The organism is Stenotrophomonas maltophilia, from assembly GCF_006970445.1.
GTDB lineage: Bacteria > Pseudomonadota > Gammaproteobacteria > Xanthomonadales > Xanthomonadaceae > Stenotrophomonas > Stenotrophomonas maltophilia_AU.
The window spans coordinates 492,082-546,429 of sequence record NZ_CP033877.1; the positions used below are offsets into that span (position 1 = coordinate 492,082).

The 54,348-nt window shown below is 67.7% G+C and carries 56 protein-coding genes and 1 riboswitch (2 of these 57 cut by a window edge); of the genes, 35 read left to right on the forward strand and 21 right to left on the reverse strand.

Annotated elements, in window-relative coordinates; translation table 11 throughout:
- Positions 1-1,398 carry the 3' portion of an NHL repeat-containing protein gene (locus EGM71_RS02195; protein WP_188487513.1) on the forward strand. It extends 684 nt beyond the left edge of the window, so 1,398 of the gene's 2,082 nt are visible here — the last part of the coding sequence; the start codon falls outside the window, past its left edge; the stop codon is at positions 1,396-1,398.
- On the opposite strand, the gene EGM71_RS02200 is transcribed toward EGM71_RS02195, so the two are convergent.
- Positions 1,376-1,783 carry a YciI family protein gene (locus EGM71_RS02200; protein ID WP_005412102.1) on the reverse strand — a complete coding sequence of 136 codons (408 nt, stop codon included), beginning with the start codon at positions 1,781-1,783 and terminating at the stop codon, positions 1,376-1,378. The two genes, EGM71_RS02195 and EGM71_RS02200, sit on opposite strands and share 23 nt — an antisense overlap.
- A gap of 718 nt (positions 1,784-2,501) precedes the next feature.
- On the opposite strand from EGM71_RS02200, the gene EGM71_RS02205 reads away from it, so the two are divergent.
- The 13 genes from EGM71_RS02205 to EGM71_RS02265 all read left to right on the forward strand — a co-directional run bounded on the left by EGM71_RS02205 (position 2,502) and on the right by EGM71_RS02265 (position 15,148).
- A complete protein-coding gene (locus EGM71_RS02205; RefSeq protein ID WP_188487515.1) occupies positions 2,502-2,915 on the forward strand; it encodes a YciI family protein in 414 nt (137 codons plus the stop codon).
- 67 nt (positions 2,916-2,982) lie between these two features.
- The gene (locus tag EGM71_RS02210; protein WP_014035813.1) at positions 2,983-3,405 is read left to right on the forward strand and encodes a VOC family protein; all 423 of its coding nucleotides are present in this window, start codon (positions 2,983-2,985) and stop codon (positions 3,403-3,405) included.
- Between the two features lie 33 nt (positions 3,406-3,438).
- On the forward strand, positions 3,439-3,849 hold the full coding sequence (locus tag EGM71_RS02215; RefSeq protein ID WP_188487517.1) for a VOC family protein: 411 nt from the start codon (positions 3,439-3,441) through the stop codon (positions 3,847-3,849).
- A 23-nt stretch (positions 3,850-3,872) separates the two neighbouring features.
- Entirely contained in the window at positions 3,873-4,229 is a 357-nt protein-coding gene (locus tag EGM71_RS02220) for a DUF1428 domain-containing protein (RefSeq protein WP_188487519.1), read from the forward strand.
- Positions 4,230-4,274: 45 nt separating this feature from the next.
- A complete protein-coding gene (locus tag EGM71_RS02225) occupies positions 4,275-5,537 on the forward strand; it encodes an RNA polymerase sigma factor (protein ID WP_188487521.1) in 1,263 nt (420 codons plus the stop codon).
- Positions 5,538-5,643: 106 nt separating this feature from the next.
- Positions 5,644-6,840 carry a hypothetical protein gene (locus EGM71_RS02230; protein ID WP_188487523.1) on the forward strand — a complete coding sequence of 399 codons (1,197 nt, stop codon included), beginning with the start codon at positions 5,644-5,646 and terminating at the stop codon, positions 6,838-6,840.
- The gene (locus tag EGM71_RS02235) at positions 6,831-7,931 is read left to right on the forward strand and encodes a hypothetical protein (protein ID WP_188487525.1); all 1,101 of its coding nucleotides are present in this window, start codon (positions 6,831-6,833) and stop codon (positions 7,929-7,931) included. The genes EGM71_RS02230 and EGM71_RS02235 overlap by 10 nt, the downstream gene beginning before the upstream one ends.
- Before the next feature lie 98 nt (positions 7,932-8,029).
- Positions 8,030-8,716 carry a hypothetical protein gene (locus tag EGM71_RS02240; RefSeq protein WP_014035819.1) on the forward strand — a complete coding sequence of 229 codons (687 nt, stop codon included), beginning with the start codon at positions 8,030-8,032 and terminating at the stop codon, positions 8,714-8,716.
- A 16-nt stretch (positions 8,717-8,732) separates the two neighbouring features.
- On the forward strand, positions 8,733-10,385 hold the full coding sequence (locus EGM71_RS02245; protein WP_188487527.1) for a CsgG/HfaB family protein: 1,653 nt from the start codon (positions 8,733-8,735) through the stop codon (positions 10,383-10,385).
- Positions 10,386-10,817: 432 nt separating this feature from the next.
- A complete protein-coding gene (locus tag EGM71_RS02250) occupies positions 10,818-12,467 on the forward strand; it encodes a M28 family metallopeptidase (RefSeq protein ID WP_188487529.1) in 1,650 nt (549 codons plus the stop codon).
- A 285-nt stretch (positions 12,468-12,752) separates the two neighbouring features.
- Positions 12,753-14,012, forward strand: a complete 1,260-nt coding sequence (locus tag EGM71_RS02255; protein WP_188487531.1) for a sensor histidine kinase — start codon at positions 12,753-12,755, stop codon at positions 14,010-14,012.
- Entirely contained in the window at positions 14,002-14,772 is a 771-nt protein-coding gene (locus tag EGM71_RS02260; RefSeq protein ID WP_188487533.1) for a LytR/AlgR family response regulator transcription factor, read from the forward strand. Before EGM71_RS02255 ends, EGM71_RS02260 begins: the two co-directional genes overlap by 11 nt.
- 31 nt (positions 14,773-14,803) lie before the next feature.
- Complete coding sequence (locus EGM71_RS02265) at positions 14,804-15,148, forward strand: hypothetical protein (protein ID WP_188487539.1); 345 nt, start codon at positions 14,804-14,806, stop codon at positions 15,146-15,148.
- A gap of 39 nt (positions 15,149-15,187) precedes the next feature.
- Here EGM71_RS02265 and EGM71_RS02270 read toward each other — a convergent pair whose 3' ends face one another.
- Positions 15,188-15,802 carry a hypothetical protein gene (locus EGM71_RS02270; protein ID WP_014035825.1) on the reverse strand — a complete coding sequence of 205 codons (615 nt, stop codon included), beginning with the start codon at positions 15,800-15,802 and terminating at the stop codon, positions 15,188-15,190.
- A gap of 309 nt (positions 15,803-16,111) precedes the next feature.
- Here EGM71_RS02270 and EGM71_RS02275 point away from each other — a divergent pair, with 309 nt between their 5' ends.
- Positions 16,112-17,041, forward strand: coding sequence for an oxygenase MpaB family protein (locus EGM71_RS02275; protein ID WP_188487541.1), 930 nt, complete (start codon positions 16,112-16,114; stop codon positions 17,039-17,041).
- Positions 17,042-17,191: 150 nt separating this feature from the next.
- Here EGM71_RS02275 and EGM71_RS02280 read toward each other — a convergent pair whose 3' ends face one another.
- Complete coding sequence (locus EGM71_RS02280) at positions 17,192-19,303, reverse strand: M13 family metallopeptidase (protein ID WP_188487544.1); 2,112 nt, start codon at positions 19,301-19,303, stop codon at positions 17,192-17,194.
- A gap of 176 nt (positions 19,304-19,479) precedes the next feature.
- On the opposite strand from EGM71_RS02280, the gene EGM71_RS02285 reads away from it, so the two are divergent.
- Entirely contained in the window at positions 19,480-22,542 is a 3,063-nt protein-coding gene (locus EGM71_RS02285) for a bifunctional diguanylate cyclase/phosphodiesterase (RefSeq protein WP_188487545.1), read from the forward strand.
- Between the two features lie 95 nt (positions 22,543-22,637).
- On the opposite strand, the gene EGM71_RS02290 is transcribed toward EGM71_RS02285, so the two are convergent.
- Positions 22,638-23,519, reverse strand: coding sequence for a LysR family transcriptional regulator (locus EGM71_RS02290; RefSeq protein WP_188487547.1), 882 nt, complete (start codon positions 23,517-23,519; stop codon positions 22,638-22,640).
- 96 nt (positions 23,520-23,615) lie between these two features.
- On the opposite strand from EGM71_RS02290, the gene EGM71_RS02295 reads away from it, so the two are divergent.
- The 3 genes from EGM71_RS02295 to EGM71_RS02305 all read left to right on the forward strand — a co-directional run bounded on the left by EGM71_RS02295 (position 23,616) and on the right by EGM71_RS02305 (position 26,613).
- Positions 23,616-24,026 carry a DoxX family protein gene (locus tag EGM71_RS02295; RefSeq protein WP_188487549.1) on the forward strand — a complete coding sequence of 137 codons (411 nt, stop codon included), beginning with the start codon at positions 23,616-23,618 and terminating at the stop codon, positions 24,024-24,026.
- Between the two features lie 31 nt (positions 24,027-24,057).
- Positions 24,058-24,846, forward strand: coding sequence for a dioxygenase family protein (locus EGM71_RS02300; protein ID WP_099560191.1), 789 nt, complete (start codon positions 24,058-24,060; stop codon positions 24,844-24,846).
- Between the two features lie 117 nt (positions 24,847-24,963).
- On the forward strand, positions 24,964-26,613 hold the full coding sequence (locus EGM71_RS02305; RefSeq protein WP_014035832.1) for a Na+/H+ antiporter: 1,650 nt from the start codon (positions 24,964-24,966) through the stop codon (positions 26,611-26,613).
- Positions 26,614-26,694: 81 nt separating this feature from the next.
- On the opposite strand, the gene EGM71_RS02310 is transcribed toward EGM71_RS02305, so the two are convergent.
- Positions 26,695-26,943, reverse strand: coding sequence for a DUF3297 family protein (locus EGM71_RS02310; RefSeq protein ID WP_012509930.1), 249 nt, complete (start codon positions 26,941-26,943; stop codon positions 26,695-26,697).
- Positions 26,944-27,033: 90 nt separating this feature from the next.
- Here EGM71_RS02310 and EGM71_RS02315 point away from each other — a divergent pair, with 90 nt between their 5' ends.
- On the forward strand, positions 27,034-27,576 hold the full coding sequence (locus tag EGM71_RS02315; protein WP_108767594.1) for a DUF6630 family protein: 543 nt from the start codon (positions 27,034-27,036) through the stop codon (positions 27,574-27,576).
- A gap of 56 nt (positions 27,577-27,632) precedes the next feature.
- On the opposite strand, the gene EGM71_RS02320 is transcribed toward EGM71_RS02315, so the two are convergent.
- The 5 genes from EGM71_RS02320 to msrB form a co-directional block, all read right to left on the reverse strand.
- A complete protein-coding gene (locus tag EGM71_RS02320) occupies positions 27,633-27,908 on the reverse strand; it encodes a DUF4031 domain-containing protein (protein ID WP_188487551.1) in 276 nt (91 codons plus the stop codon).
- Positions 27,909-27,921: 13 nt separating this feature from the next.
- Complete coding sequence (locus EGM71_RS02325; RefSeq protein ID WP_188487553.1) at positions 27,922-28,410, reverse strand: hypothetical protein; 489 nt, start codon at positions 28,408-28,410, stop codon at positions 27,922-27,924.
- Between the two features lie 141 nt (positions 28,411-28,551).
- Complete coding sequence (gene motB / locus EGM71_RS02330) at positions 28,552-29,490, reverse strand: flagellar motor protein MotB (RefSeq protein WP_188487555.1); 939 nt, start codon at positions 29,488-29,490, stop codon at positions 28,552-28,554.
- A gap of 3 nt (positions 29,491-29,493) precedes the next feature.
- Positions 29,494-30,348 carry a flagellar motor stator protein MotA gene (gene motA / locus EGM71_RS02335; protein ID WP_008264562.1) on the reverse strand — a complete coding sequence of 285 codons (855 nt, stop codon included), beginning with the start codon at positions 30,346-30,348 and terminating at the stop codon, positions 29,494-29,496.
- 91 nt (positions 30,349-30,439) lie between these two features.
- Positions 30,440-30,907: a peptide-methionine (R)-S-oxide reductase MsrB gene (msrB, locus tag EGM71_RS02340; protein ID WP_100439762.1), complete on the reverse strand. Its 468-nt coding sequence runs from the start codon at positions 30,905-30,907 to the stop codon at positions 30,440-30,442.
- A 140-nt stretch (positions 30,908-31,047) separates the two neighbouring features.
- On the opposite strand from msrB, the gene EGM71_RS02345 reads away from it, so the two are divergent.
- Positions 31,048-31,422, forward strand: a complete 375-nt coding sequence (locus tag EGM71_RS02345; RefSeq protein WP_188487557.1) for a classical arabinogalactan protein 4 — start codon at positions 31,048-31,050, stop codon at positions 31,420-31,422.
- Positions 31,423-31,566: 144 nt separating this feature from the next.
- On the forward strand, positions 31,567-31,764 hold the full coding sequence (locus EGM71_RS02350) for a lana protein (RefSeq protein WP_430544072.1): 198 nt from the start codon (positions 31,567-31,569) through the stop codon (positions 31,762-31,764).
- A 57-nt stretch (positions 31,765-31,821) separates the two neighbouring features.
- On the opposite strand, the gene EGM71_RS02355 is transcribed toward EGM71_RS02350, so the two are convergent.
- Entirely contained in the window at positions 31,822-32,301 is a 480-nt protein-coding gene (locus EGM71_RS02355; protein WP_004140558.1) for an Lrp/AsnC ligand binding domain-containing protein, read from the reverse strand.
- Between the two features lie 149 nt (positions 32,302-32,450).
- Here EGM71_RS02355 and EGM71_RS02360 point away from each other — a divergent pair, with 149 nt between their 5' ends.
- Together EGM71_RS02360 and alr are read left to right on the forward strand one after the other, a co-directional pair.
- Positions 32,451-33,755, forward strand: a complete 1,305-nt coding sequence (locus EGM71_RS02360) for a D-amino acid dehydrogenase (protein ID WP_188487561.1) — start codon at positions 32,451-32,453, stop codon at positions 33,753-33,755.
- Entirely contained in the window at positions 33,734-34,804 is a 1,071-nt protein-coding gene (alr, locus tag EGM71_RS02365; RefSeq protein WP_188487563.1) for an alanine racemase, read from the forward strand. Before EGM71_RS02360 ends, alr begins: the two co-directional genes overlap by 22 nt.
- Before the next feature lie 283 nt (positions 34,805-35,087).
- Here the strand turns inward: alr and EGM71_RS02370 are convergent, their stop codons facing one another.
- Complete coding sequence (locus EGM71_RS02370; RefSeq protein ID WP_188487565.1) at positions 35,088-35,654, reverse strand: DUF3016 domain-containing protein; 567 nt, start codon at positions 35,652-35,654, stop codon at positions 35,088-35,090.
- A gap of 244 nt (positions 35,655-35,898) precedes the next feature.
- Between EGM71_RS02370 and EGM71_RS02375 the strand changes: the two genes are divergently transcribed.
- Entirely contained in the window at positions 35,899-37,887 is a 1,989-nt protein-coding gene (locus tag EGM71_RS02375; RefSeq protein ID WP_188487567.1) for a hybrid sensor histidine kinase/response regulator, read from the forward strand.
- 43 nt (positions 37,888-37,930) lie between these two features.
- Positions 37,931-38,221 (forward strand): DUF3247 family protein, encoded by a 291-nt coding sequence (locus EGM71_RS02380; RefSeq protein ID WP_188487569.1) that lies wholly within the window; start codon positions 37,931-37,933, stop codon positions 38,219-38,221.
- 160 nt (positions 38,222-38,381) lie between these two features.
- Here the strand turns inward: EGM71_RS02380 and EGM71_RS02385 are convergent, their stop codons facing one another.
- The gene (locus tag EGM71_RS02385; RefSeq protein WP_005407925.1) at positions 38,382-38,645 is read right to left on the reverse strand and encodes a hypothetical protein; all 264 of its coding nucleotides are present in this window, start codon (positions 38,643-38,645) and stop codon (positions 38,382-38,384) included.
- 157 nt (positions 38,646-38,802) lie between these two features.
- Here EGM71_RS02385 and EGM71_RS02390 point away from each other — a divergent pair, with 157 nt between their 5' ends.
- Genes EGM71_RS02390 through EGM71_RS02400 form a run of 3 tightly spaced genes read left to right on the forward strand, consistent with a single transcriptional unit; the run spans position 38,803 to position 41,245 of the window.
- A complete protein-coding gene (locus EGM71_RS02390) occupies positions 38,803-39,867 on the forward strand; it encodes a class I SAM-dependent methyltransferase (RefSeq protein ID WP_188487571.1) in 1,065 nt (354 codons plus the stop codon).
- The gene (locus EGM71_RS02395; RefSeq protein WP_188487573.1) at positions 39,864-40,565 is read left to right on the forward strand and encodes a pseudouridine synthase; all 702 of its coding nucleotides are present in this window, start codon (positions 39,864-39,866) and stop codon (positions 40,563-40,565) included. Before EGM71_RS02390 ends, EGM71_RS02395 begins: the two co-directional genes overlap by 4 nt.
- Positions 40,562-41,245: an HAD family hydrolase gene (locus tag EGM71_RS02400; RefSeq protein ID WP_188487575.1), complete on the forward strand. Its 684-nt coding sequence runs from the start codon at positions 40,562-40,564 to the stop codon at positions 41,243-41,245. The genes EGM71_RS02395 and EGM71_RS02400 overlap by 4 nt, the downstream gene beginning before the upstream one ends.
- Before the next feature lie 39 nt (positions 41,246-41,284).
- On the opposite strand, the gene fabB is transcribed toward EGM71_RS02400, so the two are convergent.
- Positions 41,285-42,493 (reverse strand): beta-ketoacyl-ACP synthase I, encoded by a 1,209-nt coding sequence (fabB, locus tag EGM71_RS02405; RefSeq protein WP_164119384.1) that lies wholly within the window; start codon positions 42,491-42,493, stop codon positions 41,285-41,287.
- On the reverse strand, positions 42,493-43,008 hold the full coding sequence (gene fabA, locus EGM71_RS02410; protein WP_100439752.1) for a 3-hydroxyacyl-[acyl-carrier-protein] dehydratase FabA: 516 nt from the start codon (positions 43,006-43,008) through the stop codon (positions 42,493-42,495). Before fabA ends, fabB begins: the two co-directional genes overlap by 1 nt.
- A gap of 191 nt (positions 43,009-43,199) precedes the next feature.
- On the opposite strand from fabA, the gene dinB reads away from it, so the two are divergent.
- Positions 43,200-44,294 carry a DNA polymerase IV gene (gene dinB / locus EGM71_RS02415; protein WP_188487577.1) on the forward strand — a complete coding sequence of 365 codons (1,095 nt, stop codon included), beginning with the start codon at positions 43,200-43,202 and terminating at the stop codon, positions 44,292-44,294.
- 64 nt (positions 44,295-44,358) lie between these two features.
- On the opposite strand, the gene EGM71_RS02420 is transcribed toward dinB, so the two are convergent.
- The 3 genes from EGM71_RS02420 to EGM71_RS02430 all read right to left on the reverse strand — a co-directional run bounded on the left by EGM71_RS02420 (position 44,359) and on the right by EGM71_RS02430 (position 46,706).
- Positions 44,359-44,913 carry a hypothetical protein gene (locus EGM71_RS02420; protein WP_188487579.1) on the reverse strand — a complete coding sequence of 185 codons (555 nt, stop codon included), beginning with the start codon at positions 44,911-44,913 and terminating at the stop codon, positions 44,359-44,361.
- A 151-nt stretch (positions 44,914-45,064) separates the two neighbouring features.
- Positions 45,065-45,976 (reverse strand): MBL fold metallo-hydrolase, encoded by a 912-nt coding sequence (locus EGM71_RS02425; protein ID WP_188487581.1) that lies wholly within the window; start codon positions 45,974-45,976, stop codon positions 45,065-45,067.
- 91 nt (positions 45,977-46,067) lie between these two features.
- Entirely contained in the window at positions 46,068-46,706 is a 639-nt protein-coding gene (locus tag EGM71_RS02430) for an NAD(P)-dependent oxidoreductase (RefSeq protein ID WP_188487583.1), read from the reverse strand.
- Positions 46,707-46,814: 108 nt separating this feature from the next.
- Between EGM71_RS02430 and EGM71_RS02435 the strand changes: the two genes are divergently transcribed.
- From EGM71_RS02435 to gph, 3 genes are all read left to right on the forward strand, one after another.
- The gene (locus EGM71_RS02435) at positions 46,815-47,744 is read left to right on the forward strand and encodes a LysR family transcriptional regulator (RefSeq protein WP_188487585.1); all 930 of its coding nucleotides are present in this window, start codon (positions 46,815-46,817) and stop codon (positions 47,742-47,744) included.
- Positions 47,741-48,532, forward strand: a complete 792-nt coding sequence (locus tag EGM71_RS02440) for a class I SAM-dependent methyltransferase (protein ID WP_188487587.1) — start codon at positions 47,741-47,743, stop codon at positions 48,530-48,532. Before EGM71_RS02435 ends, EGM71_RS02440 begins: the two co-directional genes overlap by 4 nt.
- A 63-nt stretch (positions 48,533-48,595) precedes the next feature.
- On the forward strand, positions 48,596-49,252 hold the full coding sequence (gene gph / locus EGM71_RS02445) for a phosphoglycolate phosphatase (protein WP_188487589.1): 657 nt from the start codon (positions 48,596-48,598) through the stop codon (positions 49,250-49,252).
- 255 nt (positions 49,253-49,507) lie between these two features.
- On the opposite strand, the gene btuB is transcribed toward gph, so the two are convergent.
- Positions 49,508-51,349, reverse strand: a complete 1,842-nt coding sequence (gene btuB, locus EGM71_RS02450) for a TonB-dependent vitamin B12 receptor (protein WP_188487591.1) — start codon at positions 51,347-51,349, stop codon at positions 49,508-49,510.
- Between the two features lie 115 nt (positions 51,350-51,464).
- Positions 51,465-51,687, reverse strand: a riboswitch (cobalamin riboswitch).
- A gap of 142 nt (positions 51,688-51,829) precedes the next feature.
- Here btuB and EGM71_RS02455 point away from each other — a divergent pair.
- On the forward strand, positions 51,830-52,408 hold the full coding sequence (locus EGM71_RS02455; RefSeq protein ID WP_032128728.1) for a histidine phosphatase family protein: 579 nt from the start codon (positions 51,830-51,832) through the stop codon (positions 52,406-52,408).
- A 555-nt stretch (positions 52,409-52,963) separates the two neighbouring features.
- On the opposite strand, the gene EGM71_RS02460 is transcribed toward EGM71_RS02455, so the two are convergent.
- Positions 52,964-53,326, reverse strand: coding sequence for a TfoX/Sxy family protein (locus EGM71_RS02460; RefSeq protein WP_188487593.1), 363 nt, complete (start codon positions 53,324-53,326; stop codon positions 52,964-52,966).
- Positions 53,323-53,805 (reverse strand): GAF domain-containing protein, encoded by a 483-nt coding sequence (locus EGM71_RS02465; protein WP_005407940.1) that lies wholly within the window; start codon positions 53,803-53,805, stop codon positions 53,323-53,325. The genes EGM71_RS02460 and EGM71_RS02465 overlap by 4 nt, the downstream gene beginning before the upstream one ends.
- A gap of 68 nt (positions 53,806-53,873) precedes the next feature.
- Here EGM71_RS02465 and bioD point away from each other — a divergent pair, with 68 nt between their 5' ends.
- Positions 53,874-54,348, forward strand: the 5' portion of a protein-coding gene (gene bioD, locus EGM71_RS02470; protein ID WP_188487595.1) for a dethiobiotin synthase. The gene runs 215 nt beyond the window's last position; only the first 475 of its 690 coding nucleotides appear in the window; its start codon is at positions 53,874-53,876; its stop codon lies off the right edge, out of view.

Here is a 54,348-nt window from a genome sequence, read left to right on the forward strand (position 1 = left end):
CGTTTTGATACGCCGGTGGCGCTGGCCTTCGATGCACACGGTGCGCTGCTGGTGGCCGACCTGTTCAACAACGCGGTTCGCCGGGTGGCGGCCGATGGCACGGTCAGCACCGTGGTCGCCGCCGGTGGCGTGATCAATGGGCCGCTGTCACTGGCCACCACCCACGACGGCGTGCTGTACGTGGGTGACCTGGATGGCCGCATCGTGCAGGTGACGCCGCAAGGCCACCAGATCGCGCTGGTCGGCAACGGCCGCCTGCCGCGCCTGGCCCGCCCCAGTGGCCTGGCGATGGATGCCGATGGCAGCGTGCTGGTGGCCGACGCCGCCAGCTACCGCCTGCACCGCCTGCGCCCGTTGCCGGTGGGTGACCTGCCGGCGCCGGCGCTGGTCGGCCCGGCCGCCGATGCCGCGTTGCCGAAGACCGGGGGCCGTTGGCCGCTGGCACCGCAGGAGGGCTGGCACGAAGTGGTCGGTACGCTGGGCGAAGTGCGTGGCAACTTCACCGGCGAGAGCCGCCACCACCTGCACGGCGGCTTCGATGTACGCGGTGATGTGGGACAGACCGTGCTGGCGATCGCCGACGGCAAGATCAGCAGCCCGGTGGCGGCCTGGAACCTGGGCGAGCAGGCCGAGGGCCTGGCCGTGGATCGTCTCAAGTACATCCACATGCGGGTCGGCCGCAGCCCGCGCGACCAGCCGTTCGATGCGCGCTGGCAGGCGTTGTATGACGAGCAGGGCAAGCTGGAACGGATGCGTGTGCGCCGTGGCATGCGCATCCACGTCGGTGACCGCCTGGGCAGCATCAACAACCAGGCGCACGTGCATCTGGCGGTGGGTACCGGCGGTTTCGAGACCAACGCGGTGGCGCTGGGCTTCCACAACTACGCCGACCACTTCGCGCCGCGCATCACCGATGTGGCCCTGCTGGACGACAACGACCAGCCGATGGCGGCGGGCAGCGACGGCGTAGTGATGGTGGCGCGCCAGGGCCGCGGCGTGCAGATCGTGATCGAGGCCTGGGACCAGGTCGACAACAACCTGCCGCGTCGCCGCCTGGGCATGTACCAGGTGGGCTACCAGATCCTCGATGCCGCTGGACAGCCGCTGCAGGGCTACGAGCAGCCGCGCTGGAACATCGTGTTCAACCGCATGCCGCCGCAGAAGGAAGCGGTGCGCGTGGCCTACGCACCGGACAGCGGCATCACCGTGCATGGCAGCGCGGTCACCCGTTTCCGTTACCTGGCCACCAACACCGTGCGTGACGGCCTGATGGAAACGGGGCGCTGGCAGCCGGCGGCGCTGCCGCCGGGCGAGTACATCGTGCGCGCCAGCGTGCGCGACTACAGCGGCAACGAGGGCGTCGGCCCGCGCGAGATCAGAGTACGGCTGCTGCCATAGCGGCAGCCGGGGCGCCGCAGCGTTCGCGCTCGGCGTCCATGTCTTCCAGCGGCCGCACCTCGATGCTGCCGAAGCGCGCCCAGGGGAAGTCGCGGGCGATGCGCATGGCTTCGTCACGGTCGCGGGCGACGATCAGGTTGAAGCCGGCCAGCAGTTCGCGGGTCTCGGCGAACGGGCCATCCAGTACGCGGCTGTGGCCATCGCGCACGCGCAGGGTCTGCGCGGTGTCGACCGGCTGCAGCTTTTGCGCGGCCAGCAGCGTGCCTTCGGCCTGCAGCTTGTCGGCGTGGGCGAGGCAGTCGCGCATCAGCGCGTTGAATTCTTCGGTGGGCAGCGCCTGCAGCAGGGCAGGCTCGATGTAGATCAGAAGCAGGTACTGCTGCATGGCACGGTCCTGGCGGGGGCGGGGGTCCATGATCGCGCAGGATTGCGCGTGGGCATGTTGCAGCGCGGGAGGCGCGCCTTCGGCGGGGATCGGTGAACGGCGGAGCCCCTCCGTGGTGGGTTGGTCGCTGAGAGCTGGGTTTCAGAGGGTGGATCGGGCGGGTGGGATTGGCGGGGACGCCGTGAATCCGTCCCTGGAGGCTTGGCCGCGCCATCCATGGCGCGGATACCCCGCCAACCCCACCCGCCCGATCCCTGACAGATTCCGGTCGCCGAACCACCACGGGAAATCAACAACAAGAGCAGAAGCGGGTCGCTTCGCTCGCAAAGCCGAGGCCGCCAGCCAACCGCCGTTGCTGTTGCTGTTGCTGTTGCTTTTTTTCTTGATCTTCCCGTGGTGGAGCGGAGACAGGAACTTGTCCAAGGCCGGGTGGGTAGGCGGGGCGGGGGTGTCCGCGGCATGGATGCCGCGGCCAAGCCCCAAGGGACGGGTTTACGGCGTCCCCCGACCCGCCTACCCACCCGGCCAAACCCATGAACCCGAGCTTTTCAGCGACCAACCCACCCCCACCACGGAGGGGCTCCGCCGTTCGCCGATCGCCGCCGAAGGCGCGCTTTCCACGGAAGAAATAATTTTCAGAAGACGTGTCGATTCCCAGCCCCCTGGTTCGTTGTACCCAGTGAAGGGCACGCACCCCGCGTCCCCACGGGAGACCGCAATGAAAGTAATGGTGATCGTGAAGGCCAACGCCGACTCCGAAGCCGGCCGCATGCCCAGCGAACAGGAATTGTCCGAAATGGGCGCCTTCAACGAACAACTCGTGGCCGCCGGCATCATGCTGGCCGGTGAAGGCCTGCATGCCACCCAGCGCGGCCGCCGCATTCACTTCGGCAGCGGCACACCCAAGGTCGAGGCCGGTCCGTTCGGTCCTGCCAGCGACCAGATCGCCGGCTTCTGGCTGTGGGAAGTGCGGTCGCTGGAAGAGGCCGTTGAGTGGGCCAGCCGTGCGCCGTTTGGTAGTGGCGGCACGCTGGAACTGCGTCCCTTGATCTCCGCTGAAGACTTCGGTGAAGCCTTCACCCCCGAATTACAGCAGCAGGAACAGCGTCTGCGTGCACAGCTGGAAGGTTGACCCGATGCATCTCCCTGCCGGGCACGACCCGGCGCTACTGCCCTGAACCACACCACGGAGTATTGCCATGAGACTGATTCCCTTCCTCGGCTTCAGCGGCCAGGCCCACGACGCGATGGCGTTCTACGCCAAGGCACTCGGTGGCCAGGTCACCTCGGAAATGAAGTACCGCGACATGCCGCCGTCCGATGGCATGCCCGGCTGCAACGAGATGCCGGCGCAGACCCTGGACCACGTTGCGCACAGCCAGCTGGAGATCGGCAACGCCATCGTGATGGCGGCCGACGGTCCCGGCGGCGGTGAAGGTGGCTCGACCACCATCAATGTCGACGTCGACAGCATCGAAGAAGCCGAACGCGTGTTCGCCGCGCTGGCCGAGGGTGGCCAGGTGCAGATGCCGATCGCCGAAACGTTCTGGGCACACCGCTGGGGCATGCTGATCGACCGCTACGGCAAGCCGTGGATGGTCAACTGCATGAAGCAGCCCTGATTCCGTCTTCTCCATCCACAAGGAGCTTCACCGATGAGTGCACCACAACCGCAGATGATCTTCGTCAACCTGCCCGTGCAGGATCTGAACGCATCCAAGGCCTTCTTCGCTGCGCTGGGCTACAGCTTCAACCCGACCTTCACCAATGACGATGCGGCCTGCATGGTGATCAGCGAGAGCATCTTCGTGATGCTGCTGACCCAGCCATTCTTCAAGCAGTTCACCACCAAGTCGATTGCTGACGCGCATCAGCAGACCGAGGTGATCACCTGCCTGTCGGCCGACAGCCGCAAGGCCGTGGACGTGATGGTGGACAAGGCGCTGACGGCCGGCGCCAGCGAACCGCAGCCGGCGCGCGACTACGGCTTCATGTACCAGCGTGGCTTCCAGGACCTGGACGGCCATCTCTGGGAAATCGCACACATGGACGGCGAGCCGGGCTGACGGCCGCCGCAGGGAGAACCCTCATGGCTTACGTGGATGCTTACGTGCTGCCGTGCCCGCAGGACAAGGTGGTGGCCTACCGCCGCCTTGCCCGCAAGGCCGGCGCGGTGTGGAAGGACCATGGCGCGCTGCAGTACATGGAATGCGTGGCCGACGATGTGGAACCGGGCAAGAGCACCTCGTTTCCGCGCGCGGTCAAGGCGAAGCCGGGCGAAACGGTGATCGTCGCCTTCGTGGTGTTCCGCTCGCGCGCGGCACGCGACCGCATCAACGCAAAGGTGATGGCCGACCCGCGGCTGGCGTCGCTGGGCCCGAAGGACATGCCGTTCGATACCCGGCGCATGTTCTGGGGCGGCTTCAAGCCGATTGTTGAAGCGTGAGCTGCGGCGCTTGTGCGGGCCGGGCGTGCGTGCTGTGATCGGCGCATGCTCGAGCCCGCACTGACGCAGCGTCTGGAAACCCTCTGGCGGATGGAGTCGCCAGTGCTGATCGCGCGCCTGGCGCGGCTGCTCGGTGGCGATGTCGGCCGTGCCGAGGAGCTGGCCCAGGACACCTGGCTGGCCGCGCTGGAGCGTTGGCCGGAGCAGGGCATCCCGGACAACCCCGGAGCCTGGCTGATGACCACCGCGCGCAACCGTGCCATCGATGTGCTGCGCCAGCACCAGCGGGTGGCGCAGCAGCACGCGCAATGGGGCGAGGAACTGCATCCGGCTGCGCTGCCGGCACCCGATGACAGCCAGGCGCTGGAGGATGACCTGGGCGATGACCTGCTGCGGTTGATGTTCGTGGCCTGCCATCCCGTGCTGCCGGCCGATGCGCGCGTGGCACTCACCCTGCGCCTGCTCGGTGGCCTGACCACCATCGAGATCGCGCGTGCGTTCCTGCAGCCGGAGCCGACCATCGCCCAGCGCATCGTGCGCGCCAAGCGCACCCTGGCGCAGAAGCAGGTGCCCTATGAAGTGCCGCGCGCGGAGGCGATGCCGGAGCGCCTGGCCTCGGTGCTGGAGGCGATCTATCTGGTGTTCAACGAAGGCTATGCGGCCAGTGCCGGTGATGACTGGATGCGCCCGGCGCTGTGCGAGGAAGCACTGCGGCTGGCCCGCATCCTGGCGCATCGGTTGCCGGTGCCGCCGGTGCTGGGCCTGCTGGCGTTGATGGAACTGCAGGCCTCGCGCGCAGCGGCGCGCGTGAATACGCAGGGTGCGCCGGTGTTGCTGGACCAGCAGAACCGTGCGCGCTGGGACTGGCTGCAGATCGACCGCGGGCAGCAGGTGCTGGCGCGCGCGCTGGCCATCGGTGGCGACCAGGACCCCTATGTGCTGCAGGCGCGCATCGCGGCCTGCCATGCGGCTGCGCGTCGCGCTGACGCCACCGATTGGCCGCGTATTGCTGCGCTCTATACACAGCTGCTGCAGGTGCAACCTTCGCCGGTGGTGGCATTGAACCGGGTGGTGGCGATCCTGCGCAGCGACGGTGCCTTCGCCGCGTGGGCGCAGCTGCAGCCACTGCTGGTCGATCCGCGCCTGCGCGACTACGCGCCGCTGCAGGTGGTGCGCGGCGAGCTGCTGCAGGCACTGGGACGGGAGCAGGACGCGCGCGATGCATTTGCCGAAGCCGCCCGGCTCAGCCAGAACCAGGCCGAGCGCGGACTGCTGCGGCAACGGGCGGGCCTGCCCCCCACGGAGTGAACCGACAAAGGCAGCACTTGTCGGCAGGCCCGTGAGCGGCTATGTTTCGCGCCCAGCGGACGCATGAGCGTCCGCGACCCGTGCGTATTGACCGAGGAGCGGTTGGATGTATTCAAGGACGAAGAGCGCATCGCGCGCTTTTGCGCGCCTGCTTGCCTGTGCCCTGTGCCTGGCCGTATGGCCGATGGCCGTGCAGGCCACGGACAAATCGCAGCAGGCCTATTGGGCCGGTTTTGCCTATACCGCTGACGCTGCCGCCGTGCAGGCGACCACGCCGCATGCGCATGCGGTGCTGGAACGGCGTGGCCTGGTCCCGCTGAACCAGACGCTGGCGCAGTCGCTCAAGCGCCGTGCACCGGCGCACCTGGAGCTGATCGACCAGCCGGTGGCGATGCTCGACGGCACCACCAGCGCCACCGTGCTGGCCGCTGCGCTGGATCGCGAGCTGGTCTCGGTCGAACCGATCGGCGACCAGTACAAGGTGCTGGTGGAAGTGGCGCTGCAGGCGCTGTTCTTCGACTTCCGCGAGCGCCAGGTGATCGCCTCCTATCCGCTCACCCTGCAGCGCATCGACGTGCAGGACTACCGTCCGGACAACGACGATATCGACGCGATCGTCGCCGATCTGCTGTACGGCGGCGCCGATACCAGCCTGTCGCAGGTACTGGCGGCCAGCCTGGCGCAGGCGCGGCTGCCCGACGCCGCCATGCGTCGCCTGCAGGTGGGTGGGGTGACCCTGTCCGACGCGGTGCGCGCCAAGCTGCCCGACCCGAAGTGGGACGCGCCGCTGCGCGCCACCCTGGCCCATGAGCTGTCCAAGACGCTGTCGTCCAACACCGGCGTCGGCCTGCTGCCGCCGGCCTCGGGCCAGGCGATCGGTGGCGCGATGGCCGCCCGCTTTGCCGACGGCAAGGTCTACCAGCTGAAGATTCCCGAACCCGACTACGTCATCAACCTGCAGGTCGATGCACTGAAGAACGGCGTGATCGAGGAAACCCCGGCAATGAAGACGATGCTGTTCGGCGCCTTCTTCACCGCCAAGGTGACCGAGCCGTTCTCGGGCAAGGTCTATTTCGAACAGCCGCTGCGCAAGGGTGCCACCAAGGTGGTGCCGGTCACGCAGTGGCAGGTCGACCAGTGGTCGGCCAGCTACGAAACCCTGCTGGCCGGCTTCGACGCCTTCGCCGGCGCCGCCGCCAAGCGTGCCGACTCGCGCGCCTGGCTGGACGAACAGAAGCCGGGCGGCCGCCCGTTGCAGCAGCAGACCCAAGCCCTCCAGGAGTTGATCAAGTCATGTCGTTGATGCGTACCATCCTGCTCATCCTCATCGCGCTGGTGGTGGCCTCGCCGGTCGCTGCGCAGACCGCGAGTTCGCGCGGTACCGGCTCGGCCAGCTACGGCCTGCGCCTGAGTGCCGACACCCGCGCCCAGGCCCTGAACAAGGCCAAGGTCAATGCCCTGGAGGCGTACATCGCCGAAACCGGTGCAGCCAAGCTGCGCCTGTTCGAAGCACGCCGCGCCGAGTTCATCGGCGAGATCGATCGCTACGTGCTCAGCGCGGTGCAGTTGTCGGACACCGAAGACAAGAAGGCCAAGACCTACAGCGTCACCGTCCGCGCCGAGATCAACACCACCCTGCTGCAGACCAAGCTGGACGCCGGTTCGGCCGTGGCCGGTGCCACCGCTGCGCAGCGCTCGCTGCTGACCTTCCTGTTCATGGCGCGCTCGCAGGACACTGTGCAGTCGTTCCAGGACAAGGAATACCGCCGCGTCGACGCCAGCAGCAGCTACAGCGAGAACACCCGTGAGGGCGACAGCTTCCGCGGTAACTCGGTCAGCACCAACGGCAGCATCAACCAGAGCGGTTCGGTGTCGGTCACCAGCGGCGGCAGCACCACCGCGCGCGCCGACAACATCACCTGGAAGGTGGCCAACGCCGCCGAGGTCAACACCGCGATGACCGGTGCCTTCAGCGCCGCCGGCTACGAAGTGGTTGAAGCCGAATACGTGGAAGGCGAGTCGCGCGGCCTGCTCAGCATCGAGCGCATCCGCAAGGACTTCAGCACCGGCAACGACCTGGCCCCGGCCACCCTGCGCGACACCGCCAACGGCATCCGCGCGGCCAACATCCCGTACATCGCCGTCGGCACCCTCGACGTCGGCATGCGTGACCGCGATCCGGCCAGCGGCAACACCCGCGTGTTCGTCACTGTCACCGGCAAGGTGCTGGACGTGACCGGTCGTTTCCCGCGCACCGTGTCGTCGGTCGGCCCGGTGCAGTTCTCCGGTACCGGCCCGAATGAAACCGTGGCCCGTACCAATGCCCTGCAGCTGGCTGCCGAAAAGGCCGCCCAGCAGATGATCAACGAACTGAACGTCAAGGCGGTCCGCTGATCCGCCACCCCGGTGGGTGCCGAGCTCGCTCGGCATCGCCCGGGGTTACCGATTCCCCACGAGCCGCACCGCGGCCGTCTCTCCCAAAGGACTCTCACATGATCCGCAATACCGCTCTTGTCCTGGCCATCGCGGCCGCCACCCTGTCGATGCCGGCCCACGCCGGCCTGGGCAAGCTGAAGGACCTGACGGGCGCCTCCACCGGCTCCTCCAGCAGCACTTCCAGCGCCGCCGCGCCGAACGAAGCTGCGCAGGAAGCACTGGTGCGTCGTTTCGTCAGCTCGCAGTCGCACTCGCTGCAGGCCCAGACCTCGTTCGCCCGTGCCTTCGGCCTGGCCGAGCAGGTGCAGCTGCTGGAAGCCGAGCGCCAGGCGCTGTCGTCGGGTTCGGTCAGCGTCGATGCGATGAAGAAGTCGGTGTCGGTCAGCGAAGCCGCCCAGGCCGCGATCGACGAGCGCCAGGCCGCGCAGCCGGAGCTGAACGCTGAATCCAAGCAGCACTACGCCGAAGGCCTGGTCTCGCTGCTGTCCTCGGCTGCCGAAGCGCAGAAGCTGGGTGGCGAAGCCAGCAACTTCACCGCCGGCATGAAGAACCTGGGCGCGACCCAGATGGCTACCGTCGGCCGCAAGCTGGCCGCCGGTGCATGGGTGGCCAAGGAATCGCCGGGCTTCATCCAGGGCCTGTACGGTTCGACCAAGTCGGCCGTGACCTTCGCCAAGAAGAGCAAGGTGAAGGTGCCGTCCAACGCCGACTCGATGCTGGGCCAGCTGGACAAGATGAACTGATCCGAGGCGAATCCCCATGCGTACGACCCCCCGTTTGATCGGCCTGGGCCTGGCTGCCGTGCTGCTTGCAGCCTGCGGCAAGCAGGACACCCCGGCCGCCGATGCGCCCACACCCGCCAAGGACAAGGCAACCAGTGCACTGGCCAGCAATGCGCCAGTGGAAGCAGCGCCCCTGCGTGGCACGCCGGATTTCGGCGGTACCACCCAGGTCGCGCGCGAGGCCGACGGCATCGGCAGCACCCCGGAACTGGCGGTGCTGGCGGCGCTGCAGTCGGCGGTGGCGCAGGTCAACGGCGTACGCGTGGCCAGCCAGATGCAGAGCCTGCGTGCAGGCCTGCATGTGGATGTGGATGACGAACACGTCGGCGATATCCGCGCCGACGCGTTCACCCAGCAGATGATCGCCGGCTCGCAGGGCGCGGTGCTGGGCTATGAAATCCTGTCGCAGGACGAAGTGCGGCAGCTGGACGAGGAAACCATCGCCCGCGTGCGCGCCAGCGATGAAGGCTGGAGCTTCAAGGGCTCGGCATCTGCCAGCGCTTCCGGCGAAGCCACCGCCAAGGGTGCCGGCGGCTCGGCCAGCGTCAAGGAAAGCTACGACGAGAAGGTCAGCGTCGATGCCAAGCGTGGCGCCAGCTCGTTCGATTCCGACGTGACCCACCGCAGCATGCGCAGCTACTGGAAGGTGCGCGTGCGTGCACAGATCGCCCAGTACCGTGCACCGGACGAGCAGGGCAAGCCGAAGATCGTGGTCGCGCTGCCGCGCACCAAGGCCGGCAGCTATGCCGTGGGCGATGGCCGCGTGAGTGCCGATGAAGTGGCCGACGCGATCCGCGCGCGCCTGTCCGACACGCTGACCCAGACCCAGCGTTTCATCGTGCTGGACCGCGAGTTCGGCGACGAACTGCAGGCCGAGATCGACCACATCAACAGCGGCAACGTGCGCTTGCAGGACACCGCACGCGTCGGCCAGCAGCTGGCGACCGACCTGATCCTGATCCCGACCATCGAACGCTTCGAGTACCCGCGCAGCGTGCGCAACCTGCGCATGTCCGACCGCCAGGTGACCTCGTACTCCGGTGGCGGCCGCATCACCCTGCGTCTGGTCAATGCCACCACCGGCCAGGTGGTGATGTCCGACAGCTTCGACCACCAGCTGGCCTCGACCGGCCCCAGCACCCTGCCGCGCGTGGTCAACGGCCGCAACATGGCCGCGGCGATGATGGAATCGCTGTCCGGCCAGATCGGTACCACGATCGTCACCACGCTGTTCCCGGTGTCGGTGGTTTCGGTGGACGGTGACCAGGTGGTGCTGAGCCAGGGCGGTGACACCGTGCAGGCTGGCCAGCGCTGGCAGGCCGTGCGCCTGGGCGAGGAGCTGAAGGACCCGCAGACCGGCCGCTCGCTGGGCCGCAGCGAACACCCGTGCTGCACCATCCGTATCGACCGCGTCGCTGCACAGACCTCGTACGGCACCATCGAAGACGGTGTCGACGCGATGCGCGGCGGCTTCCGTCCGGGCCAGATCGAACTGCGCCAGAAGCTGGGCAGCAAGCCGGCTGCCGCCGCCAGTGCGACCGCCTCGACCGCGCCGGCCGCCGCCGCCCGCCCGGCCGCCAAGCCGAAGCCCAAGCCTGCTGCCGCCCCGGCCGAAGACCCGAACTGGTAACAGGCTCAAGCAACACACAGATGGGGTCAGAGCCCTTTCCCGCCGGGAAAGGGGTCTGACCCCTTCTTGTTTCCGTGCGTGTCGACCAAGGTCGACACCTACCAACAGCGGTAGAAATCTGTCGAAGGCGGAGTGGGTTCGGTTGCGGGGGTGTCCGCGGCATGGGCCCGAGGCATGCCTCGGGCGGGTTGGGCAGGACGCCCAACCCCGGTCTTGCCGTGTGCGCAGGACAGCGCACACGAGCAAGCCGCGGCCAAGCCCCCAAGGAAGGGTTTACGGCGTCCCCCGCAACCGGACCCACCCCGCCTACCCTCAGGAAGCCAGCTCCCGCTGTTGCTTCGGCTGTTGCTGTTGCCCTGGCTTCTGCAGGTGCAGGGCGCAGCCCTGCCGAACCCCTTACACTCCAGAAGGATTTCCCTGCTGGAGAGAGCAATGAAACGAGTGGTACTGGGCGTGCTGGCCCTGTCGGTGTCGAGCGCACTGATGGCGGCCACCCCGAAATTCGATGGCGCGCGGATCTCCGCCGACGTCAAGGAACTGGCCTCCGACGCCTACGAAGGCCGCTCGCCGGCCACCGCCGGCGAAGAGAAGACCATCGCCTACCTCAGCAAGCAGTTTGCCGACGCCGGCCTGCAGCCGGGCGGCGATCTCAAGGACGGCAAGCGCCTGTGGACCCAGGCCGTGCCGCTGCGCAAGGGCGACATCGTCGGCGCACCGCAGCTGGCACTGCACCAGGGTGGCAAGACCGTGCCGCTGGAGCAGGGCAAGCAGATCGCCGTGCGCGCCGCCATGAACGGCGCCAGCAACGTCGACATCAGCAAGGCCCCGCTGGTGTTCCTCGGCTACGGCGTGAAAGCCCCGGAGCGCAACTGGGACGACTTCAAGGGCGTGGACCTGAAGGGCAAGATCGCTGTCGTGCTGATCAACGACCCGGACTTCGAAACCGGACAGGGTGATTTCGACGGCAAGGGCATGACCTATTACGGCCGCTGGACCTACAAGTACGAGGAAGGCGCCCGCCAGGGGGCGCTGGGCGTGCTGATCGTGCACGAGACCGCACCGGCGTCGTACGGCTGGGCCACCGTGGCCGGCTCCAACACCAACACCATGTTCGACGTGGTGCGCGACAACCCGGCGGAAAGCCACCCGCTGCTGGAAGGCTGGATCCAGCGCGACCTCGCGGTGGAGCTGTTCCGCTCGGCCGGGCAGGACTTCGAGGCGCTGAAGAAGAAGGCGCAGCAGCGCGACTTCACCCCGGTGCCGCTGACCGGCGCCAGCCTGGACGCGAAGTACGCGGTGAAGACCGAGGTGATCACCTCGCACAACGTGGCCGCACGCCTGGAAGGCAGCCGCCACCCGGACGAGACGATCATCTACAGCGCGCACTGGGACCACATCGGCGTGGGTGAGCCGGACGCGCGTGGCGACCGCATCTTCAACGGTGCGCTGGACAACGCCAGCGGTACCGCCTCGCTGATCGAGCTGGCACGCGGCTTCGCCAAGGAAAAGCGCCCGCAGCGCTCGCTGCTGTTCCTGGCGGTCACCGCCGAGGAAAAGGGCCTGCTGGGTTCGGAGTACTACGCCACTCATCCGCTGTACCCGCTGGAAAAGACCGTGGCGGTGATCAACATGGACGGCATGGCGCCGTTCGGTCCGTCGCGTGATTTCGGCATCTACGGTGCCGCGCGCTTCGAACTGCTGGACCAGCTGAAGGACGTGGCCAAGGGCTGGGATATCCGCTACACGCCGGACCCGAAGCCGGAAGCGGGCCTGTTCTTCCGCTCCGATCACTTCCCGTTCGCCAAGCGTGGCGTGCCGGCGCTGTCCTGGTCAGCCGGCCAGGACTGGGTGGACGGTGGCGTGGCCGCGGGCAAGAAGGCCTCCGAGGACTACACCGCCAAGCGCTATCACCAGCAGGGCGACGAGTGGCAGCCGGACTGGGTGTTCGCCGGTGCCGCCCGCGACCTGGAGGTGCTGTACACGCTGGGCAACCAGCTGGCCAACGCGCGCAGCTGGCCGAACTGGAGCAAGGACGAGTCGTTCCGCGCCGTGCGTGATGCCAGCGCCGACCAGCGCAAATAACGGCGTTCGGTAATGCCGGCCGCTGGCCGGCAACCGCACTCGGTCCGGGCAACCGTCCCCTGAGTCAGGGGGCGGCGCCATAGGCGCGGGGGTGTGGGTGCTGGTGAGATGGGGCCCACGGCTTGCGCAGGCGAGCCGTGGGAGCGCCAGCGCGAATGCGCAGGCGCGTTCCCGGCGTTTCCATAACGGCTTCCATCCCTACTTTCCCGGCCTTCGTCGCAGCCCGCTTGCTTGCCCGGCGGGCCGCCCTATGCTCGGCTCACCCCCTTCCTCCAAGGCGCCGCCGTGTTCGCCAGCCTCTCTCTCCTGATCCGCCACCTGCTGGCCTGGGCCGCCGCGCTGGTTGTCGCCGGCATGGTCTGGAGCGGCATCTTCAGCGGCATGAACGATGGCCCGGGCTGGGTCTTCGGCCTGCTGGCGATGTTCCTGATGATCTCCGCGCTGGGCAGTGTGATCACCCATGTACGCCGGGTGTGGTTGGTCGCGGGCCGCCTGGATGCAACTACGTTGTCCGGCCGCCAACGCCGGCAGGTGGAACTGCCGATGGATGCCGGCCACGCCTTCTCGGTGGTGGAAGCGGCCATCGCTGAACTGCCGCGCGTCGAAGACGTGGAAAGTTCGGCCGGCAGCCTGCAGGTGCGGGCCTACGTGCGCCGGGTGGATGCCTGGAATGGCCGCCAGCCGTCGCGCTGGAACCTGCCCGCGCGATTGGCGATCAAGCGCAACAGTGTGCTGGCCACCGTCACGCCAGGGCAGGGCACAAGCACCGTCACCCTGCTGTTCGAACCCGATGCCGGCTGGTGGGCCGACTTGCTGGCGCTGGACGAGGGCAGCAACTTCGAGAACGCTGAAGCGGTCACCCGTGCCATCAGCCGCCGTGTCGCCGACCAGCGCCGCGACGAACAGGCCGCAGCCGAACAGACCCAGGTGGAAAAGGAACTGTCGGTGGCACGCTTGAGTCTGCTGCATGCGCAGGTGGAACCGCACTTCCTCTACAACACGCTGGCCAACGCACAGGTGCTGACCCGCACCGATCCGGCGCGTGCCGAGCAGATGCTCGGCCACCTCATCCAGTACCTGCGCAGTTCGTTGCCGCAGGTGGACGAATCGGTGTCGACGCTGGGCGTGGAGCTGGAACGCACCCGCGCCTATCTGGAGATCCTGCGCATCCGCATGGGCGCACGGCTGGCGGTGGAAGTGCAGGTACCCAACGAACTGCATGGGGTGCACCTGCCGGCGATGGCACTGCAGACGCTGGTGGAAAACGCGATCAAGCACGGCCTGGAACCCAAGCCCGGCGGTGGCACGATCTGGATCCTGGCGCGGGCCTTCGATGACCACGTGACCGTAACCGTGGCCGACGATGGGCTCGGCTTCGGCCAGGGCACCAGCGGCACCGGCATCGGCCTGAAAAACCTGCGCGAGCGCCTGCGCCTGACCTGCGGTGAGCAGGCCGGCGTGGCGATCGTCGCCAACTTCCCCAGCGGCGTGGCCGCGACCATGACCCTGCCGCAGTCGCACAAGGAGCGCAGCCATGCCGCTTGAAGCCCTGATCGCCGAAGACGAGGAACTGCTGCGGCAGTCACTGGTGGAGCAGCTGGGCCGGCTGTGGCCGGACCTCAAACTGGTGGCCGAGTGCGAGGACGGTGCCAGCGCGCTGGAGCAGCTGGCCGAGACGCAGCCGGACATCGCCTTCCTCGATATCCGCATGCCCGGCATCAGCGGCATCGAGGTCGCGCGCTCGCTGTCCGACCTGAGCCCGCGCACCCAGGTGGTGTTCGTCACCGCCTACGACCAGTACGCCATCGACGCGTTCGAGCAGGGCGCGATGGACTACCTGTTGAAGCCGGTCAGCGACGAGCGCCTGCTGGCCACCCGCGAGCGCATCCTGTCGCGGCTGCCATCGACGCGCCAGGACGATGCCGTGCTGGAGCGCCTGCTGCAGCGGCTGGGCCCGTCGCAGGGTGCAGCGGAGCGCCCACCACTGGCCTGGATCACCGCCAGCAACGGCCGCGAGACGCAGCTGATCATGCTGGAAGACGTGGCCTACTTCCGTGCCGACAACAAGTACACCACCGTGGTCACCGCCGCTGGCGAAAGCCTGCTGCGCACACCGTTGCGCGAGCTGCTGGAAGTGCTCGATCCGCAGCACTTCCGCCAGATCCATCGTTCGACCATCGTCAACATGAAGGCAGTGGCGGCGGTGAGCCGCGACGACACCGGGCGTGGCGTGCTGCGCCTGCGCGGGCGCACGGAAACGCTGGTGGTCAGCCAGCCGTTCATGAGCCTGTTCCGCGGCATGTAGCCGCAGCATCCCCTTGCACCGAGGAATGAACATGCCCCGTCTGCTGATTGCGTGCGTTGTCGTGCTGGCGCTGGCCGGCTGCGAAAAATCCCGCAACACCTCGATCACCCGCACCCAGGCCAACGGCGTGGATACGCTGTACAGCAAGGGTACCGTCGTCGATGGCGAGGCACGCTTCCAGTGCATCGCCAGCAGTAGCGGCGCCTGCCACTACCTGGTACTTGATCCAACCTGCAGCCCCGATGCCGCGTGCGCCACACCGCCGCTGCGCCGGTTCGCGGTTGCGGCCGGCAAGACCGAGGCCATGCGTGGCCTGCCCGACGGCTTCCGCCAGTGCGTCAGCCAGGACCCGATAGAACAATGCCACCGTGAGTGATCACGGTGGCATTGTGGGTCCCCCCGCTTCCCCGAAGGGTCAGTAGGCAGGTTGCAGCGTCAGGTCGTGATGGTGCTCGGTCTCGCCCACATGGTTGAGGCGACCGACCAGTTCGGAGTGCTGCTTCATCCGCCCGATCTCGGTCATGATGCGGATGTCCTCGTGGCGCAGTTCGCGCTTGGCGGTGACCGCCTGCTTGTAGTCCAGCACTTCCGGGTAGTGCTCGGCCAGGTCCAGTGCCTCGGCGACATGCTCGACGCTGTCAGCCTTGGAGCTGATGCGGGCGCGGCTGTTGAAGGCCTTCATCCAGCGCTCGAAACCAGCGGTGCGATCGAACATGTTGGCCATGAACCAGATCACGAACAGGATCGAGATCCACGAGCCGAACACCACGACCACGCGGGTGAAGGTGATGTGGTAATCGTCGCGCCACAGGTAGTTGGTGATCAGGCCGAGGATCAGCAGCGAAGCCGCCTGCCAGCCGACGATCGAGGCGATCAGCCACTGGCACTTGGCCTGGGCCAGCACAGCCACTTCATCGCGGATCTGCTGCTCGCTGAGGCTGCGCCAGTGCGCGACCTGTTTTTCGAACGGGCTGCTGTAGAGCTCGTTGTCGCGAAGCAGTAGTCCCAAACCCTTGAACAAAGCAATCATGGCTGGCTCCTTGTGGAACGTGCGTCGATCAGCGTTGGACGGTGTGGCGGGTTCAGTTCTAGCACTTCCAGCGAGCCGTGCAATGGGCGGAATGCCAAGCGGCGTAAGGGTTTTGTCTGAATGGGTGAATCCTGTTGCGTCGCAACATTGCGGTCGCAGCCTGCGACAGGATGTCGCAGGGTGAAACGTGCTGCGGCCGCACATGAAACCGTGGCTGAGTGCGGAGACTCGCCGCCGCCGCCGTGATCGCCCAGAATCGGGGGCGACCGCGCAACCTGCGGCCGTTCTTCCGCCTTTCCTGGATCTGTGATGCCGGCTCTGCTGCAGCGACTCTCCCGCCCCGTCACCGCGCCGATCCGGCGCTGGGTACTGGAGGCCTTTCCACGTGGCCAAAGCGGCATCGATTACGACCATCCGCAGGGCGACCCGGGCTGGTTCGGCCCGGACAGCGTCACCTGGCGGCTGCACGCCGAATTCCCCTCGATGCTGGCCGGTGGCCTGTGTGCGCTGATGCTGCAGACCCTGCACCCGCGCGCGCTGGCCGGGGTCTACGACCACTCCAATTTCCGCCAGGACCTGGTGGGTCGCCTGCGCCGCACCACGGCCTTCGTTGCCGGCACCAGCTATGCGCCCAGCGGCGAGGTGGAGGCCCTGGTGGCCAAGGTGCGCCGCATCCATGCGCAGATCCGCGGGCAGACCGGGCAGGGCGAGCCCTACGCAGCCGACGATCCGCAGCTGCTGACCTGGGTGCATGTGACCGAGGCCTTCGGTTTCCTGCAGGGCTTCCGCCGTTACGGGCGCGAGGTGCCGGAGCACATCGCCGATCGCTACTACGACGAATACCGCTGCGTGGCCGAGGCACTGGGCGCGGTGGATGTGCCGCGCAGCGAAGCGGAAGTGGCGGCGTACTTCTGCGCCCGGCAGCCTGAGCTGCGCGTCGACGAACGCTCACGCGAGGTGCTGGAGGTGTTGTCCGGGGTGCGCCTGCCGGTACCGGTGCCGGGGCTGTCGCGCGAAGTGTTCCTCGGCGCCGGTGCGGCGCTGCTGCCGGACTGGGCCGAAGGCATGCTTGAACGCAATGCACGCCAGCGTGCGCAGGCTGCAGCGTCGGCGAAGCTGATGCAGGGCATGGCGCCGCTGTTCCGCCGAGCGCTGCCCGATGGCCTGGCCAGCCGCGCCTGCGCGCGCATGGGCGTGCCGGTGGCAGTGTTGCGCGAGTGGCCCACCATTCCCAGGTAGGTGCCAACCTTGGTTGGCACGCGTTGCGCGATGAAGCTCCATCCACGCATGGCGTGGATCTACTGACAGCATGGTTTTGGTGGGTGCCAACCAAGGTTGGCAGCTATCGGGAAATGAAACGGGCGCCTTGCGGCGCCCGTTCGGGTTACATCACCACACCTTGACCCGCTTGTCCGGGGCCAGGTACAGCTTCTGGCCTTCCTTCACTTCGAACGCCGGGTACCAGGCGTCGATGTTGCGCACGGTCAGTGCGCGGAACTGGCCCGGTGCATGCACATCGGTCAGCAGCGAGTTGCGCAGTGCCTGCTCGCGGCTCTTGCTGCGCCACGCCTGGGCGAAGCCGAGGAAGAAGCGCTGGTCCGGGGTGAAGCCTTCCAGGGTCTGGCCCGGCTTGCCCTGCAGCGACAGCTGGTAGGCATCGTAGGCGGTACCCAGGCCAGCCACGTCGGCGATGTTCTCGCCCAGGGTCAGCTTGCCGTTCACGTGCACGCCGGGGAACGGCTCGTAGCTGCTGAACTGCGCGGCCAGCGCATCACCGGCAGCGTTGAACTGCTTCAGGTCCTCGGCGGTCCACCAGTTGTGCAGCTTGCCGGTTTCGTCGAACAGCGCGCCGGCATTGTCGAAGCCGTGGCTGATCTCGTGGCCGATCACTGCGCCGATGGCGCCGTAGTTCACTGCGTCGTCGGCAGCACCGTCGAAGAACGGCGGCTGCAGGATCGCGGCCGGGAACACCAGGCGGTTCTCCAGCGGCACGTTCATCGCATTGATGGTCTGCGGCAGCATCGCCCACTCGCTGTGGTCGACCGGCTTGCCCAGCTTGGCGATGTTGCGCTGGTACTCGAACAGCTCGGCGCGCTGTGCATTGCCCAGCGGGTCATCACGGCGGATTTCAAGGCCGGTGTAGTCACGCCACTTCTCCGGATAGCCCATGCCCACGGTCAGGCCGGTGACCTTGGCCTTGGCATGCGCCTTGGTCTGCGGCGACATCCACGACAGCGCGTCGATGCGCTTGGCGAAGGCGGCGATGATGTTCTTCGCCATCTCGTCCGCGCGTTCCTTGGTCCTGGCGTCGAAGTGCTTCTCGACATAGCGCTTGCCGATGGCTTCGCCGACGGCATGGTTGGCATCGTCCACCGCGCGCTTCCAGCGGTCGCTCTGCTGCGGCGTGCCGCTCAGTGCGGTGCCATGGAAGGCGAAGCGTGCATCGGCGAACTTCTTCGGCAGGTAAGCGGCGGCACGGTCCAGTGCGTGGAAGGCCAGGTAGTCCTTCCAGGCGTCCAGCGGCTCGGTGGCGACCAGCTTGGACAGGCCGGCTACGGCCTTGGGCTGCCACACGATGAAGTCCTGCTGGTTGCCCAGCGCGGCCGCATCGAGGAAGGCGTTCCAGTCCATGCCCGGTGCCTTGGCATTGAAGTCGGCCTGGGTCCAGGGGTTGGCACCCTTGGTCACGTCGTTGGTTTCTTCCTGGGTGGCATGCGCCTGCGCGATCTTGGTCTCCAGCGCGAGGATGCGCTGCGCCTTGCCGGCCGGGTCGGCGACGCCGGCCAACTGCAGCATCTGCGCGATGTAGGCCTGGTACTGCTTGCGCAGCTCGGCCATGCGGCCATCGCCCAGGTAGAAATCACGGTCGGGCATGCCCAGGCCGCCCTGCACCAGGTACGGCGCGGTGCGGTCCGGCTGCAGCATGTCCACCGACACCCACAGGCCGAACAGGCGGTCGGTGTAGAAGTTGGTGGCGTTGAGCAGATCGACGTCGGCGCGCACGTCGCCGCCGAGGGCGCGGGCCAGCCCGGCCTTGTCGGCGATCGCATCGATGGCCTTCAGCTGCGGCTGCACCGGCGCGAGACCGTGCTGCTCGATGCCGGCTTCGTCCATGTAGGCGGCATAGTAGTCGCCGATCAGCTTGTCGTCACCGCTGGCCTGGGTGTTGCCGGCCGCCCCTTCCAGGATGGCGCGGGTGTCGGCCAGCGTCTTCTCGGCAATGACATTGAAGCTGCCGAAGCGCGAGCGGTCGGCCGGAATCTCGGTGTTCTTCACCCAGGTGCCGTTGGCGAAGCCGAAGAAGTCATCGCCGGCAGCGATGCTGCGGTCCATGCCGCTGGCATCGAAGCCGAAACTGCCCAGCATCGGCTTGGCCGCAGCAGGGGCGGCATCGGCCGGCGCGGTGGTACCGGCGGCCGGGTCGGCCGGGCGGTCACAGGCGGCCAGGGACAGGCTGGCAACAATGGCCAGCGCCAGGATGGGACGGCGCAGCTTGGACATGGACTTCTCTTGCAGCGGAAAACCCCAAGTCTAATCCGCTCCGCTGCCACTGGCCGCCCCCAGACGGGGCCCGCCCTGTGCAGGATCTGGCTGAACGCGCAGACGCGATCTTCACGCCGTCACCGGGGTGGTGCATGCTGGACCCTGGAGCCCTGCGTGGACACGGGGAGGTGGCCATGCAGGACGGGGTCAGGCGTCAAGAATGGCGTCCGCCGGCCGTTGAGGTCGGGGACGTGGAGGATTCGTTCGCGCATGAAGCCAGCCGACTGCACAAGGAAGATCAACCGATGCCCGCGCTGAAACGGGCGTTGGCCCGGCCGCTGCGCGCCATCACCTGGGGCGGCGTGCTGCTGGGCGTACTGCTGGTGACCGGCCTGACCCTCATGCTGGTCAACGACCACCACCGCCGTCTGGAAGCGGCGCAGCGGCAGAGCCGGGCGCTGGCGGTGGGCAGCGAGCGCCTGCTGGCGCTGGAGCTGCGCAACCTGGAGCGGGCCATGACCGGCATCGCTGCCGACGCCGCCGAGGTGTTCCGCAGCGTGCCGGCGCAGGCGCCGGCCTTGCTGGATGCCTCCATCGGCGGCGTGCTGCGGCGGCATGCCGAGCTGCACAGCATCGTGGTGCTCGACAGCTATGGCCGAGCGCTGACGGCCGGCAAAGGTGACCTGAACCTGCCGCTGTGGACCGATCCGCAGCGTCGTGGCCTGGGCAGTGCGCTGTACATCGGTCCGCCGCAGCGGGCCAGCGATGGCGGCTGGGTGGTCCCACTGGCGCTGCCGATGGCCGGTGAACGCTGGCTGCTGGCGCGGCTGCGCTGTGGCGAACTGCAACGCATCGTCGGCGGCCTCGATGTCGGCCCCAACGGCCTGGTTTCGATCAGTGATGCCGAGGGCTACATGCTGGCCCGCGTACCCGATCCACACGGCACGGTCGGCCGCCGCTACGACCTGCCGCATCGCGACCTGCTCGGCAAACAGGCGGTGGTCGAGCTGGGCAGCCTGCCGGGTGCGGTCGACGGCGTGCCGCGCATCATCACCATCAGCACGCTGGAGCGCAGCCCGCTGGCGGTGCAGGTTGGCCTGGCCGACGAGGACGTGCTCGCGCCCTGGTGGCCGTACCTGCAGGCGTCGGTGGCGATCGTACTGGCCTATATCGCGGTGTTGCTGGTGCTGCTGTACGCCGTGCGCCGCAGCACCCGCAGCCAGCAGGCGATGGCCGAGGAACTGAAGACGGGCCACGCCGAGCTGCGTCTTGCGCACCAGGTCGGTCGTGTCTGCACCTGGTACGTGGATGAGGACGCCGCACTGCTGCGCTGGTCGCCGCTGGCGCGCGAGATCTTTGGTGTGCAGACCGATGCGTTGCCGGTCGCCGATTTCTTTGCGCGGGTGCATCGCGATGATGCCGCGCGCCTGCAGCAGGCCTTTGACCAGGCCTTCGCCGGCGGCGCTGTGCTCGACCAGGTGTTCCGCCTGGTGCTGCCCGGGGGCGAGGTGCGCTGGGTGGGCGCGCGCGGGCAGCGGGTGGAAGTGGCCGACAGCGAGCGGCGCATGATCGGTGCGCTGACCGACCTGAGCGAGCGCTACCAGGCACGCGAGCAGGTGAGCGAGGTGGAACGCCGCTTCCGCCTGCTGTTCGACCGGAATCCGGCGCCGTTCTGGGTGTTCGACCCGGATACGCTGCGCTTCATCGAGGTCAACGATGCCGCGGTGCGCCAGTACGGCTACAGCCGCGACGAGTTCCTGGCGATGAGCATCCTCGACATCCGTCCGCGCGAAGGCTGGGATGAGGTAAAGGGTGCGATCGCCAAGGCCCGCGTCGGCGAGCTGCAGGACGCCACCGTGCGCCTGCATCGGCGCAAGGATGGCAGCGTGTTCGAAGTGCGCGCTCACCTGTCCAGGCTCGATTTCGACGGCCAGCCCGCCTGCCTGGTGCTGGCCGAGGATGTCAGCGAACGGCTGGCCTACGAGCGTGACCTGGCCTACCAGGCACGGCACAACCCGGCCACCGGCCTGCTCAATGTGCGCGCCCTGACCGAGCAGCTGGACGAGCAGGACGAGGGCTACACCATCGCCTTCGTGCAGCTGCGCGGCCTGCAGCTGGTGGCCGATACGCTGGGCCGCGAGATCGGCGATGCGGTGCTGCAGTCGATGGCGACCCGGCTCGGTGGCCTGGGCGCGCGCTGTGGCACGCTGGCGTTCCAGCCGGCGGAGGACTTCGTGTTCGCCATCGGTGCCGAGCACGATACCCAGCGCGTGCTGGACGACCTGCTGCAGATCGTGTCGGCGCCGATGCGTGGCAAGGATTCACTGCACCAGTTCGAGCCGCGTATCGGTGTGGCCGTGCACATCGCCGGTGACGGCCACAGTGCCGAGCAGGTGATCGGCATGGCCGCGCAGGCCGCGCACGCGGCACGCGCCGAAGGCAACGTGGTGGTCTGGTTCGATGCGGCGGTGACCACGCGGCTGGCCGACCGGCTGCGCCTGGCCGGACGCATCCATGCCGCCATCGACAACGAATTCCAGCTGTACTTCCAGCCGATCCGGCATGCCAGCGATGGCAGCCCGGCGGCACTGGAAGCACTGCTGCGCTGGCCGCAGGCCGACGGCAGTTTCATCCCGCCCAACGAGTTCATCCAGCTGTGCGAGGAAACCGGGCTGATCCTGGCGCTGGGCCGCTGGGTGATCCGCGCGGCGGCGAAGGCACAGCGCCGGCTGGTCGAGGCCGGTTGGGGCGAGCTGCCGATCGCGGTCAACGTGTCTGCCGTGCAGTTCTTCAACAGCGACCTGGTGGCCGAATTCACCCGTGCGCAGCAGGACTTTGGCCTGGCCCGCGGTGCGCTGCACGTGGAGCTGACCGAGAGCAGCCTGATGCGCAAGCCGGCGCAGGCGATGCAGACCATGCAGCGCCTGCACGAGCAGGGCATCAGTGTGTCGCTGGATGATTTCGGCACCGGCTATTCCAGCATGTCCTACCTGCAGCACCTGCCGCTGGACATCCTGAAGATCGACCGCAGCTTCGTCGCCGACGTGGAAACCAATCCACGCAATGCCTCGATCTGCCGCGCGCTGTTGTCGCTGGGCCACAGCATGGGCCTGACCATCATCGCCGAGGGCGTGGAAACGCCGGGGCAGCTGGACTGGCTGGCTGCGCACGGTTGCGACCAGGTGCAGGGCTATCTGTTGGGGCGGCCTGCGCCGCTTGAACAGATCATCGACGCGCTGGATGAAGTGGCCGCCTAAGTGGTAGTGCCGGCCGCTGGCCGGCATTCGCCCAGGACCGGGATGTGTCTGATTGCCGGCCAGCGGCCGGCACTACCGGCAAGCGCCAGACTCGGCTACACCCCGGCCTCCACCAGGTGGTCGATGAAACTGCGCACCTTCGGTGCCAGGTGGCTGCGGCTGGTATAGACCGCGAAGATGCCGATCGGCGAGGCCTCCCATTCCGGCAGCACGCGCACCAGGCGACCATCGGCCAGCGCGTCTTCCAGCAGGAAATCCGGCTGCAGGATCACGCCCATGCCGGCGATCGCCGCTTCACGCAGCACGTCGCCGTTGTTGGCGTGCAGCAGGCTGCTCACCGCCACCTTCACGTCACCGCCGGGCCCCTGCAGCGGCCAATGGTCGCCCGCGGCCCAGTAGCTGTAGCTCAGGCACGCATGATCCTGCAGGTCCTGCGGCGCCTGTGGCGTACCGCGTGCAGCCAGGTAGGCCGGCGCGGCGCACAGGCTCACCCGCGATTCGCCCAGGCGGCGGGCGATCAGGGTAGGGCCCGGCTCGCGGGTGATGCGGATGGCCACGTCGTAGCCTTCCTCGACCATGTCCACCAGGCGGTCGGACAGGGCCAGGTCCAGTTCGACCTGCGGGAAGCGTTCGCGGTAGCTGGCCAGCAGCGGGCCGAGACGGGCGATGCCCCAGCTGACCGGTGCGTTGATGCGCAGCGTGCCGGAGGGCTCCAGCGCCTGCGCACCGATGCTGGCCTCCAGCGCGTCGAACTCGGCCAGCAGGCGCACGCATTGGGCGTAGTAGGCGGCGCCGGTGCTGGTGGGGCTGACCCGCCGCGTGGTGCGGTGGAGCAGGCGGGTGGACAGGCGCTTTTCCAGCGCGGCGACCTGGCGGGTGACGCCTGCCGTGGACATGTCCAGGGCCTGGGCGGCGGCGCTGAAGCCATTGCGCTCGACCACCGCCACGAACACGCGCATCGCCTCGAGGGTATCCATTGTTGCGCCTTTTGAAATAAATACGGTCAATCGATCGTATTTATCGTTCCGTGAAGGCGCAATAACCTGTACCCACTCCCTTCAAGGTGCTTTGCCATGCACACCACGACCGCTCCTGTTTCGCCGCTGGCCCCGTACGGCGCCACCCTGCTGCGCCTGGCCCTGGGCGTGCTGTTCCTGGTCCATGCGCTGACCAAGCTGCTGGTATTCACCCCGGCCGGTACGGCGGCGTTCTTCGAGTCTCTGGGCCTGCCCGGTGTGCTCGGCTACCTCACCATCGGCGTCGAGCTGGTGATCACCGTCGCGCTGCTGCTGGGTATTTACGCGCGCTGGGTGGGCCTGGTCGGCGTGCCGCTGCTGCTGGGCACCATCGTCACCGTGCACGGCGCCAACGGCTTCGGTTTCGCCAATGCCGGCGGCGGCTGGGAATACCCGGCGTTCTGGGCGCTGGCGCTGGTGGTGCTGTTCCTGGTCGGCGACGGCAAGTGGACCGTGCGTTCGCGCTGATCGCCGCCTGATCCTGCAACTGGAGAATTCCATGTCCCGCCTGCCTTCGCTGTACATCTCCCATGGTTCGCCGATGACCGCCCTGCATCCGGGCCAGGTCGGTGTGCGCCTGGCCGAGCTGGCGCGCGACCTGCCGACGCCGCGTGCCATCGTGATGGCCTCGGCGCATTGGCTGGGCCGGCAACCGCTGGTCGGCGCGCATCCGCAGCCGCCCACCATCCACGACTTCGGTGGCTTCCCGCGCGCGCTGTTCGAACTGCAGTACCCGGCGCCGGGTGATCCGGCGCTGGCCGAAGAGGTGGCCGGCCGCATCGCCGCCGCCGGCCTGCCGGTGGCACTCGACCCGCAGCGTGGCCTCGACCATGGCGCGTGGGTGCCGCTGCGGCTGCTGCGCCCGCAGGCCGACATCCCGGTGGTACCGCTGTCGATCCAGCCGCTGCTCGGCCCCGAGCACCAGTTCGCGCTGGGCCGCGCGCTGGCGCCGCTGCGCGAGCAGGGCGTGCTGCTGGTCGGCTCGGGCAGCATCACCCACAACCTGCACGACTGGGGCGACTACCAGGACGGCAAGGAAGCGCCGTACGTGCGGCCCTTCATCGAGTGGGTGGAGCAGCGCCTGGCCGCCGACGACCGCCAGGCCTTGCTCGATTACCGCCGGCAGGCGCCGTTCGCCGAACGCGCGCACCCGACCGATGAGCACCTGCTGCCGCTGTTCTTCGCGATGGGCGCGGCCGGCGAGGGCGGTTTCGGTGCACGCCGCATCGACGCCGGCATCGATGCCGGCTTCCTCGCCATGGATCTGTACCGCTTCGACGGGGCATGAGCCGGGGCTGACGCGCGGCGGCCCCGGCCGTCGCGGTCATGGCCGCATGTGGTAGTTTTTTCCGGGTTTCCGGCGCTGGCCCTCGAGCCTCCCCGCGCGCCGCTTCCTGGAAGAAGCATGCATACCATTGAAGTCGTCCTGGCGATGCTGGTGGCCGTTGTCGCCAGCGGCTACCTGGTTCGCGTCCTCCCGTTCTCGTTGCCGCTGCCGCTGGTGCAGATCGGGCTGGGCGCGGTGATCGCCGGGGTGTTCAACCGCGGCCATGCGCTGGAGCCGGAGGTGTTCTTCCTGCTGTTCCTGCCACCGTTGCTGTTCCTGGATGGCTGGCGCATCCCCAAGCAGGGCCTGTTCCGCGACAAGGGCGCGATCCTCGAACTGGCGTTCGGCCTGGTGGTGTTCACCGTGATCGGTGCCGGCCTGCTGATCCACTGGATGATTCCGGTGATGCCGTTGGCGGTGTGCTTCGCGCTGGCGGCCATCGTCTCGCCGACCGACCCGGTGGCGGTCGGGGCGATCGCCTCCAAGGCACCGATCCCGAAGCGGCTGATGCACATCCTGGAAGGCGAGTCGCTGCTCAACGATGCGTCCGGCCTGGTCTGCTTCCGTTTCGCGGTGGCGGCGGTGATGACCGGCTCCTTCTCGCTGGCCACGGCCTCGCTGACCTTCCTGTGGGTGGCGGTGGCCGGCCTTGCCGTGGGCGTGGCGGTCACCCTGGGCGTATCCACGTTCCAGCGCTGGTTGTGGCGCCGCTTCGGCGAGGAGCCGGGTGCGGCGATGCTGGTCAACCTGCTGATCCCGTTCGCGGCCTATCTGCTGGCCGAAGAAATCCATGCCTCGGGCATCCTCGCCGCCGTGGCGGCCGGTATCGCGATGAGCTATGTGGAGCTGACCGGCCGTGTCTCGGGCAGCATGCGCGTGCAGCGTGCGGGGGTCTGGAACATGCTGCAGTTCAGCTTCAACGGCATCATGTTCGTGCTGCTGGGCGAGCAGCTGCCGGGCATCGTAGAACGCGCCACCACCACCATGAACGAGTCCGGCCACCAGAGTGCGTGGTGGCTGGTGGTGTACGTGGTGGTGATCAACCTGGCGTTGATTACATTGCGCCTGTTGTGGGTATGGCTGTCGCTGCGCTGGAACCTGCTGCGCGCGCGTCGGCGTGGCCTGGAGCGGGGCGAGGCACCGAACTGGCGCATCGTGGTGGCGACTTCGGTGGCCGGCGTGCGCGGCGCGATCACCCTGGCCGGTGTGTTGACCCTGCCGCTGTTCCTGCCCGATGGCAGCGCGTTCCCGGCACGCGACCTGGTGATCTTCCTGGCGGCGGCGGTGATCCTGTTCTCGCTGATCGGCGCCAGCGTGGCGCTGCCGCAGCTGCTGAAAGGCCTGCAGCTGCCTGCCGATTCGGGCGAGCGCAAGGAAGAGGACCTGGCACGCAAGCTGTCCTCCAAGGCTGCGCTGGCCGGGGTCGAACGCATGCGCCAGCAGCTGGTGATGAACCAGAACACCGAGAACGTGCAGCTGTACAACGACGCCGCCTCGCGGGTGAGCCTGCTGTACCAGCGGCACCTGGAGAAGGACAACGACGGGCCCGACGTGGACCCGGAGAAGGTGCGGCGCATGGAACTGGGTTACCGCCAGCTGCGCAGCGCCGGCCTCAATGCCGAGCGCGAGGAGCTGTTCCGGTTGACCCGGCGCGGGGTGATCTCCGATGAGATCTCGCGGCGCCTGATCCGCAACCTGGACCTGCTGGAATCGCGCAAGCGCGAATGACGCTGTGGTCGGGTACCGTTGATCGGGATCAGATCCCTTTCCGCAGGAAAGGGATCTGACCCCAGGATCCGGGAGCCGTGCTTATTCCGGCTTCGTTTCCAGGAAGTACGCCTCGACCTTGCCCTTGACCTTGATGGTCATCGGGTTGCCGCGGCGGTCACGGGCCTTGCCGGCCTGCACGCGGATCCAGCCTTCGCTGACCGAGTATTCCTCGACGTTGTCGCGCTCGACATCGTTGAAACGCACGCCGACGCCGCGCTCCAGCGCCTGCGCATCATGGAAGGGGCTGGCCGGGTTGATCGCCAGGTGGTCGGGAGGGGTATCGCTCATCGCTTCATTCACAGTGACGGCCACCAAGGCCGGCTTCAGCGGCACAGGATAAACCGTAGAATGCCGGCCTGCCCCAGAGGAAGTTCCGCCATGCCCGACAACAGCGACTATTTCGACTTCGAGGAAGACGCCCACGATTTCGACGAGGACGATTTCGAGGCGCGGGTCTGGAACCTGCTGGTGCTGATCAACCCGGGCGACGAAGAGCTGGCCCTGCAGCAGTTCAACCGCTGGCGCGAGCACTTGGCCGAGGACGGGCAGCCGCTGGAGGCGGACAGTGACTGGGTGCCGGCGCTGTTCACGGCCATTGCCTGGCAGTCCGGCTTCGAGGTCGAGCGCGATGACCTGGAATCGCTGCAGTCGGCGGTGAACGAGCTGTCGGCGCGCTTCAACCTGCAGCTGGATTGGGGCGGCGACCTGGATGACGAGGATTTCGCCGCCGACCTGGATGGCGTGCAGCTGATGTCCACTGCCTTCGACCGCCTGCGCGAGCACAACTACACGCTGTGGAGCGTCGACGCGGGGAGTGATGGCTTTACCGGCTGGATGGCGCTGACCCGCGACGACGATGCGCTGCTGGCACTGTGTTCGCTGCTGAACCTGGAAGTGCGGCTGGGCAGCGACCCGTTCTGAGCAGGGCAGGTGGGTAGCCCCAGTCACCACAGCAAGCGGTAGCCCCCAACGCCTGCCTATGGCTGGTATTGCGCCCTGGCGTTGGCGATCACGGCTTTGACCAGCTCGCGGTCGGTGTGCCGGGAAATCGCCCGCGCACCGAGTGCGATCGCCTGCCCGCGCAGCTCGGCCGTGACATCGTAGTGGGCGCCGCTGGCCTTGTTCTGGAAGGCCCGCGGGGGGATGCCGAGCTGCGCCGCCATCGCGTGCAGCTCGGCCAGGGTGTCGGCCATCAGGTGCGCCCAGCGCTGTCCGCGCCAGGGATGCACCGCGTCATCGACGTAGACCGCCACCGCCGCAGCCGGTTCAGGCCTGCGGCTTGCTGTCGCTGTCAGCGGCCGGGGTGGCCTCGGCAGCGGCGTCTTCGGCCACCTCGGCCTCGGCGGCTTCGCCTTCCTCGCCCTCTTCGGCGTCGACGCCTTCGAACTCGGCGACCAGCTTGTCCAGGTACTCGTCAGCGGTCTGGCCAGCGTCGGCAGCCAGGGTGTCCAGCAGCTTCTGCAGCAGCTCGGAGTATTCCAGGTTGACCTTGCGGCCTTCCTTCTCCTGGACGTTGGCCAGGTGCTTGAGCATGGCCAGCATCGGCACCGGGTTCTCGGCGTTGCCCATGGTCTGGCCGCCGATGGCCAGCAGCCACTCACGGCCCTGCAGGCCGATGGCCGCGACCACCTGGCCGTCTTCGCTGGTCAGCACGGCATGGTTCTGCACCTGCTGCTGGGCGTTCAGGCGGAGGAACGGGCGCTTGCCCTGCTGCTTCTTGCGCTTGTCGCGCTTGGCCTTGGAGGACTGGGACATGGGGTGGGTCACCTGAAAACGGAAAGACCGCCATTGTAGCGGGTGCTGCAGCGTGCGCTCGCCGGGCATGGCCTTGGTGGGTGCGGACCTTGGTCCGCACGCTCTGTGCCCGATGTGCGGACCAAGGTCCGCACCCACCGTTTACTTTGCCGGCCCTTGCGCGGCCTGCACGTCCGGGTCGGCGCTGGGCGCCGACAGCCCCACCTGCGGCCCGGCGCCGGCCAGAGCCGCAGCTTCGGCGGCCTGGGTCATCACCACGATGCTGATGCGGCGGTTGATCGGGTTCTGCGGGTCGGCCTTGTCGAACAGCACCGACGAAGACAGGCCGACCACGCGGGTGATCTTGCTGTCCTCCAGGCCGCCGTCCACCAGCGCGCGGCGTGCGGCGTTGGCACGATCGGCGCTCAGTTCCCAGTTGCCGTAGCCGCGCGCAGCCGAATAGGCGGTGATGTCGGTGTGGCCGGTCAGGCTGATCCGGTTCGGCACATGGTTCAGGTAGTTGGCCAGCTCGTGCAGGATCTGCTGCGTATAGGGCTTCAGCGTGGCGCTGCCGAGGTCGAACATCGGCCGGTTCTGCTTGTCCACGATCTGGATGCGCAGGCCTTCCGGGGTCAGGTCCAGCAGCAGCTGGTCCTTGAACGGCTCCAGTGCCTGGCTCTTGCTGATCGCTTCCTGCAGTTCCTTCATCAGCGCTTCCAGCTGCTGCTTGTCGCGCTGCTGCTGGTCCACCGGCTGCGGCACCGCTTCCTTCTGGTTCTGGAAGGGATCGTTGCTGCTGCCCCGCGAAATATCGGTGGCACCGCCCAGCTTGATCATCGAGGTGCTGGCGCCGCCCGGGCCGGCCATGCCGGGTGCCGGCGTGGCGTTCTGCCCGCTCAGCGGGCTGGGGTTGCGGAAGTACTCGGAAATGGCCGCACGGTCGTTCTTGTTGGTGGTGGCCATCAGCCACAGCACCAGGAAGAACGCCATCATCGCGGTCACGAAGTCGGCATAGGCCACCTTCCACGAGCCGCCATGATGGGCGGCGTGGCCGGCCTTCTTGACCCGGCGGACGATGACGGTGGGCTTGGTCTCGGCCATGGCTTACTTGACCGTCTTCAGGTGCTGCTCGAAATCGGAGAAGGCCGGGCGCACGTTCGACGGCAGCGTCTTGCGGGCGAACTCCAGCGCGATCTTCGGGTTGTAGCCGCGCAGGCAGGCCAGCAGGGCGGTCTTGACCGATTCGTAGATGCGGCTGTCCTGCTCGGCGCGGGCCTCCATCGCGGCCGCCATCGGGCCGACGAAGCCGTAGCCCAGCAGAATGCCGAGGAAGGTACCGACCAGCGCGCCGGCCACGTGGCCACCGACCTCGACGATGTCGCCGCCGATCGAGCCCATGGTGATGACGATGCCGAGCACCGCCGCGACGATGCCGAAACCGGGCAGTCCGTCGGCGACCTTGGTCAGCACCTGTGACGGCGCCATGGCCTCGGCATGGTGCTTTTCCAGCTCCAGTTCCAGCAGCGGCTCCAGCTCATGCGGCTCGATGTTGCTGCCGATCATCAGGCGCAGGCAGTCAGTGATGAAGTCGATCAGGTGGTGGTCGGCCTGCACCTTGGGGTAGTTGCCGAACAGCGCGCTCTCGGCCGGGCGCTCGACATGGTCTTCCAGCGCCATGAAACCTTCGCGGCGGGCCTTGTTGAGCAGTTCATAGAGCAGGCTGAGGACATCGATGTAGTCCTGCTGCTTGTAACGCGGGCCCTTGAACACGCCCACCATGGCCTGCAGGGTCTGCTTGACCGTCTTGGCCGGGGTACCGACCAGGAACGCGCCCAGTGCTGCACCGCCGATGATGACCAGTTCGTAGGGCTGCCAGAGGGCACCCAGGCGTCCGTGGGCCCCGAGGTAGCCCCCGAGCACGCTGATGATGACGACCAGGAATCCAACGATGATGAGCATGGGGCGACGCAAGGAGAGGGGATATCTCCTTGTCGGCCCGTCGCCCGGTTTTCTGAAGAGGGAATTCTGTGAAATCGGTCAGCGGGGTGTTTCAGCCCGCCACGCCGCTTTCTGCGCCGCCACGCCGCAACGGGTCGGGCCAGGGCTCGCCATTGCCGGTGAACGAAAGTGAGACGGAGTTCAGGCAGTGGCGCTCGTAGGTGGGCGGAGGACCGTCCGGGAACACGTGGCCGAGGTGGCTGCCGCAGCGCGCGCAGGTGATCTCGGTGCGCACCATGCCATGGCTGGTATCGCGGATCTCGCGCACGTGCGCCGGGTCGAACGGGGCAAAGAAGCTGGGCCAGCCGGTGCCGGAATCGAACTTGGTGCTGGAGCGGAACAGCGGCAGCGCACACAGCCGGCAGCAGTAGACACCCTCGCGCTTGTTGTCCAGGAATACGCCGCAGAACGGCGCCTCGGTGCCGTGCTGCAGCAGCACGCGGCGCTCCTCGCTGCTGAGGCCGGCGATCAGCGCCTCGGTCTGGGTGGCAGTGGGGGGCGTCAGGTCGAAGGCAGTCATGCCGGCTCTCCGTGGGGTCGATGGCCTGGGGATGCCGGAAAACGTGGGGGTGCCGGCGCCCGCTTGCAAGTGTGATGGCCGTTCATGGGCGGCACACAGGTGCAGGCGCAAGGTGAATGCGATCCACGCCGGAGCGTGCCATGAAACCGACCCTTCCCCTGCTGTTGTTGGCCCTGTTGCCTGCGTTGGCGACGGCCCAGGTTCCCACCGCCGACCCGACCGCCACGCGCAGTGCGACCACCGTGGCACCGCCACCGGTGGCGCCACCGCCGCAAGCGGCCCGCCCGCAGCCGCAGGTGCTGCCGTCGCCGCAGCCGGCGCAGCCGATCAGGTCCACCGGTCCTGCCCAGGTCGCGCCGGCGTCGGTACCGAAGCCGGCCGACAAGGTCTATGACCGCAATGGCCGCATCGTGCCTGGCGTGCGCCCGGCCGGCCCGAACCGCGTGTTCGATTCACGCACCGGCCGCTATTACGACAGCGTGCCGGCCGGCGACGGCCAGCAGATCAAGCGCTGACCTCGGGTGCCAGGCAAGGTTGGCAGCGACTGCGCGCCGTGCGGGCTGAACGCACGAAAACGGCTTCCTGCCAATCACTGCTTTTTCGCCTGCGATTAACCGTTCCGGGACCACCGTGGCCCTGCGCCGGCATCCCGCCGCCGCATGTCCTTCGTCCACTGGATCGCGATCATGAAAAACCAGCAGAACCGTCATCCCGGCAAGGAACCGCAGGGCCGCAACCCGCAGCAACAACAGCAGCAACAACAGCAGCAACAACAGCAGCAGATGGAGCCGCAGCAGCCGCACAAGGGCGGCAAGCAGCAGGAACAGCGCTCGCAGAAGCATCCGCAGCAGCGCTGAGACGGACTCCGGGTCAGAGCCCGCGTTGCGGGCTCTGACCCCAACCGTTTGCCGGTCTCAATCCGGAATCGGCAGGCTCAGCGTCTCCTTCACCTCTTCCATCACGATGTAGCTCTTCGACTCACGTACGTGCGGCAGTGTCAGCAACGTGCTGCCGAGCAGCTTGCGATAGGAGGCCATTTCACTGATCCGCGCCTTCAGCAGGTAATCGAAGTCGCCCGACACCAGGTGGCACTCCAGTACGTTGGGCAGCTTCAGCGCCGCGCGCCGGAACTCCTCGAAGATGTCACCGGACTTGTAGGCCAGGCTGATCTCCACGAATACCAGCAGGCTGGCCTTCACCGCAGCCGGGTCGAGGTGGGCGTGGTAGCCGGTGATCACCGCTTCGCGCTCCAGCCGGCGCACGCGCTCGGTGCACGGCGTGGTCGACAGGCCGACCCGCTCACCCAGTTCGGTGAAGGAAATGCGGCCCTCGGCCTGCAGGATGCGCAGGATCTTGCGGTCGATCTTGTCCAGTTCGCGGGTACGGGTGGCCATGGCCGTCAACCTTGGGGAATGAATTGCAGGAGAACATCCTGCCGGTTGATTTCAAATCAGGCAAATCAACTGGTATTGGCTGTCTATACTTCCCCAATTATGGTCCCGGCACGCTCCAGTGCAGGGAATGATCGGGTTGGAGAAGTCCCATGCGAGTCCTAGTTCTCGGCAGCGGCGTGATCGGCACCACCAGTGCCTGGTACCTGCGACAGGCCGGGTTTGAAGTCACGGTCATCGACCGCCAACCCGGCCCGGCGCTGGAGACCAGCTTCGCCAATGCCGGCCAGCTGTCGTTCGGCTACACCTCGCCCTGGGCCGCCCCGGGCGTGCCGAAGAAGGCCATCGGCTGGCTGTTCGAGAAGCACGCGCCGCTGGCGATCAAGCCGGGCATGGACCTGGCCCAGTACCGCTGGCTGTGGCAGATGCTGCGCAACTGCACCCACGAGCGCTACGCGATCAACAAGGCGCGCATGGTGCGCATGTCCGAGTACAGCCGCGACTGCCTGAACGAGCTGCGCGCGCAGTTCGGCATCGAGTTCGAAGGCCGCGACCTCGGCACCACCCAGCTGTTCCGCACCCAGCAGCAGCTGGATGCCTCGGCGCAGGACATCGAGATCCTGGCCCAGTACGGCGTGCCGTACGAGGTGCTGGACCGCGCCGGCATCATCCAGGCCGAACCGGCCCTGGCCCATGTCGATGGCCTGGTCGGCGCGCTGCGCCTGCCGCGTGACCAGACCGGCGACTGCCAGCTGTTCACCCGCCGCCTGGCACAGATGTGCGTGGATGCCGGCGTCGAATTCCGCTTCGACCAGGACATCACCGGCCTGGAGTTCGATGGCGACCGCATCACCGGCGTGCGCATCGACGGCAAGCTGGAAACCGCCGACCGATTCGTCGTCGCGCTCGGCAGCTATTCGCCGGCGCTGGTCGCACCGCTGGGCATGCGCCTGCCGGTGTACCCGCTGAAGGGCTACTCGCTGACCCTGCCGATCACCGACCCGGCGATGGCGCCGACCTCGACCATCCTCGATGAGAGCTACAAGGTGGCGGTGACCCGCTTCGACGACCGCATCCGTGTCGGTGGCATGGCCGAAGTGGCCGGCTTCGACCTGTCGCTGTCGCAGCGCCGCCGCGAGACCCTGGAACTGGTGGTCAGCGACCTTTATCCGAAGGGCGGTGACCTGTCGCGCGCGCAGTTCTGGACCGGCCTGCGCCCGGCCACGCCGGACGGTACGCCGGTGATCGGCGCCACGCCGTTCCGCAACCTGTACCTCAACACCGGCCACGGCACCCTGGGCTGGACCATGGCCTGCGGCTCGGGCCGCTACCTGGCCGACCTGATGAGCGCGCGCCAGCCGCAGATCAGCACCGAAGGCCTGGATATTTTCCGCTACGGCCAGTACGGTCACGCCCCGCAACATGAGAACCGCACATGCGTCCTGCCCGCGCGCTGATCGATCTGGGCGCCCTGCGCAGCAACTACCGGCTCGCCCGTGAACTGGGCGGTGGCAAGGCCCTGGCGATCATCAAGGCCGATGCCTATGGGCATGGCGCGGTGCGCTGTGCGCAGGCGCTGGAAGGCGAGGCTGATGGTTTCGGCGTGGCCACCATCGAAGAGGCCCTGGAGCTGCGCCAGGCCGGTATCCGTGCGCCGATCCTGCTGCTGGAAGGCATCTTCGAGCCCAGTGACATGGCGCTGGTGGCCGAACACGATTTCTGGTTCGCCGTAGGTTCGCCGTGGCAGCTGGAAGCGCTGGTCGCGTTCGACAGCCCGCGCCCGCTGACGGTGTGGCTGAAACTGGACAGCGGCATGCATCGCCTCGGCCTGGACGTGGACAGCTTCCGCGCGGCGCATGCACGTCTGTCGGCGCTGCCGCAGGTCGAGCGCATCGTGCTGATGACCCACCTGGCGCGCGCCGACGAGCTGGACAGCGAACGCACCCACGAGCAGGCCGCGACCTTCGCGCGGGCCATCGACGGCCTGGACGGCGAGACCAGCGTGTGCAATTCGCCGGCGCTGCTGGGTTGGCCGGATGTACGCAGCGACTGGGTACGCCCGGGCCTGATGCTGTACGGCGCCAACCCGCTGCCGGACAACACTGCCTTGACCGAGCGCCTGCGCCCGGTGATGACGATGCAGTCCAGGGTGATCGCCGAGCGCTGGATCGAAGCCGGCGAACCGGTGGGCTATGGCGCCCGCTTCGTGGCCAAGGCGCGCACCCGCGTGGGCGTGGTCGCGCTCGGCTATGCCGACGGTTATCCGCAGTTCGCTCCGAATGGCACCCCGGTGCTGATCGACGGCCAGCCCGGCGCACTGATCGGGCGCGTGTCGATGGACATGTTGACGGTGGACCTGACCGCGCATGCGCAGGCCGGCATCGGCAGCGTGGTGGAACTCTGGGGTTCGGCGCCGACACTGTCGGAACTGGCGCCGCGCTGTGGCGTGAGTGCCTACCAGCTGCCGTGCGCGGTCAAGCGCGTGGCGCGCGTGTACCAGGATTGACGTAACGCTGGCCGTGCATGGCTCTGGTAGCGGCCGACCTTGGTCGGCGCTGTGAATGCGTGTCGACCACAGGGTCGACACCTACCGATGGGGCCTGGTCGCCACGCATGGCTCTGGTAGCGGCCGACCTTGGTCGGCGCTGTGAATGTGTGCCGACCAAGGTCGACACCTACCGGTAGGGATTGGTCGGCGTGCACGGCTCTGGTAGCGGCCGACCTTGGTCGGCGCTTTGGATGCGTGTCGACCAAGGTCGACACCTACCGGTAGGGCGTCCTGCCCGGGATCATCGTGCTGCGGTGGCCTGCGCTGTCAGCTGCCGCTTCACCCAGTCGTCGATCAGGCGCTTCTCGTAGCGCAGCGGGTCGCTGTCGCTCTTCAGCCCCAGGTTGTGCAGGTAGCCGGTATCGCTGAGCTTGGCTTCGCCCTCATCGACGATGCGGCCGTTGGCGTCCTTCAGCGTGTACTGCAGGGTGATCCGCGGCGGATAGATGTCGCGCATGATCCGGATGTCACTGCCGCGCGGGCCGTGCCAGGGCTCGTAGTCGCCGGCGCGCTTGATGTCGACCAGCGTCACGTCCAGGGTCTGCCCGGGCTGCAGCGGCTTGGCCGCCGTGGTCTGCACGTAGCTGGCCAGCTGCTGCACCCAGTTGCCGCGTTCGGCCTCGAAGCGGTTGGTGCTCTGGCGGATTTCGGTGAATTTGGCCGGATCGTCCCACTTCACGCTGACCGGGCCATTGGCCTGCAGTGCACGCGGCGCATCCGGATCGGCGACGGCGCGCGGCGCGGCGTTCGCGCTGCCCGCCATGAGGGCGCCTGCCAGCAGCAGGGCAGTGGCCAATGAGCGGTTCATGACGGTCTCCTGCGCCCCTTCGATGGGGGCGATGCGGTTTACAGATCGAGTGTGATCCCGCTTTCCCGTCGCCGCAACGGCCGATTGCGACATCCGCAAGAGTGGTTGCCGCCAATTCATCGTCGTCAACCGTGACTGACGGCGCTTGACGCTGTGAATACGCCCTTTGGAAGATGCTGTGCCTCCAACCTGGCCTGCACAGACGCCCTTGTCCACACTGCCGCCCCTCGTGGAGCGCCCACCGATGATGGTGCCGGCGCCCGAACCCGACCTGCATCATGGCGTGCTTGAGCGCATCAACGCCGGTTTCTGCGTGATCCAGGTGCTGTTCGAGGGCGACCGTGCGGTCGACTATCGTTTCATCGAGGTCAACGACGCCTTCGAGCGCCACACCGGCCTGAAGGACGCGCGCGGCCAGCGCATGAGCCTGCTGGAGCCGCACCACGAGGAAGACTGGTTCCGCATCTACGGCGAGGTCGCACGCAGCGGTCGCCCCGCCCAGTTCGAGATGGAAGCGCGCGCGCTGGGCCGCTCGTTCGCGGTTGACGCGGTGCGCGTGGGCCGGCCGGGCGAGGACAAGGTCGGCATCCTGTTCTTCGACATCACCGCGCGCAAGCAGATGGAAGTGGAGTTGGGCGAGAGCGAAGCCCGCTTCAGCGCGCTGGCCGATGGCCTGCCGATGCCGGTGTGGGTGCTCGACGAGCGCGGCCACGCCCGTTTCGTCAACAGCGCCTTCAGCGAGTTCTTTGGTGGCGATGAGACACGCGTGCCGGAAGATGTCTGGCGCGGCCTGGTGCATCCGGACGACGCGTCAGTATTCGAGTACGAACTGCAGGAAGCGCTGAAGGCGCAGCGCTCGATGCATGCGCTGGTGCGTGCGCGCCGCGCTGATGGCCAGTGGCGCTGGCTGGAGATGAACGCCCGCCCGCGCTTCTCGCGCATGGGGCGCTTCATCGGCTTGGCCGGCAGCAGCCCGGACGTGACCGAACGCCGCGAGATCGAGCTGGCCCGCGAGGAACTGCTGCAGTCCGAGCGGGCCGCGCGCAGTGCGGCGGAAAACATGGCGCGGCTCAAGGATGAGTTCCTGGCCACGCTGTCGCATGAGCTGCGTACGCCGTTGACCACCATTCTCGGCTGGAGTGAGCTGCTGCTGCAGCGCGTGGACAACACCAGCCCGCTGTACAAGGGCCTGAACGTGATCGCCAACAGCGCCGGTGCGCAGAAGCGGTTGATCTCGGACATGCTCGACCTCAGCAGCATGCTGCTGGGCAAGGTGCAGCTGGAGGTGGAAGTGCTCGACCTGCGCACGGTGCTGGGTGAGGCGATCGGCGCGCAGGAACTGGTGGCCGAAGGCAAGGCACTGGACGTGCACCTGCAGCTGCCCGAACACCCCAGCCTGGTGCTGGGCGATGCCACGCGCCTGCAGCAGGTGTTCTGGAACCTGCTGTCGAACGCGATCAAGTTCACCCCGGCGGAAGGCCGCATCGACCTGCAGCTGCGGAGCGACGGCAACCACTGGGAGATCACCGTGCGCGATACCGGTGATGGCATCGCGCCCGAATTCCTCAATCACCTGTTCAGCCGCTTCCGCCAGGCCGACGGCACCACCACCCGCCGCCATGGCGGCCTGGGCCTGGGTCTGGCGATCGTGCAGCAGCTGGTCGAACTGCATGGCGGCACTGTCGCCGCGGCCAGCGAGGGCCACGGCCATGGCGCTACGTTCACCGTGCGCCTGCCGCAGCACATTCCCGATGCCGAACGGCGGCCGCTGCGCGAAGTGATCAGCGGGCCGATCCTGGAGCCGGTGATCGTCGAGCCGTATCCGCTGCGCGGCATGCACGTGCTGGCGGTGGAAGACCAGCCGGAAGTGCTGGAGTACCTGCGGCGCATGCTGGAAGAGCAGGGTGCCAGCGTGTCTGCGGCCAGTTCGGCCGGCGAGGCGCTGGCGTTGCTGGCCGACACCGGCCACCTGCAGTACCACGTGATGCTGACCGACATCGGCATGCCGGGCATGGATGGTTATGGGCTGGTGCGCACGCTGCGCGAGGACATGGGCGTGGATGCCATGACCCTGCCCGCGGTCGCGGTGACCGCGCTGGCGCGTGCCGATGACCGGCGTCGTGCGCTGGCGTCGGGCTTCCAGGAGCACGTGGCCAAGCCGTATTCGGTGGCGCAGCTGGTGGCTGCGGTGCGCAAGGTGCAGGTACCCCGCGCGGACAGCGCGCTGCACTGAGCATTCACGGTCGATCGGCGACCCTGCATGCAGGAGGTCGCCGATGCCCCGCATAGCTCCCCGCATCCATACCGATCCGGCGCAGATTGCGCGCCTGGAAGCCCTGCTGCCGCAGCTGGAAGGCGAAACGCAGGTGGAACTGACCCTGCACGATGGTCGCCGCTTGCTCGGCACCGTCGCGGTGAAACCGACGGTGCAGCAGTACCGCAACGAGGCCGGCGACGAAGGCAGCAACGGCCAGCTGCGGCTGGATGACTACGACACGCCGGTGCAGCAGCACCACGTGTGGCTGGACGAGATCGCCAGCATCCGCAGGTTGCCGCCCAGGGTCTGACGGCAACCCGCCAACCCCATCCACGCATGGCGTGGATCTACTGGAAAGGGCCACGCATGGATGTGCGTGACCTCGTCATCGGCCAGGCCTCATGCCATCCACGCATGGCGTGGATTTTCCAGAGGTTGCAGTAGAGCCACGCCATGCGTGGCTGATGCGCTCAATGCTCGAACAACGTCGGCGTCGCCTCGAACCGGCGCGCGTAGGCGCGTTCTTCAGCGACCCGGGCCACCTCGTCATCGGCCAGGTCCGGCGCGCCGTACACCGCATAGGCCACGCTGCCGTCGGCGCCATGGCCGACTTGGTGCAGCCGGTAGCGCGAGTGGCCGCCGCCGGTGTCCTCGGGGTAATGCACGGGCGGATGGCTGCCTTCCAGGTCCATTTCACTGTTGTCGACCACGCCACCGACGAACAAGGCTCGCATGCAGGTTCTCCTGGGTTTCCGGGGGAGCCTCTACCCTGAACGTTCCAATGTTGCTGGCGGATCAAGGCCCCGTTCGGGTTTCGCAAAGCGGCCTGCGGGGGCCGGCCCGGCCAAGCCGGTACAATGGACGGCCCTCACGCTTGAAGTACCCGCGCCGATGGCCTCCAGCGACGACGCCCCCCTGCAGACCCTGCTCCTGCCGTTCTCCCAAGGCGCCCTGCGCTGGCCGGAGGGCCCGGTGGCCTTCCTGCGTGCCCGCGATGGCTGGCCGTTGCGCGAAGCGGCCGGCAACCGCGAAGTGCACTGCGAACAGAGCTTCGCCCCGTTCGCGCAGCCGCTGCAGCAGGCTGCCGGCTGGACCGTCAGTGGCCAGCTGGATGATGTGGCCGGCAAGGGCCGTTACCCGCTGGTGCTGGTGCTGCCACCGCGCCAGCGTGAAGAAGCCCGTGCGCTGTTCGCCCGCGCGCTGGCGCTGGTCGCCGAAGGCGGCCGTATCGTTGCCTGCCAGTCCAACAACGAAGGCGCGCGCTCCGGTGAGGGCGACCTCAAGCAGCTGACCGGCCTCGGTGGCTGCCTGACCAAGAACCACTGCCGCGTGTACTGGACCGCCCCGCTGCAGGGCCAGCACGACGCCGACCTGGCCAAGCGCTGGTCGGCGCTGGATGCGGTGCGCCCGATCGTGGGCGGCCGCTTCCTCAGCCGCCCGGGTGTGTTCGCCTGGGACCGCATCGATCCTGCGTCGGCGCTGCTGGCCGAGCACCTGCCGGCCGACCTGGCCGGCCGCGCCGCCGACCTTGGCGCCGGCTACGGCTATCTGTCGCGCGAGCTGCTGGAACGCTGCCCGAAGATCACCGCGCTGGACCTGTACGAGGCCGAGCAGCGTGCGCTGGCCCTGGCCGAGCTGAACCTGGCACCGCCGCCGCGCGCGCTGCCGCTGCGCTTCCTGTGGCAGGACGTCACCGCCGGCATCGAGCCGGGCTACGACGTCATCATCAGCAACCCGCCGTTCCACACGCCGTCGCGTGCCGATCGCCCGGACATCGGCCAGCGCTTCATCGCCGTAGCCGCGCAGGCGCTGCGCCCGGGCGGGCGCCTGTACGTGGTGGCCAACCGCCACCTGCCGTACGAGCACACCCTCAACGACAGCTTCGGTGCGGTGCGCGTGGTTGCCGAGCGCGACGGCTTCAAGCTGGTTGAAGCAGTGAAGGGGAAGGGCAAGTGAAGCTGGTCAAGCACATCGCCAACCTTGGCTATGGCAGCCGCAAGCAGGTGCAGTGGATGTTCCGCGAAGGCCGCGTCACCGACGCCGATGGCGAGGTGCTGTACGCCGACGACCAGGTGCCGCACGAGGCGATCCATGTCGATGGCGAGCCGCTGGACCCGCCGGTGGGGCTGTCGATCGCGCTGCACAAGCCGGCCGGCTACACCTGCTCGACCAAGGACACCGGTCGCTTGATCTACGACCTGCTGCCACCGCGCTTCCGCGACCGCGATCCGGTGCTGTCCACCGTGGGCCGCCTCGACCGCGAGACCAGCGGCCTGTTGCTGCTGACCGACGATGGCGGCCTGCTGCACCGGATCATCTCGCCGAAATCGAAGCTGCCGAAGGTCTACGACGTCGAGTTGAGCGACGACCTTCGCGGCGACGAGGTAGCGCTGTTCGCAAGCGGCACGCTGATGCTGGAGTCCGAGAAGACGCCCCTGCTGCCGGCTGAACTCGAAGTGCTGGATGCGCGTCACGCGCGCCTGGTGCTGCACGAAGGTCGTTACCATCAGGTACGCCGCATGTTCGCCGCCACCGGCAACCACGTGCAGGCCCTGCACCGCAGCCGCGTCGGCGGGCTGGACCTGCAGGGACTGGACGAAGGGCAATGGCGGCAGCTCACTTCCACCGACCTGGATACGCTGTTCGCTCCATGACCACCATCGCTGCGCTGCCGTTCCTGCCCGACGCCGTCATCTTCGACATGGACGGCCTGATGATCGACAGCGAGCGGGTCTCGCTGGCCTGCTGGAGCGAGGCCGCCGACGAATTCGGCTTGGGCCTGGACGAGGCGGTGTTCCTGCGCATGGTCGGCCTGGGCGACCGCGATACGCACGCGCTGTTGCGCGCGCAGGGCATCGAGGACAGCGTGATCGACGCGGTGGCGGCACGTTGCCATGAGCTGTACGAAGCACGCACCCAGACCGGGCTGCCGCTGCGGCCGGGCATCCTGGAGCTTCTGGAGCTGCTGAAGGCGCATGCGATTCCGCGTGCAGTGGCGACCACCACGCGGCAGCCGCGCGCCAACCGCAAGCTGGCTGCTGCCGGCCTGCTGCCGTACTTCGATGCCGTGATCACCAGTGGTGACGTGGCGCGGCCAAAACCAGCGCCGGACATCTACCTGCTGGCCGCGCAGCGGCTGGGCCAGGTGCCCGCGCGCTGCCTGGCGCTGGAAGACTCTCCGGCCGGCACGCGCGCCGCACTGGCCGCGGGCATGACCGTGATCCAGGTGCCGGACCTGGTGCATCCGGATGAAGAGCTGCGCGCGCTGGGCCACCGCATCGTCGGCTCGCTGGTGGACGCGCACGCACTGCTGTTGCCGTTGTTGCCGAGGTAACCGGTAGGTGCCGACCGTGGGTCGGCACACCTGCCCCCATCACACCCGCCCGAACACCAGCGCGGCGTTGGTGCCACCGAAGCCGAAGCTGTTGGACATCACCGTATCCAGCTTCTGCTCGCGGCTCTCGCGCAGGATCGGGAAATCCACCACCTTCGGGTCCAGCTCGCCGATGTTGGCCGAACCGGCAACGAAGCCATCGCGCATCATCAGCAGGCAGTAGATCGCCTCGTGCACGCTGGCAGCACCCAGCGAATGGCCGGACAGCGCCTTGGTCGAGGACAGCGGCGGCACCGCGTCGCCGAACACTTCGCGGATCGCGTTGAGCTCGGTGACGTCGCCCAGCGGGGTCGAGGTGCCGTGTGTGTTGAGATAGTCCAGCGGACGATCGACGCCCTGCAGCGCCATCTTCATGCAGCGCACCGCGCCTTCACCGGACGGTGCGACCATGTCGGCGCCATCGGAGGTCACGCCATAGCCGATCAGCTCGGCATGGATGTGCGCACCGCGGGCCACGGCGTGGTCGTAATCCTCCAGCACCAGCATGCCGCCACCACCGGCGATGACGAAGCCGTCGCGGTCCTTGTCGTACGGGCGCGAGGCGCTGGCCGGGGTTTCGTTGAAGCTGGTCGACAGTGCGCCCATCGCGTCGAACATCACGCTCATCGACCAGTGCAGGTCTTCGCCACCACCGGCGAACATGATGTCCTGCGCACCGTGGCGGATCATGTCCGCGGCGGCGCCGATGCAGTGTGCCGAGGTGGCGCAGGCGGCCGACAGCGAGTAGCTGACGCCCTTGATCTGGTAGGCCGTGGCCAGGCAGGCCGAGACCGTCGAGCACATCGTGCGCGGCACCATGTACGGGCCGACCTTGCGTACGCCACGTTCGCGCAGCAGGTCGACCGCACCAATCTGCCACTCGCTGGAGCCGCCACCGGAACCGGCGATCAGGCCGGTACGCAGGTTGCTGACCTGCTCGGGGCTGAGCCCGGCGTCGGCGATGGCATCGCGCATGGACAGGTAGGCGAAGGCTGCCGCATCGCTCATGAAGCGCTTCTGCTTGCGGTCGATCAATGCGTCCAGGTCGAGGTCGACACGGCCGCCAACCTGGCTGCGCAGCCCGGCATCGGCATGGTCGGCCAGCAGGGTGATGCCCGAGCGCCCTTCGCGCAGCGCGGCCGATACGGTATCCAGATCATTGCCGAGGCAGGACGTGATGCCCATGCCGGTGATGACAACGCGACGCATCAGAAGCTCCCGGTTTCAGTGAACAGGCCGACGCGCAGGTCGCGCGCGCTGTAGATTTCGCGGTCATCCACGTACATGCGGGCGTCCGACTGGGCCATTACCAGCTTGCGGTTGATGACCCGGCTGATGTCGATCTCATAGCGCACCAGCTTGGCGTCCGGCAGTACCTGGCCGGTGAACTTTACCTCGCCGCAGCCGAGTGCGCGGCCCTTGCCGGGGGCACCCAGCCAAGTCAGGAAGAAGCCGGTCAGCTGCCACATGGCGTCCAGGCCCAGGCAGCCGGGCATCACCGGGTCGCCGATGAAGTGGCAGCCGAAGAACCACAGGTCCGGGCGGATATCCAGCTCGGCGCGTACCATGCCCTTGCCGTGCGGTCCGCCGTCCTCGTGGATGTCGGTGATGCGGTCGAACATCAGCATCGGATCGTTGGGCAAACGGCCGGCGGCGGCGCCGAACAGTTCACCGCGTGCGCTGGCCAGCAGCTGTTCGCGGTTGAACGCGTGGAGACGGGTCATGAAGCACAATCCTGGAAGCGGGGAAACGGGAAAACAAGTTCTCGAGGATGCCCGTGGAAACTGTGCCGATCAAACATTTCAACCGTACGCAACCGTAGTGTTTTCAATGGAATACGCGCATCCTGTTGATGTGCAAAGACCATACTTGGGCGTGTGGCCCGCCCGGCCCGCCCCTGCCTTTTCCGCCTGACATGACCCGACTGCGCAAGATCATCCACGTTGACATGGACGCGTTCTACGCATCGGTGGAGCAGCGCGACGATCCGTCACTGCGCGGCAAGCCGGTGGTTGTGGCATGGCGCGGCGCGCGCTCGGTGGTATGCGCGGCATCGTACGAGGCACGCGTGTTCGGCGTGCGTTCGGCGATGCCGGCAGTGCGCGCCGAACGCCTGTGTCCGGATGCGATCTTCGTGCCGCCGGACTTCGCACGTTACAAGGCGGTGTCACGCCAGGTACGCGAGATCTTCCTGCGCCACACCGACCTGGTCGAGCCGTTGTCGCTGGACGAGGCCTACCTGGACGTGACCGAGCCGAAGAGCGGCATCGAACTGGCCACCGACATCGCCCGCACGATCCGCACCCAGATCCGTGAGGAAACCCACCTGACCGCTTCAGCCGGGATCGCGCCGAACAAGTTCCTGGCCAAGATCGCCTCGGACTGGCGCAAGCCCGATGGTCAGTTCGTGATTCCGCCGCAGCGAGTGGATGCCTTCCTGCTGCCGCTGCCGGTGAATCGGGTGCCCGGCGTCGGCAAGGTGATGGAAGGCAAGCTGGCCGCGCGTGGCATCGTCACCTGCGGCGATCTGCGGCAGTGGGCACTGATCGACCTGGAAGAGGCGTTCGGCAGCTTTGGCCGCAGCCTGTACAACCGCGCACGCGGCATCGACGAGCGGCCGGTGGAACCGGACCAGCAGGTGCAGTCGATCTCCTCGGAGGACACCTTTGCCGAGGACCTGCTGCTGGAAGACCTGGGCGAGGCGATCGTGCAGCTGGCGGAGAAGACCTGGAATGCCACGCGCAAGACCGAGCGCGTCGGCCACACCGTGGTGCTGAAGCTGAAGACCGCGCAGTTCCGCATCCTCACCCGCAGCTTCACCCCGGAACGCCCACCGGAATCGATGGAAGATCTGCGCGACATCGCGCTGGCCCTGCGCGCCCGCGTCGACCTGCCGGCGGAGACGCGTTTCCGCCTGGTCGGCGTCGGGCTCGGCGGCTTCCGTGAAAAGGAGGCGGTGGTGCAGGGGGAATTGTTCGAGCACGGATCGAGCGATTCCGCAGGCAATTGATCGTTCGCCAAACAGCTCTCCCACCCGCTCGAACCCGTGGCGCTGACAGCAGCCTGGAGCGCCCCTAGGACTTCTTCAGTTCAATGGGGGCGGATAGAATGCGTCGCGCTTTCTGCTCCTCATCGACATGGGCTCTTTCGAAATCTGTGCTGGGCAGCTCCACAACAATCACACCGCGCTGTCCGTCGATCATGATTCCCTGATGCTTCGGGAAAAGTTCTGCCACCTTTCCCGACGTCACTATCTGCTTCAGTTGCGTCAGAGAGTGGGTTGCCCCGACCGTGAAGCGGTAGGTGATGGTGCCATGGACAGTGCTCACGGTTCGGGATGGCACTGGCTCGGTCCCGGTTAAACGGACCGTCACGATCATCGGATTCTCACTGAAGCTCTTGCCAGCGAAGCGATCAGGCATTCCTTCCAGAATGCGCGCAAGCTCTTCTCCTGCTGCAATTCGAAGTCTGAGCCGCCTGTCGGCTTCTTGGGTGGACAATCCCTCATGCTGCGCAAAGGCTTGAACAACGGGGTCGGTGGAGGGCGTCACCTGTTGAGAGAACGCGGGGGGCGCGGCCAGTACAGTGATGGGCAGCAGGAGTTTGACCAACACACTCTTGATCTTCATCGTGAATTCTCCGTTCCATCGGTTTACTCAACTACGCAATCCATCGTACAGCTGTTGACGTTCAGGCTGGCTTTGGATGTTGAGGGTGCCGGCCAGCGGCCGGCACTACCGCAGGTGCAGGGCGCAGCCCTGCAAAAGAAAACTCCCTACCTCAGGGCCACTGCATCTCGCCCTTGGCCACCTTCGCACTCAGCTCCAGCGATGCCACGCCGTCCAGCTTCGGGTAGCGCGCCTGCATCGCCTTCACCAGCGCCGCACTGTCCTTGGCCTTTGCCGTCTCGACGTCGAACGCGCGGATGTAGTCCGCGGTGAAGCGCAGCGCACTAGCATCCAGTGCCGCACCCGGCGCGTAATGCCCCGGCACCACCACCTTCGGCTTCAGTGCCTGCAACCGCTGCAGGGTCTGCAGCCAGTCGGTGTGCGACTTCGGCGTCTGCGTGTCGGCCATCCACACGTGCTCGCCGGCCACCACCGGAATGCCACCGACGATCGCGCGCAGAGACGGCACCCACAGCACCGTGCGGTCCGGGGTCGGGCCATCGAGGCCGATCAGCGGCAGGCGCTCGCCTTCCAGCTGCAGGGCGTCGCCGTCCAGTACCTGCGGCACCACGATGCGTGCCGGCACGTCGGCGCCCATCTTCGGTCCCCAGTAGGCCAGCTTGCCGGCCTGGGTCTGCTGGATGTGGGCGACGGTCTGCGCGGTGGCGACGATGCGTGCCTGCGGGAACGCGTCCTGCACGGTGGCCAGGCCGAAGTAGTAATCCGGATCGCCGTGGCTGATGTAGATCGTGGTCAGCTGCTTGCCGCTGGCGCGGATCAGCTCGACCAGCTTGCGCGCGTCACTGGCACCAAACTGCGCATCGACCAGGATCGCGTCGTGGCGGCCTTCGATCAGCACCGAGGACACCGAGAACATTGCCTGCGGGCCGGGGTGGAAGGTCTGCAGATGCAGCTGGGATTTCGTCGCCGTGGCGGGCGCTGCGGTGGCCGGCGCGGCCAGCAGCGGCGCACTGGTGAAGCTGGCGGCCAGGGCGAGGGGAAGCAGCAGGGCAGCGGTACGCATCGGAATTCCTTGTGTAGAGCCGAGCCAATGCCCGGCTGCAGGTTCGCGTAGTGCCGAGCGCGGGCTCGGCGCTACAAGGGACGCACGTGGATCAATACGCCGCGGTGATGATCTGCTTCGGATACGCGTGCGCTTCCAGCTCGGCGACGAACGCCGCGCCGTAGTCGGCGTAGCTGATGCGGCTGTGGCCGCTGGCGTCGGCCAGGAACGCCTTGGGCTGCACGCGGTACTGGCCGCGCTCTTCGCCCGGGCCGATCTCGGCGGCCGGCGAGAAGAAGGTCCAGTCCAGGTCATCCGTCGCCTGCAGGCGGTTGAACGCCTCACGGTGGGCCAGTGCGTACGGCTTGTAGGCCTCCGGGAAGGTGGGGGTATCGACCAGATGCACGCCGGGCGCGACTTCCAGGCTGCCGGCACCGCCGACCACGACCAGGCGCGGCACGCCGGCCTTGCGTGCGGCGGCCGCCAGCTGCGCGGCGACGTCGCCCACGCGGCCGATGTCATCGCCCGGGCGCGGGCCGTAGGCACTGGCCAGCACGTCGTGGCCGGCGATGGCGGCGACCAGCGCGTCCTGGTCATCCAGCGAGGCGATCACCGGATGGGCACCGGCCAGCTCGGCCGGGAGGTCCTGCGCGCTGCGCACGATGACGGTGAGTTCGTGGCCGTGGGCCAGCGCGTGGCGGGCGATCTGGCGGCCGATGTTGCCGGTGGAACCAACGAGGGCGATCTTCATGGCAGGACTCCGTGGGGCGGTGTGGGCTGGGAATGGGGCCACTCTAGGCCGCTGCAGTCGATCGAAAAACAGCGTATAACGCGCTTGTTTGTTGCATGGATCGAGCATATGGACCGATTGACCGCCATGACCGTGTTCGTCGAGGTCGCCGAGCGCGGCAGCCTGACCGCGGCCGCCGAGGTGCTGGACATGTCACGGGCGATGGTCAGCCGCTACCTCGCCGAGGTCGAGGGCTGGCTGGGTGCGCGCCTGCTGCACCGGACCACGCGTCGGATCAGCCTGACCGGCCCGGGCGAGGCGGCGCTGGCGCGCTTCCGGCAGATGCTGGCGATCGGCGAAGAACTGCAGGGCGAGCTGGCCAGCGATGATCCCGAGCCGCATGGGACGCTGCGGGTGACCGCCAGCGTGTCGTTCGGGCAGAGCCACCTGGCACGGGCGGTGGCCGGTTTCGTCGCGCGTCATCCGGCGGCACGCATCGAGCTGCTGCTGGTCGACCGCACGGTGAACCTGGTGGAGGAGCGGGTGGACCTGGCCGTGCGCATCGCGCGCCAGATCGACCCCAGCCTGATCGCGCGGCGGCTGGCCACCTGCCGCTCAGTGCTGTGCGCGACGCCGTCCTACCTGCAGGGGCGTGGCACACCGACCGCTCCCGAGCACCTGGCCGCGCACAACTGCCTGACCCACCACTACGTCGGCAAGAGCCTGTGGCAGCTGCACCGCGATGGCCGTTCGTTGTCGGTGGCGGTGGGCGGCAACATCAGCGCCAACGAGGCTTCGCTGCTGCTGGAGGCAGTGCGGGCCGGTGCCGGTATCGCCATGCTGCCGACCTACCAGGTGGCGCCGCTGCTGCGCACCGGCGAGCTGATCGAACTGCTGCCCGAATTCAGCCTGGACGAACTCGGCATTCATGCCGTGTACGCGTCACGACGCCAGCAGCCCGCTATCATGCGGCGATTCCTGGACTACCTGGCCGAGTGTTTCGCCAGCCCGGCCTTCCAGGATCTGGATTGGCGCCCACCGGGCAAGGAGAACACATGAACCATGGACAGGCCTTGATCGACCACAACCGTGCTGCCTGGGACCGCCAGGCCAGCGAAGTGCGCGAATGGTCGCGCCCGGTGGAAAGTTCAACCATTACCGCCGCGCGCGAAGGCCGTTGGCAGGTGCACCTGACCCCACGCGCGCTGCCGCTGGATTGGCTGGGCGATGTACGCGGCCGCCGCATCCTGTGCCTGGCCTCTGGCGGTGGCCAGCAGGCACCGGTGCTGGCGGCGGCCGGCGCAGACGTCACCGTGTTCGATCTGTCCGACGGACAGCTGGAACAGGATCGCAGGGTCGCTGCGCGCGACGGCCTGCAGCTGCGCACGGTGCAGGGCGACATGCGCGATCTGCACGTATTCGCCAACGACAGTTTCGATGTGGTGTTCCATCCGATCTCCAACCTGTACGTACCCGATGTGCGCCCGGTGTGGACCGAATGCCGCCGCGTGCTGGCGCGTGACGGGATGCTGATGGCCAGTTTCTACAACCCGGTGCTGTTCGTCGGTGCGCGTGATCCGCAGCTGGATGCACAGGGTCTGATCCGGCCGCAGTACGCCATTCCCTATTCGGACCTGGAAGACCTGGCGCCAGCCGAGCGCGAGGCAAAGCTGGCGCGCGGCGATGCGCTGACCTTCGGCCACAGCCTGACCGAACTGATCGGCGGGCAGCTGGATGCCGGCTTCGTCATCGATCGCTTCATGGAAGACTGGCAGCCGCAGCCGCGCTTCCTGATCGACCGCTACCTGCCCACGTTCCTGGCCACCCGCGCACGCAGGATCGGCTGAGGCGGAGCTGCAGAAAAAGCGCGGCGTACAATGGACGGCCCCATGTCCTGCAGGTGCCGTCCCTTGTCGTATCCGTATCCGCTGGTTGTATTCGACCTCGATGGCACGCTGGTCGACAGCGCGGCTGACATCGCCGAAGCACTGAACCGCACGCTGGAGGACATCGGCGTGGCACGCGTACCGGAAGCCACGGTGCTGGGCTGGATCGGCGACGGCGTGCGCCGCCTGGTCGAACAGGCCGTGCATGCCGCGGGTTGTGAGGTCGACCTGGCCGAGGTCATGCCGGTATTCATGGTGCACTACCGTGAATGCCTGCTGCGCAGCCCGCGCCTGTTCGATGGCGTGGCCGAAGCGCTGACGCAGCTGCGTGCACGCCATGTGCCGCTGGCGATCTGCACCAACAAGCCCGAAGCGCTGGTGCCGCCGCTGCTGCAGCACCTGGGCATCGGTGATGCGTTCGCGCTGGTGCTGGGCGGCGATTCGCTGCCGCAGCGCAAGCCCAGCGGCGAACCGCTGCGGCACATCGCTGCGCACTTCAGGCTGCCGGTCGACGCCTGCCTGATGGTGGGTGATTCGTTGACCGACTACCGCGCCGCCGAAGATGCGGGCATGCCGATCGCGCTGGTGCGCTACGGCTATCCGCGCGGCCTGGACCTGGCCACCGCGCATGCGGTGGCGGTGATCGACGACCTGCGTGAGTTGCCGGGGTTGCAGGGCTGATGCAACGGATAACTCCGGTCGCCGGCCGGTAACCCGGGCCGACGCATCGGGTAGTGCCGGCCGCTGGACGGCAATCCGGAACGCGTTGCCGAAGGTCATGATGTTGCCGGCCAGCGGCCGGCACTACCATGACCGTCGCGGTCATTTCGGCTGGTAACGCATGCTCAGGTTGGCTGCGGGCATTCGGCTCTACAGTAGATCGACGCCATGCGTCGATGGCATCAGGAGGCGCCGGGCGATGCCCGGCGCGCGCCTTCATTTCGGCTGGTAACGTACGCTCAGCTGGTACTCGCGGCCGGGCTGGTTGAACCACGCCACCGTCTCGTAGCGGCGGTCGAACACGTTGGCGGCACGTGCCAGCAGCGACCACTCCGGCGTCAACGCGTACTCGGCGCGCAGGTCCAGCGTTCCGTAGCCGCCCACCTTCACCGCGTTCGCGGCATCGTCATAGCGCTTGCCCGCACCCTGCACGGTCAGGCCGGCACGGAAGTCGCCGAAACGACGGTCGATGTCCAGGCGCGCGGTCTGCTGCGCGCGGCGCGGTAGCCAGTTGTCGAACTGGGTGCTGCCGTTGGTGCGGTTGCGCGGGTCGGTGTAGCTCAGTTGCGCGTTGATGTCGAAGCCGGCCAACAGGACGCCACCGGTCAGCTCGGCACCGCGGATGCGAGCCTTCTCCACCTGCTGCATTTTCATCGTGGACGCATCGTAGGTGATCAGGTCATCGATGCGGGTTTCGTACACGTCCAGGCCCCAATGCCAGCCCTGGCCCTGCTGTGAAACCCCCAGGTTGGCACTCTTTGACTTCTCCGGCTTCAACGTCGGCACGCCGCTCCACGGGTCGTACAGGTCACTGAAGGTTGGCGCCTTGAACGCAGTGCCGTAGCTGGCATTGACGCGCAGGCCGTGGCCCAACTGCATCGCCCAGCCGAGGCTGCCGGTGGCATGGTTGCCGAACTGCTGGTTGTCGTCGTTGCGCGCGCTGGCCTGCAGCTGGTGGCGGCCGAAGCGGCCCTGGTACTGCACGAATACGCCGGTGTTGCGGCGGCTGTCGACCAGATACCCGGCGCTGCTGCCATCCAGGTTGTCTTCGCTCCAGTCCACGCCGGTGCTCAGCAGCTGGCCTTCGGCCAAGGTGAAGTCACCCTGCAGCGAGGCGCTGTCGCGGTGGGTCTGTGCGCTGCCACGGGCACCGAAGTCGCCGAAGTTGTCCGACTCGTTGTCGCTGCGGCCGACATTGGCGGTGAACGCCAGGCGTTCGGACGGGGTGTAGCGCACCTTGCCGGCCAGCACCTGCTGGCGGGTCTCGGAGTAGTTGTAGTAGCCGTCGTAGTGGTTCTTGCCGTCGGCACGCAATGCGCTGCCTTCCACGTTCCACTGGTCGTTGAAGGTGTAGCCGCCGCGCAGGCTCTTGGACAGGTTGCGGTAGCCGTCGCGGTCGGGTTCATCGGCGAAGCAGCCGGCGAACAGCGCCGCTGAGCCGCGGCAGGCATCGATGCCGTCGGAATGCTGGTAGGCGATGTCGGCGCCGAACCAGCCGCGTTCGGTGCCACCACCGATGCCGCCGCTGGCTTCGCGCAGGCCGTTGCTGCCGCCACCGAGCTGGAAGTGCGGAGCAAAATCGCCCTGGTTGCGGCGGGTGAAAATCTGGATCACGCCACCGATGGCGTCGGCGCCGTACAGGCTGGACTGCGGGCCACGCACGATTTCCACGCGTTCGATCTGCGCCAGCGGCAGGTCCTGGTACATGGCCAGGCCGAGGTCGGCACTGTTGATGCGCACGCCATCGACCAGCACCACGGTGTGGCCCGAGTTGGTGCCGCGCAGGAACAGCGAGCTCTGCTTGCCGAGCCCGCCGGCATTGGTCAGGTTGATGCCGGCACGGCCGCGCAGCAGTTCCTGCAGCGAAGTGGCCTGGCTGGATTCGATCTGCGCGCGGTCGATCACCTGCGCCGGCGCGATGCTGTCCTGCAGGGCGATCGGAGTACGGGTGGCGGTGACCAGGATCTGGTCGAGCGCGGTGGTGTCATCGGCGGCCTGGGCCAGCGCGGGCAGGGCGGCCAGCACGGCCAGGGACAGCATTCGGGACTGCAGCTTCATGGGGGACTCCAGGTGCCACGCACGCCCGCGTGGCGAAGGGGAGGAGCCGCGAAGGCAGGCATGCGCCGACGCCGCAGCGCAGGCCGCGGTCATCCAGCGCCATGCCCACCGCATCGCGACCTGAGGCTTCCTGGCCGGTCTCCGGGCTTGCCGCCGGGTGGCGCGAGGCCACCGTCCAGGCGCCTTCCCATGCCCGTGGCACAGTGGCGTTGTTGCCTGGAACTGGCGTGCTTACCGTTGCGGGGGCAGCGCCGGCATGGCGTGGAATCACGCGTCACCGGCTTCCCGTTTCAACCTGCCGGCCGTGGCCGCAGGTCACCTGGAAGTGCGCGCAGTCTACGGCATCGCAGGCGGCCCGTAGTGTCGAGCGTGCTCGACTGCCTTTGCTGTGCCCTTAGAATGGTCCCTCGATCCCGTGGTGCCGTTGCCGATGTCCGCCCGTTTTCCGCTGTTCCCGCGTTGCCTGCACAGGACGCACGCATGATCCTCGACCTGGTCCGCCATGCCGGAAACGGTCGCGATGAGTTCCTCGATGGCCGCAGCGATCCACCGCAGCTGGCTCGCCTGCCGCAGGAACTGGTCGATGCCTACGCCGCGCAGCCGTGGGAGCGGGTGATCAGTTCGCCACGGCTTCGCTCGCTGCACACGGCGATGGCCCTGGCTACCCCGCGTGGGCTGGACGTGGAAGCGGACGAGGAATGGGAAGAGCTGGATTTCGGCGATTGGGACGGGCAGTCGCTGTTCGACCTGCCGGAGGACGCACTGGCGGCCTTCCATGCCGATCCGCATGCATTCCCGCCGCCGAACGGTGAAAGCTGGGGCCACTTCGAGCGGCGCATCGCGCGCGCGCTGGATCGCCTGCTCGATGATGATGATCCGGTGCCGACGCTGGTGGTCAGCCATGGTGGCCCGCTGCGCATGGTGCTGTCGCAGGTCTGCGGCCTGCCGATGTCGCTGTGCTGGGCACTGCGCATCGACCACGGCACGCGCCTGCGGGTGTGGCTGGAGCGCGGCGAAGTCGGGCTGGTGGGCGAACTGCTGGAGCTGCAGCAGCCGTAACCCATCGGTAGTGCCGGCCGCTGGCCGGCAGCTTCAGGAACGTTGAAAAGACCATGCAGTTGCCGGCCAGCGGCCGGCACTACCGGTGCAGTCAATCCTCGTCCGCGCGCTCGGCCATGCTGTCTTCCGCGTCATCGTCGGCATCGAAGCGCTGCTCATGCACCGGACCCGAAGCGGGGCCGGCCGCCTTCAGCGGATGCGCGGCGATGCGTGCTTCGTAGTGCAGCCGTAACCCATCGGTAGTGCCGGCCGCTGGCCGGCAGCTTCAGGAACGTTGAAAAGACCATGCAGTTGCCGGCCAGCGGCCGGCACTACCGGTGCAGTCAATTCTCGTCCGCGCGCTCGGCCATGCTGTCTTCCGCGTCATCGTCGGCATCGAAGCGCTGTTCATGCACCGGACCCGAAGCGGGGCCGGCCGCCTTCAGCGGGTGCGCGGCGATGCGTGTTTCGTAGTGCAGCCGTAACCCATCGGTAGTGCCGGCCGCTGGCCGGCAGCTTCAGGAACATTGAAAAGACCATGCAGTTGCCGGCCAGCGGCCGGCACTACCGGTGCAGTCAATCCTCGTCCGCGCGCTCGGCCATGCTGTCTTCCGCGTCATCGCCGGCATCGAAGCGCTGCTCATGCACCGGACCCGAAGCGGGGCCGGCCGCCTTCAGTGGATGCGCGGCGATGCGTGCTTCGTAATCCTGCACCAGCGCCTCACGCTGCGGCTCGCTCAGTTCCTGCCAGTGGCAGTCCAGCAATGCGCCTTCCAGCGAGTACAGCAGGTTCAGGCTGGGCTTGAAGCCGGCCCGCTTGACCTTGACGAAGGCGCCGACTGCGCCGATCGCAACCAGGTCCTCGCGGCTGCGCAGGCCGACCTGGCGCAGCCAGGCTGCACTCTTGGGGCCGATGTTGCGCAGCTTCGGCGTGCTCATCCCAGCGCCTCGACGAACACGCGGGCGATGGCTTCCAGGCCGGCCTGGTCATCGGCGTCGAAGCGGCCGACCTTCGGGCTGTCGATGTCGAACACGCCGATCAGTTCATCACCACGCAGCAGCGGCACCACCAGTTCCGAGCGCGAGGCCGAATCGCAGGCGATGTGGCCGGGGAAGGCATCGACGTCCTCTACGCGCTGGGTCACGCGCTGGCTGGCGGCGGCACCGCACACGCCCTTGTCCAGCGGGATGCGCACGCAGGCCGGCAGGCCCTGGAACGGGCCGACCACCAGCTCCTTGCCGTCATACAGGTAGAAGCCCACCCAGTTCAGGTCGGGCAGGGCGTGATAGACCAGTGCCGAGAGGTTGGCCGCGTTGGCGATGCGGTCGGACTCGGCGTAGACCAGGCCACGGGCCTGTTCCAGCAGCTGGGCGTATTGTTCCGGCTTGCTGCCGGTGAGCGAGGCATTGGCGAACATGCCCGCAGTCTAGCAAGCGCGCCGGGCCGGCGATAATGCACGCTCTGTCGCCCTGTTGGAGCCCATCGATGCCGTTGCCCGCTACGCTGCCGCCCGCCCTGTTCGTCACCGGCACCGATACCGAGATCGGCAAGACCGCGGCCAGCACCGCGCTGCTGCATGCGCTGCGCCGGCGCGGCCTGCGCGCGGTGGGCATGAAGCCGGTGGCCAGCGGCAGCGAGGATCTGGGGCAGGGCCTGCGCAACGAGGACGCACTGGCGCTGCAGGCGGCCAGCTGGCCGGTGCCGGACTATGCCGATCTGAATCCATACGCGCTGCGGCAGCCGCTGGCACCGGAGCTGGCCGCTGCCGAGGACGGCGTGCAGGTGGAGCTGGCACCGATCGTGGCCGCGTTCGCGCGGCTGCGCGCACAGGCCGACATCGTGGTGGTGGAGGGTGTTGGCGGCTGGTTGGCGCCGGTCTCGGCCACGCTGGACCAGCTGGACCTGGTGCGAGCACTGCAGTTGCCGGTGCTGCTGGTGGTGGGCATGCGGCTGGGCTGCG

Excerpts from the sequence above, each read along its gene's own strand:
- EGM71_RS02465 (WP_005407940.1), bottom strand. The coding sequence starts at position 53,805 with ATGTTCGCCAATGCCTCGCTCACCGGCAGCAAGCCGGAACAATACGCC.
- EGM71_RS02355 (WP_004140558.1), bottom strand. The coding sequence starts at position 32,301 with ATGGCCACCCGTACCCGCGAACTGGACAAGATCGACCGCAAGATCCTG.
- EGM71_RS02205 (WP_188487515.1), top strand. The coding sequence starts at position 2,502 with ATGAAAGTAATGGTGATCGTGAAGGCCAACGCCGACTCCGAAGCCGGC.
- EGM71_RS02220 (WP_188487519.1), top strand. The coding sequence starts at position 3,873 with ATGGCTTACGTGGATGCTTACGTGCTGCCGTGCCCGCAGGACAAGGTG.
- EGM71_RS02425 (WP_188487581.1), bottom strand. The coding sequence starts at position 45,976 with ATGCGTACCGCTGCCCTGCTGCTTCCCCTCGCCCTGGCCGCCAGCTTC.
- EGM71_RS02290 (WP_188487547.1), bottom strand. The coding sequence starts at position 23,519 with ATGGATACCCTCGAGGCGATGCGCGTGTTCGTGGCGGTGGTCGAGCGC.
- fabA (WP_100439752.1), bottom strand. The coding sequence starts at position 43,008 with ATGACCCGTCTCCACGCGTTCAACCGCGAACAGCTGCTGGCCAGCGCA.
- EGM71_RS02430 (WP_188487583.1), bottom strand. The coding sequence starts at position 46,706 with ATGAAGATCGCCCTCGTTGGTTCCACCGGCAACATCGGCCGCCAGATC.
- EGM71_RS02240 (WP_014035819.1), top strand. The coding sequence starts at position 8,030 with ATGATCCGCAATACCGCTCTTGTCCTGGCCATCGCGGCCGCCACCCTG.
- EGM71_RS02265 (WP_188487539.1), top strand. The coding sequence starts at position 14,804 with ATGCCCCGTCTGCTGATTGCGTGCGTTGTCGTGCTGGCGCTGGCCGGC.
- fabB (WP_164119384.1), bottom strand. The coding sequence starts at position 42,493 with ATGCGTCGCGTTGTCATCACCGGCATGGGCATCACGTCCTGCCTCGGC.
- EGM71_RS02300 (WP_099560191.1), top strand. The coding sequence starts at position 24,058 with ATGTCCCGCCTGCCTTCGCTGTACATCTCCCATGGTTCGCCGATGACC.
- EGM71_RS02200 (WP_005412102.1), bottom strand. The coding sequence starts at position 1,783 with ATGCAGCAGTACCTGCTTCTGATCTACATCGAGCCTGCCCTGCTGCAG.
- btuB (WP_188487591.1), bottom strand. The coding sequence starts at position 51,349 with ATGAAGCTGCAGTCCCGAATGCTGTCCCTGGCCGTGCTGGCCGCCCTG.
- EGM71_RS02230 (WP_188487523.1), top strand. The coding sequence starts at position 5,644 with ATGTATTCAAGGACGAAGAGCGCATCGCGCGCTTTTGCGCGCCTGCTT.
- EGM71_RS02250 (WP_188487529.1), top strand. The coding sequence starts at position 10,818 with ATGAAACGAGTGGTACTGGGCGTGCTGGCCCTGTCGGTGTCGAGCGCA.
- motB (WP_188487555.1), bottom strand. The coding sequence starts at position 29,490 with ATGGCCGAGACCAAGCCCACCGTCATCGTCCGCCGGGTCAAGAAGGCC.
- EGM71_RS02370 (WP_188487565.1), bottom strand. The coding sequence starts at position 35,654 with ATGAACCGCTCATTGGCCACTGCCCTGCTGCTGGCAGGCGCCCTCATG.
- EGM71_RS02215 (WP_188487517.1), top strand. The coding sequence starts at position 3,439 with ATGAGTGCACCACAACCGCAGATGATCTTCGTCAACCTGCCCGTGCAG.
- EGM71_RS02260 (WP_188487533.1), top strand. The coding sequence starts at position 14,002 with ATGCCGCTTGAAGCCCTGATCGCCGAAGACGAGGAACTGCTGCGGCAG.
- EGM71_RS02420 (WP_188487579.1), bottom strand. The coding sequence starts at position 44,913 with ATGAAGATCAAGAGTGTGTTGGTCAAACTCCTGCTGCCCATCACTGTA.
- EGM71_RS02310 (WP_012509930.1), bottom strand. The coding sequence starts at position 26,943 with ATGAGCGATACCCCTCCCGACCACCTGGCGATCAACCCGGCCAGCCCC.
- EGM71_RS02385 (WP_005407925.1), bottom strand. The coding sequence starts at position 38,645 with ATGCGAGCCTTGTTCGTCGGTGGCGTGGTCGACAACAGTGAAATGGAC.
- EGM71_RS02435 (WP_188487585.1), top strand. The coding sequence starts at position 46,815 with ATGGACCGATTGACCGCCATGACCGTGTTCGTCGAGGTCGCCGAGCGC.
- EGM71_RS02400 (WP_188487575.1), top strand. The coding sequence starts at position 40,562 with ATGACCACCATCGCTGCGCTGCCGTTCCTGCCCGACGCCGTCATCTTC.
- EGM71_RS02305 (WP_014035832.1), top strand. The coding sequence starts at position 24,964 with ATGCATACCATTGAAGTCGTCCTGGCGATGCTGGTGGCCGTTGTCGCC.
- EGM71_RS02225 (WP_188487521.1), top strand. The coding sequence starts at position 4,275 with ATGCTCGAGCCCGCACTGACGCAGCGTCTGGAAACCCTCTGGCGGATG.
- EGM71_RS02295 (WP_188487549.1), top strand. The coding sequence starts at position 23,616 with ATGCACACCACGACCGCTCCTGTTTCGCCGCTGGCCCCGTACGGCGCC.
- EGM71_RS02235 (WP_188487525.1), top strand. The coding sequence starts at position 6,831 with ATGTCGTTGATGCGTACCATCCTGCTCATCCTCATCGCGCTGGTGGTG.
- EGM71_RS02360 (WP_188487561.1), top strand. The coding sequence starts at position 32,451 with ATGCGAGTCCTAGTTCTCGGCAGCGGCGTGATCGGCACCACCAGTGCC.
- EGM71_RS02345 (WP_188487557.1), top strand. The coding sequence starts at position 31,048 with ATGAAACCGACCCTTCCCCTGCTGTTGTTGGCCCTGTTGCCTGCGTTG.
- EGM71_RS02440 (WP_188487587.1), top strand. The coding sequence starts at position 47,741 with ATGAACCATGGACAGGCCTTGATCGACCACAACCGTGCTGCCTGGGAC.
- EGM71_RS02275 (WP_188487541.1), top strand. The coding sequence starts at position 16,112 with ATGCCGGCTCTGCTGCAGCGACTCTCCCGCCCCGTCACCGCGCCGATC.
- EGM71_RS02350 (WP_430544072.1), top strand. The coding sequence starts at position 31,567 with ATGTCCTTCGTCCACTGGATCGCGATCATGAAAAACCAGCAGAACCGT.
- EGM71_RS02280 (WP_188487544.1), bottom strand. The coding sequence starts at position 19,303 with ATGTCCAAGCTGCGCCGTCCCATCCTGGCGCTGGCCATTGTTGCCAGC.
- EGM71_RS02285 (WP_188487545.1), top strand. The coding sequence starts at position 19,480 with ATGCAGGACGGGGTCAGGCGTCAAGAATGGCGTCCGCCGGCCGTTGAG.
- EGM71_RS02455 (WP_032128728.1), top strand. The coding sequence starts at position 51,830 with ATGATCCTCGACCTGGTCCGCCATGCCGGAAACGGTCGCGATGAGTTC.
- alr (WP_188487563.1), top strand. The coding sequence starts at position 33,734 with ATGCGTCCTGCCCGCGCGCTGATCGATCTGGGCGCCCTGCGCAGCAAC.
- EGM71_RS02375 (WP_188487567.1), top strand. The coding sequence starts at position 35,899 with ATGATGGTGCCGGCGCCCGAACCCGACCTGCATCATGGCGTGCTTGAG.
- motA (WP_008264562.1), bottom strand. The coding sequence starts at position 30,348 with ATGCTCATCATCGTTGGATTCCTGGTCGTCATCATCAGCGTGCTCGGG.
- EGM71_RS02210 (WP_014035813.1), top strand. The coding sequence starts at position 2,983 with ATGAGACTGATTCCCTTCCTCGGCTTCAGCGGCCAGGCCCACGACGCG.
- EGM71_RS02390 (WP_188487571.1), top strand. The coding sequence starts at position 38,803 with ATGGCCTCCAGCGACGACGCCCCCCTGCAGACCCTGCTCCTGCCGTTC.
- EGM71_RS02315 (WP_108767594.1), top strand. The coding sequence starts at position 27,034 with ATGCCCGACAACAGCGACTATTTCGACTTCGAGGAAGACGCCCACGAT.
- EGM71_RS02245 (WP_188487527.1), top strand. The coding sequence starts at position 8,733 with ATGCGTACGACCCCCCGTTTGATCGGCCTGGGCCTGGCTGCCGTGCTG.
- EGM71_RS02460 (WP_188487593.1), bottom strand. The coding sequence starts at position 53,326 with ATGAGCACGCCGAAGCTGCGCAACATCGGCCCCAAGAGTGCAGCCTGG.
- EGM71_RS02270 (WP_014035825.1), bottom strand. The coding sequence starts at position 15,802 with ATGATTGCTTTGTTCAAGGGTTTGGGACTACTGCTTCGCGACAACGAG.
- dinB (WP_188487577.1), top strand. The coding sequence starts at position 43,200 with ATGACCCGACTGCGCAAGATCATCCACGTTGACATGGACGCGTTCTAC.
- EGM71_RS02380 (WP_188487569.1), top strand. The coding sequence starts at position 37,931 with ATGCCCCGCATAGCTCCCCGCATCCATACCGATCCGGCGCAGATTGCG.
- EGM71_RS02325 (WP_188487553.1), bottom strand. The coding sequence starts at position 28,410 with ATGTCCCAGTCCTCCAAGGCCAAGCGCGACAAGCGCAAGAAGCAGCAG.
- msrB (WP_100439762.1), bottom strand. The coding sequence starts at position 30,907 with ATGACTGCCTTCGACCTGACGCCCCCCACTGCCACCCAGACCGAGGCG.